Origin of the sequence: Bradyrhizobium sp., from assembly GCF_019242285.1 — a bacterium.
Classification (GTDB): Bacteria; Pseudomonadota; Alphaproteobacteria; order Rhizobiales; family Xanthobacteraceae; genus Bradyrhizobium.
Genome location: NZ_JAFAVV010000795.1, coordinates 1 through 48,451 on the forward strand (window position 1 = coordinate 1; position 48,451 = coordinate 48,451).

At 66.3% G+C, this 48,451-nt stretch carries 51 protein-coding genes; 21 read left to right on the forward strand and 30 right to left on the reverse strand.

What is annotated here, in order from left to right:
* A partial coding sequence (locus JOY90_RS32355; RefSeq protein WP_291695156.1) for an FAD-dependent oxidoreductase occupies nt 1–335 on the forward strand: 335 nt, incomplete at its 5' end.
* A gap of 138 nt (nt 336–473) precedes the next feature.
* Here the strand turns inward: JOY90_RS32355 and JOY90_RS32360 are convergent.
* Entirely contained in the window at nt 474–659 is a 186-nt protein-coding gene (locus JOY90_RS32360; RefSeq protein WP_291695157.1) for a DUF465 domain-containing protein, read from the reverse strand.
* 303 nt (nt 660–962) lie between these two features.
* Between JOY90_RS32360 and JOY90_RS32365 the strand changes: the two genes are divergently transcribed.
* The 3 genes from JOY90_RS32365 (at nt 963) to JOY90_RS32375 (ending at nt 1,853) form a co-directional block, all read left to right on the forward strand.
* Nucleotides 963–1,169, forward strand: coding sequence for a DUF465 domain-containing protein (locus tag JOY90_RS32365; protein WP_291695202.1), 207 nt, complete (start codon nt 963–965; stop codon nt 1,167–1,169).
* Nucleotides 1,170–1,375: 206 nt separating this feature from the next.
* Nucleotides 1,376–1,588, forward strand: a complete 213-nt coding sequence (locus tag JOY90_RS32370) for a hypothetical protein (RefSeq protein WP_291695158.1) — start codon at nt 1,376–1,378, stop codon at nt 1,586–1,588.
* 13 nt (nt 1,589–1,601) lie between these two features.
* On the forward strand, nt 1,602–1,853 hold the full coding sequence (locus JOY90_RS32375) for a hypothetical protein (RefSeq protein WP_291695159.1): 252 nt from the start codon (nt 1,602–1,604) through the stop codon (nt 1,851–1,853).
* Between the two features lies 1 nt (nt 1,854).
* On the opposite strand, the gene JOY90_RS32380 is transcribed toward JOY90_RS32375, so the two are convergent.
* A complete protein-coding gene (locus tag JOY90_RS32380) occupies nt 1,855–2,562 on the reverse strand; it encodes a GGDEF domain-containing protein (RefSeq protein WP_291695160.1) in 708 nt (235 codons plus the stop codon).
* A 192-nt stretch (nt 2,563–2,754) separates the two neighbouring features.
* Here JOY90_RS32380 and purE point away from each other — a divergent pair, with 192 nt between their 5' ends.
* The 4 genes from purE to JOY90_RS32400 all read left to right on the forward strand — a co-directional run bounded on the left by purE (nt 2,755) and on the right by JOY90_RS32400 (nt 5,881).
* A complete protein-coding gene (gene purE / locus JOY90_RS32385; protein ID WP_291695161.1) occupies nt 2,755–3,234 on the forward strand; it encodes a 5-(carboxyamino)imidazole ribonucleotide mutase in 480 nt (159 codons plus the stop codon).
* Entirely contained in the window at nt 3,231–4,349 is a 1,119-nt protein-coding gene (locus JOY90_RS32390; RefSeq protein WP_291695162.1) for a 5-(carboxyamino)imidazole ribonucleotide synthase, read from the forward strand. Before purE ends, JOY90_RS32390 begins: the two co-directional genes overlap by 4 nt.
* A gap of 164 nt (nt 4,350–4,513) precedes the next feature.
* The gene (rpsU, locus tag JOY90_RS32395) at nt 4,514–4,819 is read left to right on the forward strand and encodes a 30S ribosomal protein S21 (RefSeq protein ID WP_291695163.1); all 306 of its coding nucleotides are present in this window, start codon (nt 4,514–4,516) and stop codon (nt 4,817–4,819) included.
* A gap of 195 nt (nt 4,820–5,014) precedes the next feature.
* Nucleotides 5,015–5,881 (forward strand): tetratricopeptide repeat protein, encoded by an 867-nt coding sequence (locus tag JOY90_RS32400; RefSeq protein ID WP_291695164.1) that lies wholly within the window; start codon nt 5,015–5,017, stop codon nt 5,879–5,881.
* A 136-nt stretch (nt 5,882–6,017) separates the two neighbouring features.
* Here JOY90_RS32400 and JOY90_RS32405 read toward each other — a convergent pair whose 3' ends face one another.
* Entirely contained in the window at nt 6,018–6,890 is an 873-nt protein-coding gene (locus JOY90_RS32405; RefSeq protein WP_291695165.1) for a hypothetical protein, read from the reverse strand.
* A 106-nt stretch (nt 6,891–6,996) separates the two neighbouring features.
* The gene (locus JOY90_RS32410) at nt 6,997–7,281 is read right to left on the reverse strand and encodes a cupin domain-containing protein (RefSeq protein WP_291695166.1); all 285 of its coding nucleotides are present in this window, start codon (nt 7,279–7,281) and stop codon (nt 6,997–6,999) included.
* A 172-nt stretch (nt 7,282–7,453) separates the two neighbouring features.
* Here JOY90_RS32410 and JOY90_RS32415 point away from each other — a divergent pair, with 172 nt between their 5' ends.
* Complete coding sequence (locus JOY90_RS32415; protein WP_291695167.1) at nt 7,454–7,906, forward strand: hypothetical protein; 453 nt, start codon at nt 7,454–7,456, stop codon at nt 7,904–7,906.
* Nucleotides 7,907–7,978: 72 nt separating this feature from the next.
* Here JOY90_RS32415 and JOY90_RS32420 read toward each other — a convergent pair whose 3' ends face one another.
* The 6 genes from JOY90_RS32420 to JOY90_RS32445 all read right to left on the reverse strand — a co-directional run bounded on the left by JOY90_RS32420 (nt 7,979) and on the right by JOY90_RS32445 (nt 14,148).
* Nucleotides 7,979–8,785: an alpha/beta hydrolase gene (locus tag JOY90_RS32420; protein WP_291695168.1), complete on the reverse strand. Its 807-nt coding sequence runs from the start codon at nt 8,783–8,785 to the stop codon at nt 7,979–7,981.
* Between the two features lie 197 nt (nt 8,786–8,982).
* The gene (locus tag JOY90_RS32425) at nt 8,983–10,380 is read right to left on the reverse strand and encodes an NAD(P)(+) transhydrogenase (Re/Si-specific) subunit beta (RefSeq protein WP_291695169.1); all 1,398 of its coding nucleotides are present in this window, start codon (nt 10,378–10,380) and stop codon (nt 8,983–8,985) included.
* 38 nt (nt 10,381–10,418) lie between these two features.
* The gene (locus JOY90_RS32430; RefSeq protein WP_291695170.1) at nt 10,419–10,736 is read right to left on the reverse strand and encodes a proton-translocating transhydrogenase family protein; all 318 of its coding nucleotides are present in this window, start codon (nt 10,734–10,736) and stop codon (nt 10,419–10,421) included.
* Between the two features lie 12 nt (nt 10,737–10,748).
* Nucleotides 10,749–11,876 (reverse strand): Re/Si-specific NAD(P)(+) transhydrogenase subunit alpha, encoded by a 1,128-nt coding sequence (locus tag JOY90_RS32435; protein ID WP_291695171.1) that lies wholly within the window; start codon nt 11,874–11,876, stop codon nt 10,749–10,751.
* A 133-nt stretch (nt 11,877–12,009) separates the two neighbouring features.
* Entirely contained in the window at nt 12,010–12,162 is a 153-nt protein-coding gene (locus tag JOY90_RS32440; protein ID WP_291695172.1) for an aa3-type cytochrome c oxidase subunit IV, read from the reverse strand.
* 126 nt (nt 12,163–12,288) lie between these two features.
* Nucleotides 12,289–14,148, reverse strand: a complete 1,860-nt coding sequence (locus JOY90_RS32445) for a M3 family oligoendopeptidase (protein ID WP_291695173.1) — start codon at nt 14,146–14,148, stop codon at nt 12,289–12,291.
* A 127-nt stretch (nt 14,149–14,275) separates the two neighbouring features.
* Here JOY90_RS32445 and JOY90_RS32450 point away from each other — a divergent pair, with 127 nt between their 5' ends.
* The 3 genes from JOY90_RS32450 to JOY90_RS32460 all read left to right on the forward strand — a co-directional run bounded on the left by JOY90_RS32450 (nt 14,276) and on the right by JOY90_RS32460 (nt 20,104).
* Nucleotides 14,276–15,781: a sigma-54 dependent transcriptional regulator gene (locus JOY90_RS32450; RefSeq protein WP_291695174.1), complete on the forward strand. Its 1,506-nt coding sequence runs from the start codon at nt 14,276–14,278 to the stop codon at nt 15,779–15,781.
* Between the two features lie 300 nt (nt 15,782–16,081).
* Nucleotides 16,082–18,241 carry a L,D-transpeptidase family protein gene (locus tag JOY90_RS32455; protein ID WP_291695175.1) on the forward strand — a complete coding sequence of 720 codons (2,160 nt, stop codon included), beginning with the start codon at nt 16,082–16,084 and terminating at the stop codon, nt 18,239–18,241.
* 357 nt (nt 18,242–18,598) lie between these two features.
* Entirely contained in the window at nt 18,599–20,104 is a 1,506-nt protein-coding gene (locus JOY90_RS32460) for a DUF882 domain-containing protein (RefSeq protein WP_291695203.1), read from the forward strand.
* 63 nt (nt 20,105–20,167) lie between these two features.
* Here the strand turns inward: JOY90_RS32460 and JOY90_RS32465 are convergent, their stop codons facing one another.
* Nucleotides 20,168–20,446, reverse strand: coding sequence for a DUF2312 domain-containing protein (locus JOY90_RS32465; RefSeq protein ID WP_291695176.1), 279 nt, complete (start codon nt 20,444–20,446; stop codon nt 20,168–20,170).
* A gap of 205 nt (nt 20,447–20,651) precedes the next feature.
* Nucleotides 20,652–20,954: a DUF1244 domain-containing protein gene (locus JOY90_RS32470; RefSeq protein ID WP_291695177.1), complete on the reverse strand. Its 303-nt coding sequence runs from the start codon at nt 20,952–20,954 to the stop codon at nt 20,652–20,654.
* A gap of 195 nt (nt 20,955–21,149) precedes the next feature.
* On the opposite strand from JOY90_RS32470, the gene JOY90_RS32475 reads away from it, so the two are divergent.
* On the forward strand, nt 21,150–21,740 hold the full coding sequence (locus JOY90_RS32475) for a DUF1036 domain-containing protein (RefSeq protein ID WP_291695178.1): 591 nt from the start codon (nt 21,150–21,152) through the stop codon (nt 21,738–21,740).
* Nucleotides 21,737–23,173 (forward strand): pyruvate kinase, encoded by a 1,437-nt coding sequence (pyk, locus tag JOY90_RS32480; RefSeq protein WP_291695179.1) that lies wholly within the window; start codon nt 21,737–21,739, stop codon nt 23,171–23,173. The genes JOY90_RS32475 and pyk overlap by 4 nt, the downstream gene beginning before the upstream one ends.
* Nucleotides 23,174–23,201: 28 nt before the next feature.
* Here the strand turns inward: pyk and JOY90_RS32485 are convergent, their stop codons facing one another.
* The 3 genes from JOY90_RS32485 to JOY90_RS32495 all read right to left on the reverse strand — a co-directional run bounded on the left by JOY90_RS32485 (nt 23,202) and on the right by JOY90_RS32495 (nt 26,579).
* Entirely contained in the window at nt 23,202–23,879 is a 678-nt protein-coding gene (locus JOY90_RS32485) for a TetR/AcrR family transcriptional regulator (RefSeq protein ID WP_291695180.1), read from the reverse strand.
* A gap of 162 nt (nt 23,880–24,041) precedes the next feature.
* The gene (locus tag JOY90_RS32490) at nt 24,042–25,262 is read right to left on the reverse strand and encodes a glycosyltransferase family 87 protein (RefSeq protein ID WP_291695181.1); all 1,221 of its coding nucleotides are present in this window, start codon (nt 25,260–25,262) and stop codon (nt 24,042–24,044) included.
* 120 nt (nt 25,263–25,382) lie between these two features.
* Complete coding sequence (locus tag JOY90_RS32495; RefSeq protein WP_291695182.1) at nt 25,383–26,579, reverse strand: NADH:flavin oxidoreductase/NADH oxidase; 1,197 nt, start codon at nt 26,577–26,579, stop codon at nt 25,383–25,385.
* A gap of 259 nt (nt 26,580–26,838) precedes the next feature.
* Here JOY90_RS32495 and JOY90_RS32500 point away from each other — a divergent pair, with 259 nt between their 5' ends.
* Nucleotides 26,839–28,029 carry an ABC transporter substrate-binding protein gene (locus JOY90_RS32500; RefSeq protein WP_291695183.1) on the forward strand — a complete coding sequence of 397 codons (1,191 nt, stop codon included), beginning with the start codon at nt 26,839–26,841 and terminating at the stop codon, nt 28,027–28,029.
* A gap of 174 nt (nt 28,030–28,203) precedes the next feature.
* Here the strand turns inward: JOY90_RS32500 and JOY90_RS32505 are convergent, their stop codons facing one another.
* The 6 genes from JOY90_RS32505 to JOY90_RS32530 all read right to left on the reverse strand — a co-directional run bounded on the left by JOY90_RS32505 (nt 28,204) and on the right by JOY90_RS32530 (nt 34,107).
* Nucleotides 28,204–29,922 (reverse strand): GMC oxidoreductase, encoded by a 1,719-nt coding sequence (locus JOY90_RS32505; protein ID WP_291695204.1) that lies wholly within the window; start codon nt 29,920–29,922, stop codon nt 28,204–28,206.
* A 664-nt stretch (nt 29,923–30,586) separates the two neighbouring features.
* Nucleotides 30,587–31,165, reverse strand: a complete 579-nt coding sequence (locus JOY90_RS32510; protein ID WP_291695184.1) for a hypothetical protein — start codon at nt 31,163–31,165, stop codon at nt 30,587–30,589.
* A gap of 56 nt (nt 31,166–31,221) precedes the next feature.
* A complete protein-coding gene (gene purD / locus JOY90_RS32515) occupies nt 31,222–32,499 on the reverse strand; it encodes a phosphoribosylamine--glycine ligase (protein WP_291695185.1) in 1,278 nt (425 codons plus the stop codon).
* Between the two features lie 72 nt (nt 32,500–32,571).
* Complete coding sequence (locus JOY90_RS32520; protein ID WP_291695186.1) at nt 32,572–32,898, reverse strand: transcriptional regulator; 327 nt, start codon at nt 32,896–32,898, stop codon at nt 32,572–32,574.
* Between the two features lie 4 nt (nt 32,899–32,902).
* Nucleotides 32,903–33,454 carry a hypothetical protein gene (locus JOY90_RS32525; protein WP_291695187.1) on the reverse strand — a complete coding sequence of 184 codons (552 nt, stop codon included), beginning with the start codon at nt 33,452–33,454 and terminating at the stop codon, nt 32,903–32,905.
* Nucleotides 33,451–34,107: a DUF2306 domain-containing protein gene (locus JOY90_RS32530; RefSeq protein WP_291695188.1), complete on the reverse strand. Its 657-nt coding sequence runs from the start codon at nt 34,105–34,107 to the stop codon at nt 33,451–33,453. The genes JOY90_RS32525 and JOY90_RS32530 overlap by 4 nt, the downstream gene beginning before the upstream one ends.
* Here JOY90_RS32530 and xseA point away from each other — a divergent pair.
* Nucleotides 34,106–35,707 carry an exodeoxyribonuclease VII large subunit gene (xseA, locus tag JOY90_RS32535; protein WP_291695189.1) on the forward strand — a complete coding sequence of 534 codons (1,602 nt, stop codon included), beginning with the start codon at nt 34,106–34,108 and terminating at the stop codon, nt 35,705–35,707. The genes JOY90_RS32530 and xseA overlap by 2 nt on opposite strands.
* Nucleotides 35,708–35,815: 108 nt before the next feature.
* Here xseA and JOY90_RS32540 read toward each other — a convergent pair whose 3' ends face one another.
* Complete coding sequence (locus tag JOY90_RS32540; RefSeq protein WP_291695205.1) at nt 35,816–36,652, reverse strand: dienelactone hydrolase family protein; 837 nt, start codon at nt 36,650–36,652, stop codon at nt 35,816–35,818.
* Between the two features lie 169 nt (nt 36,653–36,821).
* On the opposite strand from JOY90_RS32540, the gene JOY90_RS32545 reads away from it, so the two are divergent.
* A complete protein-coding gene (locus JOY90_RS32545; RefSeq protein WP_291695190.1) occupies nt 36,822–37,049 on the forward strand; it encodes a DUF2093 domain-containing protein in 228 nt (75 codons plus the stop codon).
* A gap of 8 nt (nt 37,050–37,057) precedes the next feature.
* Here the strand turns inward: JOY90_RS32545 and lpxK are convergent, their stop codons facing one another.
* From lpxK to JOY90_RS32575, 6 genes are all read right to left on the reverse strand, one after another.
* Nucleotides 37,058–38,089: a tetraacyldisaccharide 4'-kinase gene (gene lpxK, locus JOY90_RS32550; RefSeq protein WP_291695191.1), complete on the reverse strand. Its 1,032-nt coding sequence runs from the start codon at nt 38,087–38,089 to the stop codon at nt 37,058–37,060.
* On the reverse strand, nt 38,082–39,386 hold the full coding sequence (locus tag JOY90_RS32555; RefSeq protein ID WP_291695192.1) for a 3-deoxy-D-manno-octulosonic acid transferase: 1,305 nt from the start codon (nt 39,384–39,386) through the stop codon (nt 38,082–38,084). Before JOY90_RS32555 ends, lpxK begins: the two co-directional genes overlap by 8 nt.
* The gene (locus tag JOY90_RS32560; RefSeq protein ID WP_291695193.1) at nt 39,379–40,095 is read right to left on the reverse strand and encodes a lysophospholipid acyltransferase family protein; all 717 of its coding nucleotides are present in this window, start codon (nt 40,093–40,095) and stop codon (nt 39,379–39,381) included. The genes JOY90_RS32555 and JOY90_RS32560 overlap by 8 nt, the downstream gene beginning before the upstream one ends.
* A gap of 2 nt (nt 40,096–40,097) precedes the next feature.
* Nucleotides 40,098–40,340, reverse strand: coding sequence for a DUF4170 domain-containing protein (locus JOY90_RS32565; RefSeq protein WP_291695194.1), 243 nt, complete (start codon nt 40,338–40,340; stop codon nt 40,098–40,100).
* 64 nt (nt 40,341–40,404) lie between these two features.
* Nucleotides 40,405–41,220: a 3'(2'),5'-bisphosphate nucleotidase CysQ gene (locus tag JOY90_RS32570; RefSeq protein WP_291695195.1), complete on the reverse strand. Its 816-nt coding sequence runs from the start codon at nt 41,218–41,220 to the stop codon at nt 40,405–40,407.
* Entirely contained in the window at nt 41,207–42,607 is a 1,401-nt protein-coding gene (locus tag JOY90_RS32575) for a TldD/PmbA family protein (RefSeq protein ID WP_291695196.1), read from the reverse strand. The genes JOY90_RS32570 and JOY90_RS32575 overlap by 14 nt, the downstream gene beginning before the upstream one ends.
* 281 nt (nt 42,608–42,888) lie before the next feature.
* On the opposite strand from JOY90_RS32575, the gene JOY90_RS32580 reads away from it, so the two are divergent.
* Entirely contained in the window at nt 42,889–43,413 is a 525-nt protein-coding gene (locus tag JOY90_RS32580) for a DUF6101 family protein (protein ID WP_291695197.1), read from the forward strand.
* Nucleotides 43,414–43,618: 205 nt separating this feature from the next.
* Here JOY90_RS32580 and ubiA read toward each other — a convergent pair whose 3' ends face one another.
* Together ubiA and JOY90_RS32590 are read right to left on the reverse strand one after the other, a co-directional pair.
* Nucleotides 43,619–44,545, reverse strand: a complete 927-nt coding sequence (ubiA, locus tag JOY90_RS32585) for a 4-hydroxybenzoate octaprenyltransferase (protein ID WP_291695198.1) — start codon at nt 44,543–44,545, stop codon at nt 43,619–43,621.
* Between the two features lie 18 nt (nt 44,546–44,563).
* Nucleotides 44,564–45,214, reverse strand: coding sequence for a hypothetical protein (locus tag JOY90_RS32590; RefSeq protein ID WP_291695206.1), 651 nt, complete (start codon nt 45,212–45,214; stop codon nt 44,564–44,566).
* A 216-nt stretch (nt 45,215–45,430) separates the two neighbouring features.
* Between JOY90_RS32590 and JOY90_RS32595 the strand changes: the two genes are divergently transcribed.
* The 3 genes from JOY90_RS32595 to hisG all read left to right on the forward strand — a co-directional run.
* Nucleotides 45,431–46,237, forward strand: a complete 807-nt coding sequence (locus JOY90_RS32595; protein ID WP_291695199.1) for a 16S rRNA (uracil(1498)-N(3))-methyltransferase — start codon at nt 45,431–45,433, stop codon at nt 46,235–46,237.
* Between the two features lie 319 nt (nt 46,238–46,556).
* On the forward strand, nt 46,557–47,735 hold the full coding sequence (locus JOY90_RS32600) for an ATP phosphoribosyltransferase regulatory subunit (RefSeq protein WP_291695200.1): 1,179 nt from the start codon (nt 46,557–46,559) through the stop codon (nt 47,733–47,735).
* A partial coding sequence (gene hisG, locus JOY90_RS32605; protein WP_291695201.1) for an ATP phosphoribosyltransferase occupies nt 47,732–48,451 on the forward strand: 720 nt, incomplete at its 3' end. The genes JOY90_RS32600 and hisG, both read left to right, overlap by 4 nt.

Consider the following 48,451-nt stretch of genomic DNA (forward strand, 5'->3'; position numbering starts at 1 on the left):
ACCTCACCCTCGACCTGGCGGGGCAGGCGCGCTTCGGGCCCGACGTCGAATGGGTCGACCACATCGACTACACGGTGGACCCGGCGCGATCGGAACGGTTCTATCCGGCGATCCGGAAATACTGGCCCGCGCTGCCCGACGGCGCGCTGATGCCGAGCTATTCCGGCATGCGGCCCAAGATCGTGCCGCCGGCCATCGCCTCGCAGGATTTCATGATCCAGGGTCCGCGCGACCATGGCGTCGACGGCTTGATCAATCTGTTCGGAATCGAGTCGCCCGGGCTGACGTCATCACTCGCGATCGCCGATCATGTCGGCGAGCTCGCGGGCGTATGATCTGTCGGCTGGCAAATCCGTCCGGTGGCGCGACTGGCGCAGCCGAACAACTGGATTTTGAGATCTTCCGTCGGCGAGGATGGGCACGGTTCGTCCATCCGCGCCGGCAGGAGCAATGTTCGCTAGTGCAGCGTTTCGCTAGTGCAGCGTATTGTCGATCGAATGCTTCAACCGCTCGATCTCGTCCTTCACCATCAACTTTCGGCGCTTCAACTCGGCTATTTCCAGGTCGTCCGTTGAAAGGTGCAGAAGGGCTTCGTGAAGCTCGTTCTCGAGCGACTTGTGTTTCCGCTCCAATTCAACGAGATGTGCCTGAATTGCCATTCGAAACCTCCTCGGTAGGATTGAACCTCAGATTCGACACGATCGCGGAGTGTACACGAGTTACTTGAACTGTCGATGGGTTCGGAAGAAGCACAAGTTCATATTTGAAACCACATGTGTAACGAAGCGTGAGTAGAATCGACTTCTCGCGCCGGCCTTACTAACTCGAACTTCGTAAGCCGCCTAACCTCTTGCATGGAGCGCGATTTTGCCGGCTTGCGGAGCAGCCCGCCAAGGACGATATTTCCCACAGCTTTTCACAACCATTCGCAATCTCATCGCGTTTTTCAGCTAAACTACATCATGACCAACGAGGATGAGCGCGAACTTCATGCTGAGCTGGCCCGGCTGCAGCAAGAGCACCGCGATCTCGACGCGGCGATCGATGCATTGCATCAATCGCCGGCTCCGGATTTGTTGCGGTTGCAACGGTTGAAGAAGCGCAAGCTGGCGCTGCGCGACCGCATCGCCTTCATCGAGGACCAGATCACCCCGGACATCATCGCCTGATACGCGAACGGGCGGCGCTATGTCGCAGCCGCGGGCAGGCAGGGGACGGCGTGGCGGTTCACTTGCTCCTCGTTCGGGAATGCGCTCCGGGTCCATTCGGACGTGCTGCGGATTTCCCGATTTCCGGCGAAACACCCTTGACTCTTTGAGAACAAAATAAGAACATTCGTCCTCTCGGCCTTCATCACCAGCTTCGGGGACCCGTCATGTCCACACCCTCGTTCGACCACAGCCATTACGAGCGCGCCTGCGACCAGGCAATCGCCATGTGCGACGGCAATCTGCGCAGCACCATCAAGGCGCTGATCATGGCCAACGAATATCTCGAAGCGGAGCTCGCCGAGTTGCAGGCGGCGGTTGCATCCGGCTGCATCCCAAGCTCGAACGCACTCGCGGACGCGGCAAGCGACGCGGCATGAACGGAGCACAGCCATGACCGACATCACCTACTATGTCGCGATGCCGTTCCTTCAGGACGACACCGGTGCGCCGGTCGCCGGCACCGCCGAGGAATGTCACAGCCAGGCGACCGCCCTCAGACGCGCGGAGATGCTGGCGCGGATGGCGGGGCATGTCGGCGCCGTGGCCTTCAGCCGCACCGGCGACCCGATGATCGGCGAGTTCAGCGAGGCAAGGCTGCTCAGGAAATTCGGTCAGGTGCCGGAGGACATCGGCGGGCTCTAAGCTACCCGTCCGCGGCGCGCCGCTCGTGCCGCCGCTGCGCCTTGCGCACATACATCGCGCTGTCGGCCCGCTCCAGCATGCGGGCGGCCTCGGCCTGCGCATCCAGGATGGCGACACCGGCGGACGCGCCGGTGGCCACCCTCCTGCCATCGAAGATGAAGGTGAGCTGATCGATCGACTGCTCCAGGGCGGCAGCCTTCGCCCGCGCATCGGTTTCGCTGAGGTTCCACAGCAGCACGGCGAACTCGTCGCCGCCGAGCCGCCCAACCACGTCGGAGGCTCGTACCTGCCTCATGATCGTGGCTGCGATCCCCTTCAGCACCTGGTCGCCCGCGGCATGCCCGAAGGCGTCGTTGATCGGCTTCAGGCGGTCGACGTCGAGAACGACCAGGGCGCCGCTCGCATGATACCGCTTGATGTAGGCGATGGCGCGGTCGAGCTCGCGCTCGAAACCGCGCCGGTTCGGAATGTCCAGCAGAAAGTCGGTATCGGCGACCAGCTGCAATAGCTCGATCTGCGCCCGGGCGACCGCCAGCTTGGTGTACAGCCGGCGAATGATGGTCTTGTCGGAGACTTTGCCCGGAGCCTTGGTAGAGGTCTTGGCACTGTCCGGCGGTGATGGCTGGGACGGTACGGATTTACGCGGCGCGAGCCGGCTGTTGCGAGAATTCGCGGCCCCTCGCGCGGCCGCCCGGACTTTCTTCTTCATGGCCCCTGCCATCTCGCATCCACGCCGTTTTCCCTCCGCGGCCTGATTTTATCGACCGGTCTGCCTTGCAAGGCTTGCTGCGATTCACCAAGACAGGATAGTGCATTCCCGCTTCCTCGGCATGCCTTGCCGCCATCAGGGGCGCACTTATAATCCAGGCATGTTCCTGGATTGCCGGGAAGAATTGAGCTCATGACCGCCTCTGTCGCCATCATCATGGGAAGCCAGTCCGACTGGGAGACCCTGCGCCACACCGCGGCGACGCTCGCCGAACTCGGCATACCCTGCGAAAAGCGCATCGTCTCCGCCCATCGCACCCCGGAACGGCTGTTCGCCTTCGCCAAGGGCGCCAAGGCGGCGGGCTTCAAGGTGATCATCGCAGGCGCCGGCGGGGCGGCGCACCTGCCGGGCATGACGGCGTCGCTGACCGAGCTTCCGGTGTTCGGCGTTCCCGTCGAGTCCAGGGCGCTGGCGGGCGTCGATTCGCTCTATTCCATCGTTCAGATGCCCGCGGGCGTGCCGGTCGGCACGCTCGCAATCGGCAAGGCCGGCGCCATCAACGCCGCGCTGCTCGCGGCCGCCGTGCTGGCGCTGAACGATACCGCGCTCGCAGGCCGGCTTGCCGCCTGGCGCCAGCAGCAGACCGACGCGGTCAAGGAGCGACCAGAGTGAAGGCCAACGGCAAGGTGACGCTGAAGCCGGGTGACACCATCGGAATCCTCGGCGGCGGACAGTTGGGCCGGATGCTCGCGATGGCGGCGGCGCGGCTTGGGCTGCGCTGCCAGGTCTTCGCGCCGGACCCTGATTCGGCCGCCTTCGATGTGGTGCAGCACGCGACCTGCGCCGAATATGCCGATGTCGAGGCGCTGGAACTGTTCGCCAATGACGTCGATATCATTACCTACGAATTCGAGAATGTTCCATCAGCGGCCGCGATGATCCTCGGCGCGCGGCGGCCGGTGCTCCCCGACCGCAAGATCCTGGAGACCACCCAGGATCGGCTGGCGGAAAAGGAGTTCATCGGAAAGCTCGGCATCGGCACCGCCGACTACGCCGACGTCGCCTCGGCTGCGGGCCTGCGGGCGGCGGCCGCGCGGATCGGGCTGCCAGCCGTGGTGAAGACGCGCCGCTTCGGCTACGACGGCAAGGGTCAGGCCATGCTGCGCGGGGGCGACGACATCGAGCGTGTCTGGACCGAGCTCGGCACCAACTCGGCAATCCTCGAGGCTTTCGTGCCGTTCGAGCGCGAAATCTCGGTGATCGCCGCGCGCTCGGCTGACGGCCAGGTCGAATGTTTCGACGTCACCGAGAACGAGCACCGCGACCATATCCTCAAGATATCCCGCGCTCCGGCCGCGATCCCACCGGAACTGGCCGATGAGGCCCGTTCGATCGCCGGGCGCATCGCCGGCGCGCTCGACTATGTCGGTGTACTCGCGGTCGAGATGTTCGTGCTGGCCGATGCCGGCGGGCGAAAAGTTCTGGTCAACGAGATCGCACCGCGGGTCCACAATTCCGGACATTGGACGCTGGATGGGGCCTCGATCTCGCAATTCGAGCAGCATATCCGCGCGATTGCCGGCTGGCCGCTCGGCAAGCCCGTCCGTCACGGCCATGTCACCATGACCAACCTGATCGGCGACGAGATCAAGGACTATGAGCGCTGGCTGACCGTTCCGGGCGCGACCGTGCACCTCTATGGCAAGGGCACGTCCCGCTCCGGCCGGAAGATGGGCCACGTGACCCGGGTCGAGCGGGCGCCGGGCGGGAGATCCGATCCCGCATAGGAGCCCCCGAGCCGGCCGGCCCGAGCCACCTGCGAAATCACGCCGGACCGGTGGACAATTCCATCATTGTCTGATACATCGCGCGCTCAGGCCAAGGGCGGGGCTTTTCCGCCACCCTTCGCTTTACCCGATTTCATCTGATCTACTGACAAAGAGGATACCGCGTGCAGGTTCTCGTCCGCGACAACAATGTCGATCAAGCCCTCAAGGCGCTGAAGAAGAAGATGCAGCGCGAGGGCATCTTCCGCGAGATGAAACTCCGCGGCCATTACGAGAAGCCCTCCGAGAAGAAGGCCCGCGAAAAGGCCGAAGCCGTGCGCCGTGCGCGCAAGCTCGCACGCAAGAAATTGCAGCGTGAGGGGCTGTTGCCGATGAAGCCGAAGCCGGCGTTCGGCGCAGGCGCGGCCGGTGATCGCGGCGCGGCCGGCGGACGCGGTGGCCCCGGCGCAGGCCCGCGCGGCCCACGCTGAGCCGAATCTCCTCCAACCGGGATTGACCAACGCGGACCGTCAGGTCCGCGTAATCATTTTGCTGGCTGCATTTTGCGATGTGCCGGGGTACGAATGGGCTCCGCGCGCGCGTGCTTCGCATCGATGGCCATGCTGGTCTTGCCACCTTCCTTCAGAGCTTCGCGCCGCAGCGGACGGGCCTGCGTTTCCGTTGTCTTGATCTCCCTTCTGTTGTCCGGCTGCTCGATCAACCTGGGATCGCTGACGCCGTCCTCGTCGCCAGAGGCCGAACCGGCCAAGCCGGCCTCCCCCCGCAATATCGCCTCGCTCACCGAGACCATCAGGAGCAACCCCGACGATCCGCGCGCCTACAACAGGCGCGGGATGCTGCTCGCCCAGGCCGGCAAGACCGATGAGGCGATGGCCGATTTCGACAAGGCGATCAGCCTCGACGCCAATTTCGGCAAAGCCTATGCCAATCGCGGCAAGCTGCATTGGGAGGCCGCACACCTCGACCAGGCGATGGCCGACTACGAGCACGCGATCGCGCTCGACGCCGGGGACGCCGCCGCCCATCTCGGCCGCGGCCTCGTCCACGGGGCCCGTGGCGAGCCCGTGCAGGCGCTCGAGGATTTCAACGAGGCCATCGTCCTCGCCCCCGACGATGCCGAGGCCTACTACAACCGCGGACTGCTCTACCAGAGCGAGGGGCAGCACTTGAATGCGATCGCCGACTTCACCACGGCGAGCGGGCTGGTGCCGCAGCACGCCGAACCGCTGCTGGCGCGCGCGCAGAGCTATCTTGCGCTCGACAGGGCCAGGGAGGCCGCCGCAGACCTCGACGAGGCGGTGCAGGACGGGCCGCAGAACGTCCAGACCTGGATCGCACGGGGCCAGGCCTATGAACGGCTCGGTGACAAGGCCAAGGCCGCCGTCTCCTACAGCCGCGCCGTCAACCTGCGGCCGCGCGACGAAGCGGCGCAAGCCGGGCTCGCGCGAGTAGGCGGCCGGGCGCGTCCGAGTTACGACCTGACGGCGCAACGGCGGCAGCCGGATCCGGAAAGAAATATGCCCCGCAACTAGAGCTTTTTCCGTTCCGATGGAATCGGAACGGAAGCTCCAGCTTGTTTGTTTTGACGCGTTTTCTCACGCGAACCGGTATCCACTTCGCTCGAAAAGGCGCTGGTGGGGCGGCTGCACCACAAGCGGCGGCCCAGCGCTAATCGGTGAATTGCTGCGAGCCGGCATTGCTCTGGTCGGTGTTGCGGCCGGGAATGACCGCCTGGAACATCGACTTGGCCGCGGTGAACATGTCCTCGGTGACCGTCTTGGTCCGCGACACGGCATTCGCCGCCTCGTTACGCAGATGGGCGAGCGGGCGCGGCGGCGGCGGAATTTCCGCCGGAGGAATCGGGCGGTTCGGATCAGCGGGCTGAACCGAGGCGGTATAGGGCGGGTTGGCCGCAGTCGCCTCGCTCTCCCCGGTCGGTCCGACCGTGATCGGAGGCGGCAGTGGCCGCAGGGTCTGGACGGCCGCGGTCCGCGGTGCTTCGGACGCGTGTGGCGGGTCCTGAAGGTGGGCGGCCTCCTGATGCGAGGCGTGGTCGCCGCTCGCACGCAGCCGCTCGATCGCGGCGCGGGCCAGATCATTGGCGTCGGGCGAGGCAGCAGCTTCCGCCGGCGGGGTCGTGACGGCCAGCGCAGGCGTCGCCTTCGCAACCGCCTTTTCCTTCTCGCGCGATGCAGGCGGGTTGCGGCGCGGCTCGGCCGGGGTGCTGGCTGCCTCCGCAGGCTTCTCGCCCTTGGTGTTCAGATCGATGACCCGCACATCCGCAGGCTTGACCTCGGCCGGCTTCTCGGCGGCGCGGTTCTCCAGCATGGCGCGCTCGGAGATGCCCTTGGCGGTGACACCGGGGGCCGGCGCATGGGCAGGGTCGGCGTCTGCCGATGGCTTGGTGTCGGCCGGCGACACCGTCACGGCGGGAGGCGTATCGGGCCTGTTGATGTAGTGGTTGACGATGTAGGCGCCGAGGACGGTCGCGGCCAGCGACGGCAGAATCTCCAATGTGAATTTCTTCAGATAATTCAGCATTCTGACCACTCCCGCCGCAGCTTTTTCCGGGAACTTTGCGGCGCATTAAGGGCGACCGTTCGCCGGTAGTTGAGTAAACGCTAAATTAATCCAGTAAACGAGGGCTTTACGGCTTCAGCTCAATCTCCAGGAAAACGATCTCGGACCCGGTCTCGTTGAGCACGTCATGCTCGACGCCCGCCTTGCGGAAATAGGACTTCCCGACCCCGAGCTGGGCCTTGGAGCGCGCGCCGTCCGGCGCCACGATGGTCATTTCGCCAGCGGTGACGGGAACGATCACGTAATCCATCTCGTGGATATGATGCCCAGTGGCGCTCCCCGGCGCCAGCCGCCATTCGGTGACGCGGACTTCGGGGGTATCCACCTGGACCTCGGACCTGGCGCTCAGCATGGCGGCTCGTCTCCGACTCCTCTGATCAGGGGACGAATACCATGAACCGAGATTGGCGACCCCCCATGTGAACCGTGGCTGAACCGCATGGCCGATCCCCCGGCTTTGACTGCGCCATCGGTGGGACGGGATTGAGCTTGCAACGGTTCGCCCTCGGCCCCATGGTATTCGTATGACCGCGACTGTAACCATTCCATCTTCTGCCGCCGAGGTGATCGCCGATCCCGCCGAGTTTCTGCGGGCGCTGCGCGCCGGGATGCCTGATTTCGACTACGGCGCCGCTGCGGCCTTGGCCGATGCTTTGGCCGAGGAGGAGATGCTTGGCGAGATGGTTTCTTTTACCAGTACGGTGACCGGGATTCACAACACGGTTTTCATTTCAACGAAGGCCGGTGTGCGGCGTGGCCCGCGCCTCAAGTTGGCAGTCAATCCGCCCACGCATTTCAGGGCCGATGGTGAGACGGCGTCCGTTACGTTCGAAGGTACGGCGGTGGCGGGCCATGTTTCTTCAGGGCTGCTCAGGCAAGTGCAAGCGTTCATCGAGCTCAACCGCGCTGTGCTGCTCGATTATTGGGAGCAGCGCATTTCCACCGATGAGCTGCGGGAACGGTTGAGACCGATTTGAGGGCCGCGTCCGCCCGGCTTACACCATGTGAGCGATGGCCGAACCGCATGGCCGGTCCGCCCTGCCCGGCCGTCAATCCTTCAAGGCGTCGATGAATTGTCGCGCCGCTTCGTGCGCGCCGAAATTGCCGAGGTCGTTGTGGCCGCCCTGGTCGAAGCGCACGAACTGCTTGGGCTCATGCGCCAGCGCAAACAGCCGCTCGCCGAAGGGAAGCGGGATGGTCTGATCGCGGGCCCCGTGCATGACCAGCACGGGCGCCGTGACCCCTGCGATCCACTCATCGGACGGAAACCGGTCCCTGACGAGATAGCGCACCGGGAAAAAGGGAAAGGCGGCAGCGCCGACGTCCGCGATCGAGGTGTAGGGCGCCTCGAGGATCAAACCGCCGACCGGATGGCGCGCGGCGGTCGCAACCGCCGGACCGGTGCCGAGTGAATGGCCCCAGGGCACGAGGCGTCGCGGCTCGTACAGCGCCGCGGCGAAGGCATAGGCCGCCTCCGCATCGGCGAGCAGGCCTTTCTCGCTCGGGCTGCCGCTCGAGCCCGCATAGCCGCGATAGGCAAGTGCGAGGAGCCCGGTGCCGTCAGCCGTGATGGCGCGAAAGCGGCCGACCAGGTAGGCCAGCGCGTCACCATTGCCGTGGAAATACAGCACCACGTGATGGCCCGGCCGGGCCGCGACGTGCCAGACGATCACCCGCTCGCCATCCGAGGTCGTGAGCACATGTTCCTCGGCCTGCGGGAGGCCGGCGGCTCCGGGCGCCGTGCGCAAGGTGGTCGGGACGGGATAGAGGATCGTGCGCTGGGTCAGGTAAAGCGTGACCAAGGCGCCGAAATAGCCGAGCGCGGCAAGACCGAGGAGCCATTTCAGCACGATCATGGGTGCATGGCCGGCATCCGTGCGCCTATCGCTTGCGGCTCTTGATCAGCGCTTCGATCTCTTTCCTGATGCTCTCCGGGATGGCGCGGCAGCCACAGGCCGACGCATGCGCGGCGTGCCATTGGACGCGCTGCTGCCGCGTCGCCCTGGGCGGCATGCGATGGAGCCGATGCCACTCCCTGTTCAGCACCACGGGCTCACATCCCCTTGACGATGCTCTCGGTCATCTTCTTCGCGTCGCCCAACAGCATCATGGTGTTATCGCGATAGAACAAGGGATTGTCGATGCCGGCGTAACCGGAGGCCAGCGAGCGCTTGATGAACATCACGGTGCCGGCTTTCCAGACCTGCAGCACCGGCATGCCGTAGATCGGCGAGGACTTGTCCTCTTCGGCGGCCGGGTTGGTGACGTCGTTGGCGCCGATCACGAAGGCGACGTCGGCCTGCGCGAACTCGGAATTGATGTCCTCCAGCTCGAACACCTCGTCATAGGGCACGTTGGCCTCGGCCAGCAGCACATTCATGTGGCCGGGCATGCGGCCCGCCACCGGATGAATGGCGTATTTGACCTCGACCCCCTCCTTCTTGAGGTTGTCGGCCATCTCGCGCAGCGCGTGCTGGGCCTGCGCCACCGCCATGCCGTAGCCGGGCACGATGATCACCTTCTGCGCATTCTTCATGATGAAGGCCGCGTCGTCCGCCGAGCCGAGCTTTACGGGCCGCGCCTCGCCGGTGCCGCCGGCGGCCGCGGCGGTCTCGCCGCCGAAGCCGCCAAGGATGACCGAGATGAAGGAGCGGTTCATCGCGTGGCACATGATGTAGGACAGAATCGCGCCCGACGAGCCGACCAGCGCGCCGGTGATGATCAAGGCCGAATTGCCGAGCGTGAAGCCGATGCCGGCGGCGGCCCAGCCGGAATAGGAATTGAGCATCGAGATCACGACCGGCATGTCGGCGCCGCCGATCGGGATGATCATCAGCACGCCGAGCGCCAGTGCGATGATCGTGATCAGCCAGAAGTCGATCGCGCTGCCGGTCAGCACCAGGCCGACGATGAACACGACGAGCGCGATGGCGAGCACGATGTTGATGACATGCCGCGCCGGCAGGATGATCGGCGCGCCGCTCATCCGGGCGGAGAGCTTCAGGAACGCGATCACCGAGCCGGTGAAGGTCAGGGCGCCGATGGCGACGCCGAGCGACATCTCGACCAGGCTCTGCGGATGGATATCGCCGGGCGTGCCGATGTCGAAGGCCTCGGGCGCGTAGAACGCGCCGGCCGCGACCAGCACCGCGGCCATGCCGACCAGCGAATGGAAGGCGGCGACCAGCTCGGGCATCGAGGTCATCGGCACGCGGCGGGCGATCACCGCGCCGATCGTCCCGCCGATCGCGACGCCGAGAATCACGAGCAGCCAGGCGATGCCGTCCGCCGGCGGATGGCTCGCCAGCGTGGTCGCGACCGCGATCGCCATGCCGGCCATGCCGAGCAGGTTGCCGCGGCGGCTGGAGGCCGGGCTCGACAAGCCGCGCAGCGACAGGATGAACAGCACCCCCGCGACGAGATAGAGCAGTGCAGACAGATTGGCGTTCATCTCAGGCCCTCATGTTTCCCGTCATCCTGAGCGCGCGCTCACTTCGTCTTCTTCTTGTACATCGCAAGCATGCGCTGGGTGACCAGGAAGCCGCCGAAAATGTTCACGCAGGCGAAGATCAGCGCGACGAAGCCGAAGCCGCGCGCCCAGGCACTGCCCGACGAGATCATGCCGACGCCGACCGCGAGCAGCGCGCCGACCACGATCACCGAGGAGATCGCGTTGGTCACCGACATCAGCGGCGTGTGCAGCGCCGGCGTCACCGACCACACCACGAAATAGCCCACGAACACCGCGAGCACGAAGATCGACAGCCGGAAGACGAAGGGATCGACGACTTGGGCAACGTGCTCCATGGCTTGTCTCCTTTACGCCTTCGGCTGGAAGTTCGGATGGATCACCGCGCCGTCCCTGGTCAATGCGGTGGCCTTGACCAGCTCGTCGTCCCAGTTCACCGCCAGCGCCTTGGTCTGCTTGTCGACCAGCGTCTCGATGAACGACAGCAGGTTGCGGGCATAGAGGCCGGAGGCCGAGGCCGCGACGCGGCCGGCGAGGTTCGGGAAGCCGACGATCTTGACACCGTCGACCTCGGTGGTCTCGCCGCTCCTGACGCCCTCGACATTGCCGCCGCGCTCGACCGCGAGGTCGACCAGCACCGAGCCGGGCTTCATCGTCCTGACCATGTCGAGCGAGACCAGCCGCGGCGCCGGCCGGCCCGGAATCAGGGCGGTGGTGATGATGACGTCCTGTTTCTTGATGTGCTCGGCCGTCAACGCCGCCTGCTTGGCCTGATACTCCTTCGACATCTCCTTGGCGTAGCCGCCGGCGGTCTCGGCCTGCTTGAACTCCTCGTCCTCGACGGCGAGGAATTTTGCGCCAAGGCTCTCCACCTGCTCCTTCACCGCGGGCCGCACGTCGGTCGCGGTGACGACCGCGCCCAGCCGCCGCGCGGTTGCAATGGCCTGCAAGCCGGCGACGCCGACGCCCATCACGAACACCTTGGCAGCCGGAACGGTGCCTGCCGCCGTCATCATCATCGGAAAGGCGCGGCCGAAGGCTTCCGCGGCCTCGATCACGGCGCGATAGCCGGCGAGATTGGCCTGGCTCGACAGCACGTCCATCACCTGGGCCCGGGTGATGCGCGGCATCAGCTCCATCGCGAAGGCGGAGACGCCGGCATCGGCCATGGTCTTCAGCGCCGCATCATGGCCGTAGGGGTCCATGATCGCGATCACCAGCGCGCCACGCTTGTAATTGGCGAGCTCGGACGCCTCCGGCCGCTTCACCTTGATGACGATCTCGGCGTCCTTGACCGCGTCGGCGGCGACGGTCGCTCCGGCAGCGGTAAATTCGGAGTCCGGCAGGCCCGACTTGAGGCCCGCGCCCGGCTCGACCGCGACATCGACGCCGAGCGCCTTGAACTTCTTCACGGTGTCGGGCGACGCCGCCACCCGTGGTTCGGACGGATCGATTTCCTTGGCGACGGCAATCTTCATGAGGCCTCCGGCGAGCAGAGTGCGCGCGTGACCAGGCTGGCGCTGTTTCCGCGGGGATGGACACCGGGTATGTGCCCGGCGTTTGGGCGAAATTCAGGCGTCGCGCGGCAGCGCTGCACGATCAAGGGATCGATCAGGTCAGGAAGATCGCCATCAGGATCAGAATGATGACGACCGTGCCCGTTCCGTATTTCACGAGCTTGATGAAGCCCTCATAGGTTGCTTCGTGCGCGGGGTAGTCGTTGCCGTCCGCGGTCGTGTAGGCCACTTCGCTGTGCTCTGCCATGGTCGTCCCCAGTCGATGATCGATTGTCGCGTGAATTAGCGCAAAGCCGGCGACAGGGCAACGCCACCCTCCCCCCGCAGCATCCCTATCGGGTCATTTGGACGGCCGATCGTCGGGGTCTTAAGCTCAGCCCATGGCCTCCAATTCGTCGATCATGCCGGAGACGACCGACAGCCCGCCGTCCCAGAACTTCGGATCCTTGGCGTCGAGCCCGAACGGCTTCAGCAATTCCGAATAGTGCTTGGTGCCGCCCGCCGACAGCATCGCGAGGTAGCGCTCCGCGAACCCCTCCGCCGCGCGCTCATAGACCGCATAGAGCGAGTTCACGAGGCAATCCCCGAACGCATAGGCGTAGACGTAGAACGGGGAATGGATGAAATGCGGGATGTACATCCAGAAGTTCTCGTAGCCCGGCTTGATCTCGATCGCAGGACCCAAGCTCTCGCCCTGCACCGAGAGCCAGAGCTGGCCGATCCGCTCGGCGGTCAACTCGCCGTTCTTGCGCTCGGTGTGCACCGCGCGCTCGAAGGCGTAGAACGCGATCTGGCGCACCACCGTGTTGATCATGTCCTCGACCTTGCCGGCGAGCAGCGCCTGGCGCTGCTTCGCGCTTCTGGTCTCGGACAAGAGCCGCCTGAAGGTCAGCATCTCGCCGAACACGCTCGCAGTCTCCGCCAGCGTCAGCGGCGTCGGCGCCATCAGCGCGCCGTTTCTGGCCGCCAACACCTGGTGGACGCCGTGGCCGAGCTCATGGGCCAGCGTCATCACGTCGCGCGGCTTGCCCTGGTAGTTCATCAGCACATAGGGATGCGCCGACGGCGTGGTCGGGTGCGAGAATGCGCCCGGCGCCTTGCCAGGCCTGACCGGCGCATCGATCCAGCGGTCGGTGAAGAAACGCTCGGCGATCTCGGCCATCTCCGCCGAGAAGCCGCGATAGGCGGTCAGCACCATGCTGCGGGCTTCCGGCCAGGCGATCACGCCGGTCGCGGCGAACGGCAGCGGCGCGTTGCGGTCCCAGTGCGGGAGCTTCTTCTTTTTGAACCAGCCGGCCTTCAGCCGATAGTAGCGGTGCGACAGCCGCGGATAGGCCGCGCGCACGGAGGCCACCAGCGCGTCCACGACCTCGCGCTCGACGCGGTTGTTGAGGTGGCGCGAATCCGCCACGTCCTGGAAGCCGCGCCAGCGGTCGGAGATGTCCTTGTCCTTCGCCAGCGTGTTGGTGACGAGCGCGAAGGTCCGCTCATTGGACTTGAAGGTCTTGGCGAGCGCTTCGGCCGCCGCCTTGCGCTTCGCCCCGTCGCGGTCCTGCAGCAGGTTGAGCGTCGGCTCGATCGCGAGCTCCTTGCCTGACACCTTGAACCGCAGGGTCGAGATGGTCTGGTCGAACAGCCGGTTCCAGGCCGAATAGCCGGTCTGCGCCTTTTCGTGGAAGAGCTGCTCGACCCGGTCCTCGAGCTGGTAGGGCCTGTCCTTGCGCAGATCCTCGATCCAGGGGCGGTAGTGATCCAGCGCCGGCGCCTGCATCGCGCGCGCGATCACGGCGTCGTCGATGCGGTTGAGCTCCAGCGCGAAGAACAGCAGATGGGTCGAGGCCGCCGTCAGGCGCTCGGACACGTCGCCATAGAACTTCGAGATCCCGGGATCGAGGCTGTCGCCGGCGTGGACCAGGCCCGCATAGGAACCGAGCCGGCCGGCGAGGTCGTCGATCGCCTCGTAGCGCCTCACCGCCTCGGCCAGCCACGCGCCGCCCTCCTCGCGTGCCGTGTAGTCGGCGAGCTTGCCCTTGTAGTCGGTCTCAAACGCGACGCATTCCGCATCCATCTTCGCAAGGTCGCTCGCGACCTCGGGCGCATCGATGCCGGAATAGAGATCGGCGAGATTCCATTCCGGCAGCCTGCCGCCCTCGCCCGGGCTTTTCGACTTGCCGGCTGATTTCTTGCCGGCCGGCTTCGGCTTGCGGAGGGCGGACGTGGCGCGCGAAGTCATCTTGTTCAAAACCTGGGTTCAACGGGAGCGGACGTTGGGCGGGACGGCAAGGTTTAAGAGTGCGTTAATCGGCATCGGCGACAGTGCCCCGATTCGAGACAGATAGTCGGAGTACGGGAAATACGCCATGGCTGCGAGCATTTTGATCGTCGATGATGATCCGATCCAGCGTCGCCTGGTCGAGAACATGGTGCAGAAATGCGGCTACGAATCGATCGCCGTCGACAGCGGCGATGCCGCGATCGCCATGCTGACCGGGCCGGACGGGGCGACGGTCGACGCGGTCGTGCTCGACCTCGTGATGCCGGGCCTCGACGGCATGGGCGTGCTGGCGAGGCTTCGCGAGGCCGGCGTCGATATTCCCGTGATCGTGCAGACCGCCCATGGCGGCATCGACAATGTCGTCTCCGCGATGCGCGCCGGCGCCCAGGATTTCGTGGTGAAGCCGGTCGGCATGGAGCGGTTGCAGGTCTCGCTGCGCAACGCGCTCAACACCTCGGCGCTGAAGGGCGAGTTGCAGCGCATCCGCCACAGCCGCGAAGGCCGGCTGACCTTCTCCGACATCATCACCCGCAGCGAGGCGATGGCGCAGGTCATGCGCACCGCGCGCAAGGCGGCCGCCTCCGCCATTCCGGTGCTGATCGAAGGCGAGTCCGGCGTCGGCAAGGAATTGTTCGCCCGCGCCATCCATGGCAGCGGCGAGCGACGCGCGAAACCGTTCGTGGCGGTCAATTGCGGCGCGATTCCGGACAACCTCGTGGAGTCGATCCTGTTCGGTCACGAGAAGGGCGCGTTCACCGGCGCGACCGAACGCCACATGGGCAAGTTCGTCGAAGCTTCCGGCGGGACGCTGTTCCTGGACGAGGTCTCCGAGCTGCCGCTGACCGCCCAGGTCAAGCTGCTGCGCGCACTGCAGGAAGGCGCGGTGGAGGCGGTCGGCGGGCGCAAGCCCGTGAAGGTCGACGTCCGCATCGTCTCCGCGACCAACCGCAAGCTGCTCGATCGGGTCAAGAGCGGCCACTTCCGCGAGGACCTGTTCTACCGCCTCCACGTGCTGCCGCTGACGGTGCCGCCGCTGCGCGCGCGCCGGGAGGACATACCACATCTCTTGCGGCACTTTCTCGCCCGCTTCGCCGCGGAGGAGAATCGCACCATCACCGGCATCAGCGGCGAGGCTATGGCCCATCTCACCCAGCTCGAATGGCCGGGCAACATCCGCCAGCTCGAGAACGCGGTCTATCGCGCGGTCGTCATCAGCGACGGCGACCAGCTCGGCCTGACCGACTTCCCGCTGGTCTCGGCTCAATCACCCATCGGCACCGAGAGCACGGCCGAGCCGCTGGTCGTCTCGGCTCCGCTGCATCTCGCCTCGCCCTCCGTCGTCTCAGGCAGTGAGATTCCGATCGCCCCGCTCTCCGCCAACGGAACGCTGGCGGTGCTGACCCCGTCCGGCGAGGTCCGCCCCCTCGATGAGCTCGAGCACGAGATCATCCGCTTCGCGATCTCGCACTATCGCGGCCAGATGTCGGAGGTCGCCCGCCGGCTGAAGATCGGGCGTTCCACGCTTTACCGGAAGCTCGACGAGGCGGCTGCGCAGGATGCAACCACGGGCGGCATCGAGAGCGCCGAGTAGCGCCGTGAGCGACCGACCGGGACGTCCTGCGGTCGAGACCGAGAAAGCCAGGTGGATCAGCGGTTTCGGAACACATGAACCGTTGCGCGCCGGTGACAGACAAAGGCGGTGGCGCGTGGCACAAGCGCGGGATCGGTCGCAAATGGGTACCTTCGGTGTCAGTTTGTCGTGAGCGGTCCGGGTCGCGCTGGCCGCAAAACCGACGCATGTATATCGTCTGTGTATGAATCGTGGCGTACAGACGTATTGATTTCAACTGGCCCGCGCCGGGGCAACTTTAACCACCCGAGGGGTGCGACTATGCGAGACTGTCTGAACAACCGTGGCGGATTTGAGCGCGTCCTGATGGCGGTCGCGGCAACCTTCCTCACGGTGTCCGCGACCTCGGCGATGGCGCAGGGGAATGATGCGCGTTCGAGCGCCGCGGAATTGGCGATCGATGCAGCGATCCCGCGCCCGGAGCCCGCCAATGTGCCGCCGCCGACTGCGGCTGACATCAAGGCGGATAGCTCGCCGGCCGCGCCGGCAAAGGCCGACGGCAAGCCGGCCGACGTTACCACCGCCACGCCCGCGCTCGACACGTTCAAGGCCCTTACGATCAAGACCGATACCGCGGCAGCACCAGCCGTTCCCGCCGCCGCGCCCATGGCTCCTGCCGCCGCCCCCGCAGAACCGCCGAAGGACATCGCCAAGGAGCCGGCGCAGGAGCCCGCCAAGGCTGCCAGCAACGTGCTGCCGGCCGATCAGCCCGTCGCCGACAAGATCAAGGAATTGCTGGCCGGCAAGCCGCTGCGCTATTTCGACCGCAAGGCCGAGAAGACCGCGGTCGACAAGTTCTATGGTGGACGTGACTTCGCGCCGATCTGGACCCAGGCCGGCGGCCTCACCGACAGCGCGCGTGGCGCTATCGCCCGCCTCAAGGACGCGGCCGCGGACGGCCTCAACGCCGCTGATTATCCCGTACCGGATTTCGCCGCCGCGACCTCCCCGGACGCGCTGGCCGAGGCCGACCTCAGGCTGACCAATAGCGTGCTGGACTATGCGCGCCAGGCGCAGAGCGGCCGGATGCACTGGTCGCAGGTCTCCGCCGACATCCAGTATCCGGAGCATCCGACCGATCCGACCGAGGTTTTGACCAACGTCTCGACCGCGAAGGACGCCTCCGCTGCGCTCGACCATTACAACCCGCCGCAGAAGCTGTACCAGGCGCTGAAGAAGAAGCTTGCCGAACTCCGCGGCGAGAGCGGCGGCCCGGTGGTCACGATCGACAAGGGCCCTGTGCTGAAATACACGCCGCCGCGCAAGAAGCAGCCGGCCGAGGCGGTGATGCAGGATCCGCGGGTGCCGCAACTGCGCGCCAAGCTCGGCGTCGAGAACGCCGACGACGACCATTACGACGCCAAGGTCGCGGCCGCCGTCGAGCGATTCCAGGAAGGCGTCGACCTGAAGTCCACCGGGGCGCTCGACGACCGCACCGTGGCAGCGCTCAACAGCCCGAAGCGGGACAAGCAGATCGACACCGTGATCGTCAACATGGAACGCTGGCGCTGGCTGCCGCGCGACCTCGGTTCGCCGGCGATCGGCGACGCCTATGTCATTCTGAACATTCCGGACTACACGCTGAAGGTGATGCAGCACGGCGCCCAGGTCTGGACCACGCGCGTGGTGACCGGAAAGCCGGGCATCCACGCCACCCCGCTGCTCAGCGAGACGATGAAGTTCATCACGGTCAACCCGACCTGGAACGTGCCGCCGTCGATCATCTACAACGAATATCTGCCGGCTCTGCAGCAGGATCCGACCGTGCTGGAGCGGATGGGGCTCAGGCTCGAGCACGCCCGCGACGGCTCGATTCACATCTCGCAGCCGCCGGGCGAGGCCAATGCGCTCGGCCGCGTCCGCTTCAATTTCCCCAACAAGTTCCTGGTCTATCAGCACGACACCCCGGACAAGTACCTGTTCGAGAAGAGCGAGCGCGCCTACAGCCATGGCTGCATGCGGGTGCAGTATCCGGACCAGTACGCCGCCGTGTTGCTCAACATCACCGAGCCGAACCAGCACTGGTCGCCGGAAAGGATCCGCGGGATGTACGGCTCGAGCGAGATCGACCTCAAATTCCCGACGCCGATCCCGGTCAATATCACCTACCAGACCGCGTTCGTGGACGATGCCGGCAAGCTGCAAATTCGCAGGGACGTCTACGGCCGCGATGCCGAGATGATCTCGATGCTCCGCAACTCCCGCGGCAAGGACCTGGAGAACGTGGTCGCACACGCGCAGCCGAGCTACTCGCGGCCGCCGGGCTCGGGCCTGCCACCGGGCGTCAACTTCGCCAGCGACAACTCCTCGTCCTTCTCGTCGGGAGGGCCGTCGTTCTTCGAACGGCTGTTCGGTGGGCCGCCGACGCCCCCCGCCCCCATCGGCCGGCGTCCGCAGCCACGGCGGATATTCACCCGCTAGGGCGTCCGCTCAGACGGATTTCGTAGAAAAAACAATGGCCTCGCCTCGCGGCGGGGCCGTTTAACGTTAACCATTCACCCTGCAAAGGCGCCCCCGGCGCTTTTTTGCCACAGTTGGGGGATTACTTTTCGCGCTAACTTGGGGGCGGGATGATAACCTCTGTTAACCATCCCGCATCTAGAAAAGCGGTCGTCTCTTTCGCGCGTTGTGGGACTGGCGAAAGGACCCTCGACCGCTCGTCGACTGGGTAGGCTCATCTTGCTGGCTGGTTTCGCGCGCCATTTTCACGGACTGCCGTCGTCCAACTCAGGCCTCAGGGCCGGGTGTTGTTTTGGGTTGGCGTCGCTATTGCTGCTGATGGGCGCGGGCTCGGTCCACGACGCCACCGCCGAGAACGAGACTCGCACCCTCTCCTTCCACCACACCCATTCCGGCGAAGACCTCACCGTCACCTTCAAGCGCAATGGCCGCTATGACGAGGACGCGCTGAAGCAGCTCAATCACTATCTCCGCGACTGGCGCAGCCAGGACCAGACGGAGATGGACCGCCATCTTTTCGATATCATCTGGGAGGTCTATCGCGACGTCGACGGCAAGGAGCCGATCCAGATCGTCTCCGCCTATCGGTGTCCCTCCACCAACTCCATGCTCCGCCACCGCTCCGCCCATTCCGGCGTGGCGCGGTTCAGCCAGCACATGCTCGGTCATGCCATGGATCTCTCCATCCCCGGCGTGCCGCTGGAGCAGATCCGCTTTGCGGGCCTGAGGCTGCAACGCGGCGGCGTCGGCTTCTATCCGACCTCGGGCTCGCCTTTCGTCCATCTCGACACCGGCAACATCCGCCACTGGCCGCGGATGACCCATGATCAACTGGTGAAGGTGTTCCCCGACGAACGCACCGTCCACATCCCCTCCGACGGCACGCCGCTGAAGGGCTACGAGCTCGCCAAGACCGAGATCGAGAAGCGCGGCAATGGCGACGACGGCGCCACCTTCTCCAAGCCCGGCGGATTGCTGGCGTCGCTGTTCGGACGCAAATCGAATGACGACGAGGACGAAGCCGCCGCGTCGGCTGGCGATGACGAGCCCGTGACGACCGCCGTCGCGGCCAAGCCCGCCGACAGCAAGCCGGTAGCTCCCGTGCCGACCCCGCGGGCCAAGCCCGCGGCACCCCCCGCCCTTCAACTCGCCTCCGCCGACGCCCAGATCGTGCAGGCGAAGCCCAAACCGCAAGCCGGCCAGCTGATGGCGGAAAAGCCGACTGACGCGACGTCGCCGACCCCGGCCGATATCATCAATAGCCGCTTCTCCTGGGGCAACGATCCGGGCACGCCGAATCAGGCGACGCCGGCGCAGGTGCTGGCGGCGATCACCGCCAGGCAGGCGACCGAATCAGCCGACCCCAAGGCGACCGCGAGCCTCTACCAGGCGATGGCCTATGCCCCGCTGGCCAACTCCCCGGTCGATCACGCCAACATCGTCGCGGCGTCCGCGCCGATCCCACGCAGTGCGCGCCCGGCCACAACCCGCCTCGCGGCGGCAAACGAGATCAATACCGTCGCCGCGAAGGGGGTTCAGGGCGACGGAGTCGCGACATCGACCCGCCTCTCCTCGCCGAAAGGCAACGACGTCTGGCTGCGCATCGAGCTGTTGGCGCCGAGCGCGACCACCTCGATGTCGGTGACGATGCTGGGCGATTCCGACCTGACCGTGATGCGCGCGTTCTTCGTCAAGCCTCAGGCCAGCATTGTCATGGGTTTCGCCGATGATCCGATGATGGGCCTTTCGGTCGATCACTTCTCGGGATCGGCGACGCCGAAGCTTGAGACGGTCACGTTCAAGCTGCGCGCGGCGATGCGCTGAGCTCAACCCGGTAACGAAGCTCGACAGCCCTGGCACCGCGAGTTCGCGAGGCCGGCGGCCAAATCACAGCATCCCCAGGGCCTGCATGTAGGTTTCGAGGATCGTCTCCTCTTCCTGGCGCTCGTTGGGGTCCTGCTTGCGCAGGCGCACGATGGTGCGCAGCGCCTTGACGTCGTAACCATTGCCCTTGCTCTCGGCATAGACGTCGCGAATGTCGTCCGAGATCGCCTTCTTCTCCTCCTCCAGCCGCTCGATGCGCTCGATGATGGATTTGAGCTGATCGACCGCGAAGCGCGTGGCCGGCGCTTCCTGCTCTTTGACGGCGGCGGCGGAGGTGGCCATCTCTTGCTCCTGGAATGAAACTGTTTGAGAATTGATGCACGCTGGCGCCTGTCATGCGCGGCGTCGTGAAAATGACACTTCAGTTTCGCGCCGTCCGGGTCAAGGCAGCATCGGCCTCATCCACAGCGCGCCCACACCTTGTTGCGCGGGAGAAGAATCCGCTTGCCATGCGAATCACGGCAACCGCGCTTGTGCACGGTGGGCGTCAGTGGCCCGGATGGGATTTCTTCAATGCTTCCGTCTGCGCAGGGGAAGCCTCGGCCTGATATTTGGCCTTCCAGGTCGCGTAGGACATGCCATAGACGGCCTCGCGGCTTTCGTCCTTGGTCATCGGCACGCCCTTGGCATCGGCCGCGTCCTTCAGCCAATTGGACAGGCAGTTGCGGCAGAAGCCGGCCAGATTCATCAGGTCGATGTTCTGCACGTCGGTGCGGGCCTTCAGATGCTCGACCAGGCGGCGGAAGGCGGCTGCCTCGAGTTCGGTTTTCGTCGCATTATCGATAGTCATGGGATCGTCATCTCGTCATCGGCGGCATGGCCTGGAATGTGGACATTCGCGCGCAAAATGCCATATCGCAGCGCAAACAGGGGGCTGGACCGACGTGGAACTTTAATGGTCTTGTGCATTAAAATGCCGCCTTGGCCGTTGACACTACACACCCGCCTACGCGAAATCGTCAATGATTTGATATAGCTTCGCGCGATGATCCCGACCAGTTCCCCCCACCGAAACCTGCGCTCCGCCCTGCTGCCCGGCTTGGCCTTTGCCGTTCTCGTGCTGTGGAACGGATCGGCGCTCGCGGACTTTCGCCTCTGCAACAACACCGCCAGCCGGGTCGGTATCGCGCTCGGCTACAAGGATGCCGAGGGGTGGACGACCGAAGGCTGGTGGAATGTTTCATCGCGGAGCTGCGAGACGTTGTTGAAGGGTTCACTGGTTGCTCGCTACTACTACATCTATGCGCTCGACTATGATCGTGGCGGCGAATGGTCGGGGCAGGCCTTCATGTGCTCGCGCGACAAGGAGTTCACCATCAAGGGAACCGACAATTGCCTGGCGCGCGGCTTCGACCGCACCGGCTTCTTCGAGGTCGATACCGGCGAGCAGCGGGCGTGGACGGTGCAGCTGACCGACGCCAATGAGCAGCCGGCGCAGCAGCGCGTTCCCGGCATCCCGGGCACGGTCGGTCCAGGCGGCAACGTGCCGGGGCTGCCTAACGCCGCGCCCGGGACGGCCCCCGCCCCGGGCACGCCAAGCCTGCCGCCGGCCGCAGCGCCCGGAAACAAGCCATGAGGCGGTTGCGCCGGATCAAGATCCTCGCGACCCTCGGACCCGCCTCCTCGGATAGCGCGATGATCCGCCGCCTGTTCGAGGCCGGCGCCGATATCTTCCGCATCAACATGAGTCACACGCCGCACGACAAGATGCGGGAGCTGGTTTCGACCATTCGCAACGTCGAATCGAGCTACGGCCGGCCAATCGGCATCCTGGTCGACCTCCAGGGCCCGAAGCTCAGGCTCGGCTCGTTTGCCGACGGCGCGATCCAGTTGCAGAACGGCCAGAGCTTCACCCTCGATTCCGACAAGACGCCGGGCGATTCCACCCGCGTGCAATTGCCGCATCCGGAGATTCTTGCAGCCCTTCGTCCCGGCCACGCCTTGCTGCTCGACGACGGCAAGGTGCGGCTGATTGCGGAGGAGACCTCGCCCGAGCGGGCTGTCACCCGGGTCGTGATCGGCGGCAAGATGTCGGATCGCAAGGGCGTCAGCCTGCCGGACACCGATCTGCCGGTCTCGGCGATGACCCCGAAGGACCGCGCCGACCTCGACGCGGCCCTCGCCACCGGCGTCGACTGGATCGCGCTGTCCTTCGTGCAGCGCGCTGAGGACGTGATCGAGGCCAAGAAGATGATCCGGGGGCGCGCCTCGGTGATGGCGAAGATCGAGAAGCCCCAGGCGATCGACCGCCTGCCCGACATCATCGAGGTCTCCGACGCGCTGATGGTGGCGCGCGGCGATCTCGGGGTCGAATTGCCGCTGGAGCGGGTGCCGAGCCTGCAGAAGCAGATGACGCGGCTGGCGCGCCGCGCCGGGCGGCCCGTGGTGATCGCGACCCAGATGCTGGAATCGATGATCCAGGCGCCGGTGCCGACCCGGGCCGAAGTCTCCGACGTCGCCACCGCCGTCTACGAAGGCGCCGACGCCATCATGCTGTCGGCGGAATCGGCGGCGGGCAAATATCCGGTCGAAGCGGTCTCCACCATGAACCGGATCGGCGAGGAGGTCGAGCGCGACCCGACCTATCGCGCCGTCGTTTCCGCCCAGCGCCCGGATCCTGAAGCGACCGCGGGCGACGCGATCGCGGATGCCGCGCGGCAGATCGCCGAGACGCTCGACCTGCCGACCATCATCTGCTGGACCTCGTCGGGCTCGACCGCGATCCGCGTCGCGCGCGAGCGGCCGAAGCCTCCGATCGTCGCCATCACGCCGAACCTCGAGACCGGACGCAAACTGTCCGTGGTCTGGGGCGTGCATTGCGTGGTCGCCGAGGACGCCCGCGACCAGGACGACATGGTCGACCGCGCCGGCAGCATCGCCTTCCGCGACGGCTTCGTCCGCGCCGGCCAGCGCGTGCTCATCGTCGCCGGCGTGCCGCTCGGCATTCCCGGCACCACCAACATGGTGCGCATCGCGTCCGTGGGCTCCGGGCGCGACGCCGACGTCTGACACGCGCGACGCCAACCTTCTCGCTCGCTCAAGCCCCGACCAGCGCCTTCGCCGGCACGGCTGCCGCCTGCACCACGAGGCCGCGGGCGCGGGCGTCCATGACGCCGACCGCGCGCAACGCCAGCAGCGTCACCGACTGCACGGCATCGCGGAGCTTGGCGGGGTCGTCGAGATGATCCGGCGCCAGCGGCCCGACCAGCGACTCGTGCAGCGCGCCGAGCAGCGCGGTGGCGGCGAGCTGGGTGTCCTGCGCCGGCAGATGGCCGGCGCGCACCGCCGCATCGATCCGGATCGCGATCTCGCCGGCGATCTCGCGCCGGCTCGCCAGCCGTGATTCGGTGACGTCGACATCGACCGGCTCGGCCAGAATGCCCCAGGAGAGCTTGCGCTGGGACAGCACGTGCACGGCGACCGTGGACACAGCCGCCGCCAGCGCCGACGACGGCCCGGGCGCGGCATCCGCGGCGCGGCGGATCGCGGCGAGCTCGTCGCGCGAGACGTCGGCGATCAATTCCGAGATCAGGTCCGCCTTGGACGGGAAATAGCGATAGACCGTGCCGGCAGCGACGTTGGCGCGGACCGCGACCGGCGCGATCTGGACCGCTGCCATTCCCGACTCCGCCGCGGCGTCCCGCGCGGCTGCCAGAATTGCACTGCGTCGCGCCGCAAGGCGCTTCACGACCTGATGGGTACGCCGATACACCATGGCGCGTCTTCCGTCCCTTACGCGGACCGGCACCCTGAGGCACGCACGATCGAACGCGTCTTCACTATTTTGCACGATTCCGCCCGGAACCGCCGCGAAGAACTGAACAACTATTCACGGTCGTTGGCAAGCCACAACCATGAACAAAATAGACGGTCGGGACTAGACGTTCGCCGCAGCCGTGACGGATGGCACCGGCTGCCGCCGCCACCATGGCCCTGCCCGGCGCAGCACCAGGGCCCCCACGATCAGGGTGATGATCAATCCGACCGGCTTGCCGAAGAAGATGAAGCTGATGAACAGCGCCAGCGCGCAAGCAAGCGCCGGGAGCTCGTAGGCGCGGAATCCGCGTGAAAGGCCGACGCGAACCAGGAACGCGACGGGTATAGCCAGCACCATCATGTCGTACATGAAGAGATAGGGCGTGGTGAGCAGCGTGCCGGTCGCGAGCGCCGCTGCCTTGAGCGCGTAGCGCACCCTGCTGCGCCAGATCGCGACCAGCGTGGTCGCGACCGCCGCGGTGAAGGTCCACTGGAAGGCCCAGCCGAACTGCTCCGAGCCGCCGAAGAAGCGCACCAGCGAATAGAGGCTCTGCAATTTCCACCAGGTCGCCTTGCCCTCGGTGAGGAAGGCCTGCGAGAAGGCGGGCATCCAGTGGAAGAACGCCTGCCAGCTCTCGATGCCGAAGGCGAGCCAGGAAATCAACGCGAGCGCGACCGCGGTGACGCCGGCCGAGACGAACACGGTCCACTCGCCGGCCGCGATCAGCACGATCGGAAACAGGAAGCCGTATTGCGGCTTGTAGGTCAGAAGACCGAGGCAGATGCCTGACAGGACCGGCCGCGTCGGCAACAGATAGAGCGTGCCGCCGACAAGGGCCGCGGTGAGAAAGCCGTTCTGCCCAACCAGCATATTGCTCAAGACCATCGGAAAGCCGAGGGCAAGCACCAGCCCGAAGGCGCGGCCCGTGATTGCGCGCATGACGGCGACATAGGGCACCTGGCTTGCCACGGCCCAGCCGACGAACGCCGCGCCATAGGGAAACTGCGCGAGCAGGGACGCGACGAACAGGAACGGCGGCGGATAATGCCAGGCGAAGTAGCCGACGAAATCCTCTTTCAGGATCGTCAGCTCGACCTGCTTCTGCAGATCCCAGTCGTAGGCCAGCGCGGGATGTCCATCGAGCGCCATGCGCCCCGCCGCCCAGACATTGATGAAATCGGTCGCGATGCCGTTGCCGTTCGCCTCGTAGATCCAGGCATGAGCGTAGTAGGCCGCCGGGAAGAACACCGCGTTGATGACCGCGAGCGCGAAGCAGGCGTGCACCAGCGCCGGCGGGATCGCTCGCGGCGCGTGCGTCATGGGCGGAGGGCTTTCGGCCATCGGACTTCCCTGCAACAAGATCGGCACCGTCGCGGACGGCGCACCTCTCTCCAGCAAAGCCGGTTTGCGTTGAGGAAATCTTAAGCTTTGGCGCAGGCGGCCGGTTTGTCGACACTGGTCTCACACGCGCTTCGTCACCACGCCCGTCGGTGTCGCGAAACCGTCCAAAGTCCTGATCCGCTTCTCCAGCCACCAGCCAAATTCCGGCGACCAGTCTTCGAAGCGACGGTTGATGCCGAGATCATGCGCCCAGTGCTGGGCGATGTTCGGATTGAACTGCGACTGGCGCCCGATCGCGATCAGGTCGGCCTGGCCGCGCCGGAGAATGTCCTCTGCCTGCTCTGCTTCGAGAATGATGCCGACCGCCACGGTCGCGATGTCGGCCTCCTTGCGAACGCGTTCCGCGAACGGCACCTGGAAGCCGAGGCTGCGCGGCACCTGCATCGCGGTCGCCGCTCCCGAGATGCCGCCGGAGGAGCAATCGATCACGTCGACCCCGCGCGCCTTCAATTCGCGGGCATAGACGACGGTGTCGTCCATGTTCCAGCCTTCCTTGGTGCCGTCGACCGACGACACGCGTACGAACAGCGGCATCGATGCCGGCATTTCGCGCCGCACCGCCTCGACGATCTCGAGCGGCAGCCGCATCCGCCCGGCGCGGTCGCCGCCATACTCGTCGTTGCGCGTGTTGGAAACCGGCGACAGGAACGAGGCGAGCAGATAGCCGTGCGCGGTGTGAATCTCGATGGCGTCGAAGCCGGCCTTGACCGCATTCCGCGCCGCATGCGCCCAGGTGCCGACCATGGCCCGGCATTCGGCGGTCGTGAGCTGCCGCGGCGTCAGCCAGCCTTTGGCGACCGGCTCCGCCGCCGGGCCGACCGGCTGCCAGATCCTCGCGCCCGCTTTCAGGTCGTCCTCGTTCAGTGGGCCCATGCCCCGCATCGCGGTCTGCGACGAGGCCTTGCGGCCGCCATGAGCAAGCTGAATGCCGATCGCGGTGTCCTGCCGTCTCATGAAGGCGATCAGCGGCCTGAAGCTTTCAACCTGCGCATCGTTCCAGATGCCGAGATCATGCTCGTTGATCAGCCCGATCTCCTCGACCGCGGTCGCCTCGACGAAGACGAGCCCGAAGCCGCCGAGCGCGTAGCGGCCGAGATGCACGAGATGAAAGTCGCCGCAGGTGTTTCCGGGCGCGCAGCGATAGTGGACCATCGGCGGGAGCACGAGCCGGTTCTTCAGCGTGAGGCCTCTCGCCGAAAATGGCTGAAACAGCCTTGGCCGCGTCGTCTCGCCGCCATCGTTTGGTCCGTCACTCACTGCCGCTACTCCCTAATGATGCACTCAGCATGACGCCAATGCGGACATCGATCAACCGCACACCATGACGCCACGAAGCGACGGCGCTCCGCTGTTCGCGCCATGTTGCCGCATCCCTTCGCGTTGAGTTCTGCGTGAGGTGCCCTAGGCGCAGCATCGCCCCGAAGCTATACTTCGTCGCGGAAGTCGAAATTCGGGGCGCCATCACCCCCGGAACGTTGTTGCGCGTGAAACGGAACACGTCAAAGGAGGAAATCAGATGTCGCTGACTCGCCGTCAAGCGCTGGCGTCCGCTGCCGCCGTCGTCGCAAGTACCATTGCCAGGCCCGCCATCGCCGCCAAGGAGCCGATCAGGATCGGCTATCTTCCGGCGCTCACCGGTCCGTCCTCGTCCACCGGCGTCGGAATGAATCGCGGCACCCAGCTCGCCGTGCAGGAGATCAACGCGGCCGGCGGCGTCGACGGAAGGCAGATCGAGCTCGTGCTGCGTGACACCCAGAGCGAGCCGACCAAGGCCGTGAACGCCGCGGCCGAGCTCACCCGCAGCGGCGAGAAGGTGAACATCGTGTTCGGCCCGGTCAACTCCGGCGAGTCGCTTGCGGTGGTGCCATTGCTCGCGCGCTCGAGCACGCCGCAGGTCCATCCATGCTGGGTCGACAGCCTGACGGACCCCGCGAAATATCCGATGTGCTTCCGCAACGCGCCCACCAACCAGCAGATCGGCGCCGCCGCCAACCGCTACGTGGTCGAGGTGCTCAAGTGCAAGAAAGTCGCGGTCATCAGCGACACCACGGGCTACGGCACCGCCTCGGTCAACGCCTACGTGCCGATGCTGAAGGAAAAGGGCGCGGAGGTCGTCTACCAGGGCAATATCGACGCTGCCAATCCCGATCTCACGCCCGAAATCCTGCGCATGCGCAACGCCGGCGCCGAGGCGATCATGCCGTGGAGCGTCAATCCCGGATTCTTGTCCCGCCTCATCAATACCCGCGGGCAGATGGGCTGGGACGTGCCGATCGCGGGACAGACCACGCTCGGCTCCGGCCAGACTCAGGCGCTGTTGGAGAAGCCCGAATACTGGGCCAAGGTCTATCCCAACAATTTCCGCCCGGTCTGCTACACCGCCGACGACAAGCTGGCCGATCGCACCGTCGCCTTCATCGACCGCGTGAAGAAAGCCAATGTCGATCTCGGCGACACGCTGTTGTGGTGGGTCGGGGTCGGCTACGACACGCCGCAAATGATCGCCGAGGCGGTCAGGAATGTCGGCACCGAGCCGGACAAGATCGTCGGCTATTTCAACCAGCTCAAGGAATTCCCGGGTGTCTATGGCGACATCACCTTCACATCCGCGCAGCACAACGGCTATCCGGACGAAGAGATCGTGATGGTCGAGGCCAATTCGCTCAAGAACGGCGCGTTCCGGCTGGCGCCGGGATATAATGCGTGAGCTGGATGGTTGTGATAATTGTGGCCTCATGGTTCGAAACGCGCGGCTTCGCCGCGCCCTCACCATGAGGTTCTTGGATTTCGCCGCGTGAAAGACCCTCATCCTGAGGAGCCCGCCGGCGGCGGGCATCTCGAAGGATGGGCTGCGAAAAGACTGCTCTCCCACGTACTCATCTCACGGCGCGCTGGATGCTCCCTGCGCAAGCATCACATCCGCGATCTTCTCCGCCGTCATCAGCGTCGGAAAATTGGTGTTGGCACAGGGCACCACCGGGAAGACCGAGGCGTCGACCACCCGGAGGCCCTGCACGCCCTTGACCCGCCCCTGCGTGTCGACCACCGCGAGCGGATCGTCGTCCCGGCCCATGCGGCAGGAACAGGAGGCGTGCCAGACGCCGATGGTCGCCTTGCGCACGAAGGCTTCCAGCGCCTCGTCATCGTTCATGACCTGGTCGAACGTAAAACCTTCGACCACGAAATTGTCGATCACGTAGTGGCGCAGCGCCGCCGGCCCGTCCATCAGCGCCGCTGCGATCGAGGTCAGCACCTTGTTCTTGGTGTTGACGACGCCGATCTTGCGCACCCGGTCGGAATAGGCGGCCGGGAACGGCTTGTCGGTCACCGCGGCGATCGGCGCACTCATCTGCATCGCGGCCATCTTGCGGAAACCGCTCATCAGCCGGTCGAGATCGCGTTTGTCGGAGAGCAGGTTGAACTCGACGACCGGCTCGGCGCGCGAATCGCGCGAGGCGAGCTTGACCTGTCCGGTCTCGGAATAGGTCTTGTTGACGAAGGCGAGCAGCGAGCCGATCTGCTCGCCGACAGCGTGCCAGGCCGACTTTGTCAATGCGGCCACGAACATGTCGCCCTTCGGCGCGCCTTCGATCCCGGAGGAATAGCGCAAGCCGACCTGGAGGTGGCGGCGGGTATGCGCGTTCATGCGTGCGCCGCGGCGCACGAAGGACGACAGCGCGATCGAGGGATGATCCATCAAGCGCTGGCCGACACCTGCAAGACCCATCCGCACCTCGATCCCCAAGTCCTTCAGATGCCCGACCGGGCCGATGCCGGCGCGGAGCAGGTGCGCCGGTGAATGGATGGCACCGCAGGACAGCACGATCTCGCGGCCGCGGAATTCCTGCTCGCGGCCGTCGACCTCGCACCTGATGCCGATGCAGCGCGTGCCCTCGAACAGAAGCTCCTTCACCTGCGTATGAGTCGAGATCGTCAGGTTGGGACGTTTGCGCGTTTCGCGATCGAGATAGCCCATGGCTGCGGAGACGCGCCGCTCCTCCGCGTTGGAATGGGTGATCGGGAAATAGCCGTCGGTGAACTCGCCATTCTGGTCGGGCAGGAAAGAAAAGCCGGCGAGTTCGAACGCTTGTGCCACGGCCTGTGCGTGCCCGGTCCAGTGCTCGCGCGGAATACGGCGCACGGGGATGCGGCCGTCCTTGCCGTGATACGGCCCGTCGAAATCGAGATCGCGCTCGACCTTGCGGAAGTAAGGCAGCACATCGTTCCAGCTCCACCCCACAGCGCCCCGCGCCTCCCACTCGTCATAGTCGGTCGGCGCGCCGCGGTTGGCGAGCTGGCCGTTGATCGAGGAGCCGCCGCCGAGCACCCGCGCCTGCTCGTATTTGCGCAAGGGAGGCCGCGCCTCGGTGGGATTGTTGTGGCTGATCACCTGCGTCGTGACCTTGAGCTCGGTCCAGTGGAAGCGGGGATCGAAATAGGCCGTGCCGGAATAGCTGTCGGCGATCTCGGGCGGCTCGTTGCCGGGCGGGGTATCCTGCCCGGCTTCGCAGAGCAGGATCTGGCTGGCGCTTCTGGCGGAGAGCCGGTGGGCGAGCACCGAGCCGGCCGAGCCGCCGCCCACGATGATGGTGTCGTACACGTTCACGTCTGGCGTTTCCTCTTGTTTTGCTCTTGGCGGGGAAAGGTAGCGCAGCTCGATCGGTGAGCGCCAGAGCGAGGCCATGCATGAATGTCGCGGGGTTGTGACGTCGAAGCAGGGCAGACACGGCCGCCTGCGTTCTCGCGGCGCGAAAGCGCGCCCGAGCTGTGCGTCGAAGGACCCTCTCGAAGAAGAGGGCGCAGGGAATGCCGGGTGCTGGCCGCAACCCATGGCCCGCCTGCAACAAGAAACGCAGGCGGCAGTCACCACAGGTCGAGCCGGATCAACCGGCATTCCCTGCGCGATGGTTTACGACTTATCGCGCGCTCTCCCTGGGAACCGGGCTTTCTTGCTCCCATCGCCTCGCGGACTCGTCATCCGCGAGACTTGACCCCAGCGTCGGGGGATCAGGACCACACGCCTTCGCCGTCCGCGTCGCGCTGCTCGTCCCGCAGCACATCCGCGTCCACCGCATCCCACCGCCCACGTTCGTGACGATCGCGAAGCGCCCCTCTCATGGCGGCAGGATGCGCGCATTATGCCGCTGATTTGGGGTCGGCGTCAAGAATATTTCTGAAAAACGGAAGCTGCGGACCTGCGGCAATCTGGCACGACGGGCAAATTCGGAAGGTGGATTACGCTTAATCCGCACTGCGACTGTCCGTCACTTGAACAGGTCGCGCGCGGCAGGGTCCTGCGCGACGGTGGTCTGGCGGATGCGCGTCACCGACATCGGCGAGCCGTCGGAGACGAACTGCAATTCGTAGAACCTGCCGTGCTTGTCCACGGCGGTGCAGGAGATGCTGGAGATCTGCCGGGTCGCGAAGCTGCCGACCTGCTTGCAGCCGCCGGACGAGAGCTCGACCCGCGGCACCGGCATGCCGTCCGCCTTCGGTCGGTCCTTGGAGTTCAGCAGCATGCGGTCGACCGGGAGCCGGTACACGTTGTCGTCCGAGCGCTGCCCGTCCTTGCCGGAGAACGAGATGATGTGGTTGGGATCCGTCGGATCGTCGAGCACGACGGTGAAGTTCACACGGCCATGCTCGCCGTGGAAGAAACCGATGGTCTTGCAAGCGAAGTCGCGCCCTGCGATCTTCAGCTTCGGGCATTTGCCGGTCATCAGGGCATAGATGTCGATGTCCGGATTCTGCCGCTCGACATCCTCGGGCACCGTCGGCGTCGCGAGCTGGGCGAACGATGGTGTCGCGAGCACCGCGGCAGCCACACCCAGTGCGCGCATCATGCCGCCGGCCCAACAAGACTTTTTCAGGAATACGAAACTCGCTACCGATCGCATCTCTATCTTCGTTCCCGTTCCACCGCCTGCCAGGCGATGTCGCGCCGGCAAAAGCCGTCCGGCCACCGGATGCGGTCGACCGCTTGGTAGGCGCGCGCCTGCGCCTCGGTCACCGTGCGGCCCATCGCGCAGACATTGAGCACGCGGCCGCCATTGGCGAGGATCGCGCCATCTTTTGCCACCGTGCCGGCGTGGAAAATCTCCACGCCCTCGATGGTGGCCGCCTCGTCGAGTCCCTCGATCCGCGAGCCCTTGCCGTAATCGCCGGGATAACCCCTGGCCGCCATCACCACGGTGACGGCAGCCTCCGGATACCAGCGCAGCGCAAAATTCCTGAGCTGTCCGTCGCAGGCGGCAAGCAGCGCCGGCACGATGTCGGACATCATGCGCAGCATCAGCACCTGGCACTCCGGATCGCCGAAGCGGACGTTGTATTCGAACAGTTTCGGGCCCGCCTGCGTCAGCATCACGCCGGCATAGAGCACGCCGCGAAACGGCGTGCCGCGCGCCTTCATGCCGCCGACCGTCGGCAGGATGATCCGCGTCATGATCGCGTCGTGGATGTCGCCGGTGACGAACGGCGTCGGCGAATAGGCGCCCATGCCGCCGGTGTTCGGGCCCTCGTCGTGGTCGAAGGCGCGCTTGTGGTCCTGCGCGGAAGCAAGCGGAATCGCGGTCTCGCCGTCGCACAGCGCGAAGAAGGAGACCTCGCGGCCTTCGAGATATTCCTCGATCACCACTTCGGCGCCGGCGCGGCCGAAGCCGCCGCCGAACATCCTGGCGATTGCATCCTCGGCCTCGCGCAAGGTGCTCGCCACCACCACGCCCTTGCCGGCGGCAAGGCCGTCGGCCTTGATCACGATCGGCGCGCCCCGCGCGCGCACATAGGCGAGCGCATCGGCGGCCGCGGTGAAACGGCGATAGGCACCGGTCGGAATATCGAACTCGGCGCAGAGGTCCTTGGTGAAACCCTTGGAGCCTTCGAGCTGCGCGGCCGCCCTCGAGGGCCCGAACGCCTTGATGCCGCTCGACGCCAGATCGTCGACGATACCGGCGGCGAGCGGCGTCTCCGGTCCGACCACGACCAGATCGACCTCGTTCGCCTTGCAGAAGGCGGCGACGGCGGCGTGGTCGGCAAGATCGAGCGCAGCGCAGTCGGCCTCCCGCGCGATGCCGGCATTGCCGGGCGCCGCCCACAGCCTCGTCACCAGCGGAGACGCCGCGATCTTCCATGCCAGCGCATGTTCGCGGCCGCCGGAACCGAGCAGGAGGATGTGCATCGAACGCGCCCACAACAGACGGGGAACAGCAAGTCGGATGCCCGAATCCGCCAGCCCCCGCAAGCGCAGAAATCAATTGACGCCGCCCTGCTTACCTCCCTCGCCTGCCGAGGCCGCGATGATCTCCTGCAGGGTGGCGACATGGCGGGCAAAGGCGCCGCGGCCGGCCGCGGTCGCGGTCACCGTGGTCTGCGGCTTCCTGCCGACGAAGGCCTTGTCGACCGCGACATAGCCGGCCTTCGCCAGCGTCTCGATATGGGCGCCGAGGTTGCCGTCGGTGGCACCGGTCAGCTTCTTCAGCTTGACGAATTCCAGCCCGACCGAATGCGGCAGCGCGTTGAGTGCTGCCATGATCCGGAGCCGCAGCGGCTGATGAATGATCTCGTCGAGGTCAGCCATCGCGCTAGATTCGGCGCATCCAGAGACCGCCGAGGACGAGCCCGCCGCCGTGGGCCGCAGCCATCCACAACAGGAAGTTCGCACCGACGGCGTAGTAGCCGATCAACGTCAACATGGTCGTGCAGACTGCGATCACGATGAACGCATAGCCGAACCACAGGCCGGCGATCGCATAGAACAGCATGCCGTAGAGCGCCCAGAACACGATCATCTGACGCAGCCCGAAATGGGCAAGCACGACCGAGCAGAAGACACCGAATGCACCGATCAGGAGAAACGTGGTCAACGAGCGGATCGGGAAGGAGCGGGTCCCCGAGCGGGCATTGCTGATGACGCCGACGGCGATAGTGACGGCAAGGCCCGCGAGATTCGTGATCGTCCAGATCGTGTAGCCCTGGCGCGGCCACGTGTAGTTGGCGATGTAGGCTGCAGCCACCAGCACGCCCCATATCGTGATGATGAGGCTGGACAGATGATAGATTCGCGACTGACGGACGCGCCGAACGACATCGTTGATATCGTTCAACGCCGCGCTGGCCTGCCGGCTATCGATCACGATGGCGCTCCGCCCTGCTCGATGAGCTTGTTGGGAGCCGCTGGACCGTTCACAGGCGGCCGATTCTTCCGGATCACGACATAAGCGATCGCCATCGTCACGAAGGAGAGGACAAGTGCCGCCAGGCCGATCTGATCGCGCGTCGTCACCAGGCCCAGCCGCGCCGTGATTTCTGTCGCTGCCGCCGATATCAGCGACACGTAGGACCAGGCGATGAAGTTGTAGTGGATCGTTCTCCAGCGCGCCGGCCGCGGGCTGAGCAATAGCGGCACGATCGCGAGCACGATGCAGATGAAGTTCACGATCGCGCCGACATGAAACAGGTTGAAGCGACCGTTGAACCGATAGACCAGCAGCGCCGTCGCGTCCGCGACCAGCATGGCATAAACATAGGCGTAGCCCGTCGCGCGATGAATTGGGCCTCCCTTCGAAAGTACGAACTGGATGGCGCCGGCAATGATGCCGAAGCCGGCCAGGGCTGCATGAATGGAGCCAAACAGGGTCAAATGGGGAAGCATGGGCACCTCGAATTCGGGAACCAAAGATACAGATAGCTCTGTAACACAGAGTAAAGGAAAAGACGAGATGTGAGTTGGCGCCTGGCGGCGAAAATCCTTACCTTGCACGGACCCCTTTTGTTCGCGATTCGACATGCCTGCAGCCGAAGTCCTGATCAACGCGCCCGAATTCACCGTGTCCGAGCTGTCCGCCTCACTGAAGCGGACGGTCGAGGACACCTATGGCCATGTCCGCGTTCGCGGCGAGATTTCCGGCTTTCGCGGGGCGCATTCCTCCGGACACTGCTATTTCGCGCTCAAGGACGAGAACGCCAAGATCGAGGCCGTGATCTGGAAGAGCGCGCATTACCGGATGCGCTTCAAGCCGCAGGAAGGGCTCGAGGTCATCGCCACCGGGAAGCTGACGACCTATCCGGGCTCCTCGAAATACCAGATCGTGATCGAGCAGCTCGAGCCCGCCGGCATCGGCGCGCTGATGGCGCTGATGGAGGAGCGCAAGAAGAAGCTCGCGGCCGAAGGCCTGTTCGACCAGTCCCGCAAGAAGCAACTGCCCTGGCTGCCCGAGGTGATCGGCGTCGTCACCTCACCGACCGGCGCGGTCATTCGCGACATCCTGCATCGGCTCGAGGACCGCTTCCCCCGCCGCGTGCTGGTGTGGCCGGTCAAGGTGCAGGGCGAGGGCTCGGCCGAGCAGGTCGCAGCCGCCATCCGCGGCTTCAATGCGCTGCCCGAGGGCGGCCGGATCCCGCGGCCCTGCGTGCTGATCGTGGCGCGCGGCGGCGGCTCGCTGGAGGACCTCTGGTCGTTCAACGAGGAGATCGTGGTCCGGGCCGCGGCCGACAGCGTGATCCCGCTGATCTCGGCGGTGGGCCATGAGACCGACGTCACGCTGATCGATTTCGTCGCCGACAAGCGCGCGCCGACGCCGACGGCCGCAGCCGAGATGGCGGTGCCGGTGCGCAGCGAGCTGCTGTCGGAGGTGACGGTGCTGGCGCGTCGCGTCGCCGTGTGCTGGCAGCGCGCCCAGGAAGGCCGCCGCAACGAATTTCGCGCGGCCGCGCGCGCGCTGCCTGCGGCCAACCAGTTGCTGGCGATCCCGCGCCAGCGGCTGGATGCAGCCGCAGGCGCCCTGCCCCGCGGCCTGAAGGCCAACACGCATGCGCATTTCCGCCGTTTCGCCGGCGCCAGCGCAAGGCTCACCGTGCGCGTGCTGCGCGGCCAGGTGGCGCAGGCCCGGCATCGCCTCGTCGTGTCCGGCGAGCGCCTGACGCTGTCCTCGCGCGCGCTGCTGCACGGCCGGCGCGACCGCTACGCCGGGCTCGCGGCGCGCTTCAAGGCCTCGAAGCTCGCCAACGCCGAGGCGCAGCGCCAGGCGATCGCGCGCCAGCGCGAGCGCACCGAGCGGCTTGCCGAACGGGCACGAAGAGCACTCGGGACGATGCTGCACCGGCTTGAGGCGCGCATGACCCATAGCGGGCAACTGCTCGGCGCGCTGTCCTATCGCAGCGTGCTGGCGCGCGGTTTTGCCCTGGTGCGCGACGAGGCCGGCCACCCCGTGCACAGCGCCGACAGCATCGGCCCACTCGCCCGGTTGGAGCTCGAATTTTCCGATGGCCGCGTCGGCGCCACGACCGACGCCGATCGGCCGGCCACCTCGCCGAAGCCGGTGCGCGAGGCGAAGCCGGCCACACCGAAGCGGGTGGCAAAACCGGTGGACCAGGGCAGCCTGTTCTAGAGCTTCCGTTCCGATGGAATCGGAACGGAAGCTCCTGCTTCTTTGTTTTGACGCGTTTTCTTCACGCGAACCGGTATCCACTTCGCTCGAAAACGCTCCGGCGGCGCGTCAGCGCGCCAGCCACTCGGTGACGAGCTTCTGCGAATCGGCGCGCGCCTCGGCGTCGCTGGCGAGATGGCCGTGCTCGGGCAGCGCCGCGTCCGAGGTTCCGGCCAGCGCGTGCAGGGGCAGGTTGACGCGATCGAAATCCTGGTAGGCGCCGGGATAGACCACCATCCGCGTCAGCGCGCTGCGCCCGCGCGCGCCGTCGATCATCTGGCGGCAGGCCGGCGGCGAGGCGACGTCGTCCTTGCCGCCGATCAGCACCAGCGTCGGCACGCGCGTGCTCCAGCCGAGCCCCGCCGAGCTGCGGCAGTCCGGGTAGAATGCGATCGCCGAACGGAAATCCGGCTCGATGCCGCGGGTCGACAATTGCGGCCGCACCGCCCACAGCAAGGCGCTCGCGCCACCCGCCCACCCCATCAGGCTGATGCGGTCGTGGATGGCCCAGGGCTGCTGCTGCAGCCATTGCCGCGACGCCACGATATCCTCGACGCGCTCGCGGCGTCCACGTATCGGCCGCTCCTTGACACGGCATTGCGGCCCCAATCCGCGGGAGCCGTAGCTGTCCGGCAGCAGCACTGCCTTGCCGTCCTTCAATAGCTGCTCGGCCCAGTCGCGATAGCGCGGCAGCACCGGCTCCGAGCGGCCGGCGAGGCCGCCGCATCCATGCAGTGCGATCACGGCCGGGAACGGACCGTCGCCCTCGGGCTTGAACAGCTCCGCGCGCAAGGTGCCGCTGCTCAGGGGAATGTCGACCTGCAACGGCGCAGGCAGCGCGCCCGCATCCGCGGATGGGAGCGAAACAAGCAGCGCCAGGACGGTGATAGCTGACACGAAGCGCATCGGGTGCGGGTCGCCGGCAGGCTTCAGGGATCGAACCACGAAAATAGCTAACACGCGCCAATGCATGCAAAACATCACAAATCGGTGGGTTTTGCCGGCGGACAGCACGGCCTATCTATGATAGATCGACATTAATCTGCATTACCGAAATTCATCGGAGCCCTCAACCGTGCTGAACAAATTCGGGCCCTCCGGCCATGGCGAAGCGCAGGTGCAATATCTCGACGGCGACTTCCGCGTGATCTCGCCGGGAACCTATGTACGCTGCGCCGTGACCGATGTACGGATCCCGCTCGATGAGCTGAAATACTGGAGCGTCGACCTGCAGGAAGCCTACGCGACCCCCGCCGCCGTGCTGCAGCGGCATCATCCCGGTGCGCTGGAGCCGCAGGCATAGCGAGGAGGTCAGTTGGCGCGGGCCGCGAGTTTCGCCCCGCGCGCCCGAAACAGCCGCTCGGAGAGGAATTTCCTCACCCCGCCGGTGTCCTCGAATTCCAGCGTCACCGCGAACGCCACGATGTCTTGCGTCAGCGCGGACAGCCCGGTGCCCGTGCCGAGCCGCACGAGATCCTTCTCCGTCGTCACCGGCGTCAGCGCCTCGCGTGCGGCATCGGCGAGCAGGGCTGCGACCTCGTCGGGCGTGAAGTCGTGATGATCGGCAAAGGCGCGCTCACGGACCACCTCGATCCCGCTCGCCCGCAGCGTACGGAAGAAGCGGGCAGGATCGCCGATGCCGGCGAAGGCAAGCACACGCTTGCCCGCGAGCCGCGCGACCGAGGCCGGCTGCGGCGCGAGCCGCGCAGCAAACACCGGCCCTCCCCGCCCGGCTATTTGCGCGGCGACGGCGTCGCTGGCGTGGCCCTTGCCGATCACGACCAGCGCATCGGTGCGGCCGAGCTGCGGCGACAATGGTGCGCGCAGGGGACCGGCCGGGAACACAAAACCGTTGCCGATGCCGCGGTCGCTGTCGATCACGATCAGCGACGCATCCTTGGCAACGCGCGGATTCTGGAAACCGTCGTCCATCAGGATGACGCTGGCGCGCCGCGATTTCGCCAGCGCGACGCCATCGACGCGGTCGCGCGCGACCGCGACGGCCAGGTGCTGTGCCATCATCAGAGGCTCGTCGCCGACATCGGCCGCGCGGTGGCGCGCCGGATCGACCATCACGGGACCATGCAGCCTGCCGCCATAGCCGCGGCTGAGCACGACCGGCGTCTCGTCGAGCTCGCGCAGCAGGCCGGCGAGCGCCAGCACCGTCGGCGTCTTGCCGGCGCCGCCCAGATGATAGTTGCCGACGCAGAAGACCGGAATGCCGGCGTCGAGCCCCCCCCGCTGCATCCTGATCGCGGTAACCGCGCCATAGAGCGCGCCGAGCGGCCAGAGCAGCAACGACCGGACGGAGGCCGGCCGGTGCCAGAAGGCCGGCTCACGCATTCGCGGCTCCCATCTCGAGCCTGAGCTGCAGGAGATACGGCTCGAGCGCGCCGAGCGTCCGCTCCAGCGCGCCGCCGAGATCGTTCACCACGCGCTCGCCGGCGGCGGCCATGGTCTCGCATGCCGCCGGATCATCGAGCAGTTGCCCGAGCTGCCTGACCAGCGCTTCCGGCGTGCCGGCGCATCTGGCGCCGCCCTCGGCATCGAGCGCCGCGTAGACATCGGCAAAATTGAACACGTGCGGACCATGAATGATGGACGCGCCGAGCTTGATCGGCTCGATCGGATTCTGGCCGCCATGCGCGACCAGCGAGCCACCCATGAACACGATGTTCGACAGCCGATAGAACAGACCGAGCTCGCCCATGGTGTCGGCGACATAGACGTCCGCCGGCGCGGTCGGCATCTCCTCGCGCGAACGCAGCGCCGGCTTCAGTCCCGACGCCGCGATCAGCCCCGCGACGCCGGGACCACGATGAGGATGGCGCGGCACGATCACGGTGAGGAGCTGGGGGAACATCCTGACCAGCGATTTGTGCGCGTCGACCAGCAGCTCCTCCTCGCCCGGATGGGTCGAGGCCGCCAGCATGATCGGCCGGCCGCGCGTCACCGACATCAACCGCTCGAGCCTGACCGGATCGGCCGGCGGCGCCGGAACGTCGAGCTTCAGATTGCCCGTCGTCACGACATTGCGGCAGCCGAGCACGGAGAAGCGCTCGGCATCGGTCGCCGATTGCGCGAGGCAGACCTCGAACTTCTCCAGGATTGCCGAGATCGTCGCCGACATCCGGCGCCAGCGCGGGAACGACCGCGGCGACATCCGGCCGTTGATCAGTACCATCGGCAGGCGCCGCGCCGCGCCGGCTAGGATCAGGTTCGGCCACAGATCGGATTCGATGAACAGCGCGAGCGACGGCTGCCAGTGATCCAGGAAGCGCGCGACATAGCGGGGCGAATCATAGGGTACGTATTGGTGGATGACGTCCGGCGGGAAGCGCTTGGCGACGACGGCAGCGGAGGTCACCGTGCCCGAGGTCAAGAGGATGCGCAGATTGAGCTCGCGCAACCGCTCGATCAGCGCCGCTGCCGCCAGCACCTCGCCGACACTCGCGCCGTGCACCCACACCAGCGGACCGAGCGGGCGGACGTCGCGGCTGAGCCCGCGCCGCTCGCCGATCCGTTCCGGATCCTCCTTGCCCAACCTCAGCCGCCGCCTGATCAGCACCGGCGCCAGCGGCACCATGGCCGACGACAGGCCACGGTAGAACCGCAGCGTCATCGGCAGCGGACTAGACATGGCTGGCGCCGTCCGGACGGCCGATGATGGCATAGGCGCGGCGGGTCGCCTCGTTCAGGGTCTTTTCCAGCTCGAGGCGCAGCGCTTCCATCGCCGCAGCGTCGGCATCCGGGGGCACATGAATCTCCTTGATTCCCACCAGCGCGCCGCGCCCGAACGGCAGATTGATGGTGGTGCTATCCCAGTTGCGCAACCGGACATAACGGCTGGTCGCCATCGCAAAGGGCATGATCGGCCGTCCCGATTCTCTCGCCAGCATGATGATGCCGAGACCTGCAACGCGCGCGCGCTTGGGCACGTCCGCTGTCAGCGCGACATTATAGTTGTCCGCCAGCGCCCGCACCATCTCCTTGAACGCGCCGACGCCGCCCTTGCGATGGAACGCCGCGCCGTGATCGCCGGAGCCGCGAATGGTTCCGATGCCGAGTCGCTCGGCCGCGAGCGCATTGTACTCGCCGTCGCGATGCCGGGAGATCAGCGTCTTGGCGCGGTAGCTTGCCTTGGTCTTGATGAACGGTGTCAGGAAATGCTGGCCGTGCCAGAACACCAGGATGCCGGGCATGCTGGGCTCGACCAGCTCGTAGATGTTGGCCGGCTCATAGGTGAAGCGATTGGTCCGCCAGACCAGGCGCAGGAACTCGGCCGCGAGGAAGCCGACAGCGCGCTGAAACCAGCTGCTGCGCAGCGCTTTACGAAACAGGCCTTTCAATTTCAGGGTTTCGCGTCTTGACCGGGATCAAGCAGCCGGTGCAGGTGCACGATGAAGTAGCGCATGTGGGCGTTGTCGACGGTCTGCTGCGCCTTGGCCCTCCAGGCGACCAGGGCGGTCGCGTAGTTCGGAAACACGCCGACGATGTCCACCTTGTCGAGGTCCTTGAACGTGTTGTGCTGAAGGTCGATCAGCTCGCCGCCGATGACGAGGTGAAGCAGTTGCTGCGGGGCGCTGTCTGGCATGGTGGGATGTCCTTAAGGGAAGGCCCGGCAAGCATCAAGATCGCACGCAGACGCTTCATGGGGGCTAGGGGATCGGCCGGTCGCGAAAATGCGAGACGATGCTCGCATGTCGTTCGCGCCCTGCGGCCACCAGCACCCCATGCGCCACTTCGCGCCGATTGTAGAGAATCGGTTCGCCGGAAAGCGTCGTCATCATACCATCCGCCTCCTGCACGATCAAATTCGCGGCGGCCAGATCCCAGTCGCGGCTCTGCCCGCCGGCGAAAGCGGCATCGAGGCGGCCCTGTGCGACCCGGCACAGCCGGAGCGCCAGTGAGCCGATGCGCGGATGCAGCGTGATGTCGCGCGATGGGCTCATCCGCTCGACCAGCGGCTTGGGACCCGCGACGCGCGAGAAATCCAGCTTCGTGCCTGGCGTCGCGTGGACCGGCACGTCGTTATGCATGGCGCCATGTCCGCGGCGGGCGAAGAAAAACTCGGCACTCGCCGGTGCGAATACGGCTGCGAGCAGCGGCCGTCTGTCCTCAACCAGAGCCACACTCACGCACCAATCCTCGCGGCCGGCGAGATAGGCGCGCGTGCCGTCGATCGGATCGACGATCCAGACCCGGCGCTTGCCGAGGCGCTCCGAGTCGTCGGCGCTCTCCTCGGACAACCAGCCATAGTCTGGCGTGGCCGAGCGCAGCCGCTGCTCCAGGAGGTCGTTGACGGCGATATCGGCCTCCGATACCGGCGACGACGCTCCCTTGATCCAGTTCTTCAGGTCGGTCCGGAACAGCGACAGCGCGAGCGCGCCGGCGTCGCGGACGGTATCCTTCAGCAATTCGGCGTCGCGGCTCGGAATCTCCTCTCCTGCGCGACCGGCGTCAGCGTCCCCCAAGCGTCAAACCCTCGATGCGCACGGTCGGCGCGTTGACGCCGTAACGGAATTCCAGGTCGCTGGCCGGCACCATGGACTTGAACATCTCGAGCAGATGTCCCGCGATCGTCACCTCGCTGACCGGATAGCTGATCGTGCCGTTCTCGATCCAGAAGCCGGACGCGCCGCGGCTGTAGTCGCCGGTGACGCCGTTGACGCCGGAGCCGATCAGATCGGTGACGTAGAAACCCTGCTTGATGTCGGCGATCAGTTCGGCCGGGGTCGCCTCGCCGGCCTCGAGATGCAGATTGTAGGGCCCCGGCGACGGCGACGACGAGACGCCGCGATGGGCGTGGCCGGTCGTCACCAGGCCGAGCTCGCGGGCGGTCGCCGAATCCAGCAGCCACGAGGTGAGCACGCCCTCGTCGATGATCGCGAGCTTCTTCACCTTCACGCCCTCGGCGTCGAAGGATTGCGAGCGCAGGCCGCGCCGGCGCAAGGGATCGTCGACGATGCGGACGTTGCTGGCGAACAATTGCTGGCCGAGCCGGTCCTTCAGGAAAGAGGTCTTGCGCGCGATCGAGGCGCCGTTGACGGCGCCGACGAGATGACCCACCAGCGAGCCGGAGACGCGCGGGTCGTACACGACGGGCACGTTGCAGGTCTCGACCTTGCGCGGATTGGCGCGCGCCACCGTGCGCTCGCCGGCGACCTTGCCCACCTGCTCGGGCGGCAGCAGGTCGGCGGCGTGCGGCGCCGACGTGTAGTCGTAATCTCGCTCCATGCCGGTGCCCTCGCCCGAGATCGCCGTCATGGAGATGCTCTGGCTGGACCGCAGATAGGCGCCGTGAAAGCCCGCGCTGGTCACCAGCACCATGCCGCCGATGCCGGCGGAGGCCGACGCGCCGCCCGACTTGGTGACCCCCTTCACCGCGAGGCCCGCCGCCTCCGCGGCCTGCGCGCGCTGCTCGAGCTCGGCCACCGACGGCATCCCCGGGTCGAGCAGGTCGAGATCGGGAAAATCGCGGGCCAGCAGCGCCGGATCGGCAAGGCCGACATATTTGTCGTCCGGCGCCACCTTCGCCATCGCCACCGCGCGCTCGGCGAGCCGCATCGCGCCGTCGCCGCCGACATCGTTGGTCGACACCACGGCCTGGCGCCGTCCCACCAGCACCCGCAATCCGACGTCGTCGCCCTCGGAGCGCTCGGATTCCTCGACGCGGCCGTCGCGAACCTCGACGCCCTGCGAGACACCGCGCACCGCCACCGCGTCGGCGGCATCGGCGCCGGCGCGTTTTGCGGCCTCGACCAGGCGCTGGGCGAGTTCGCTCAGCACCGACTGATCGAACAGATCGGAATGGGCCAGCTTGCCGGAAGGCGGCGATGCGATTGACGGTGAAGAGATCACGAACAAAGTCTCCGGAGCTGGAGGACGGGCGGGAATCGGCAAACCCCACAAATGTGCCCCGCGGTCACGGACTTCAAGCGGCTTCGCCTGATGGAAATTCGAATTGTCCGGTTCGCAGCAACATCTCGTCAATCATGCGCGCCAAGGTCTTGTCAATCATGACGGTGAATGCGCCGCAGGTCACATCCGATTAACCAGCCTTTTTAAGCGAATTCGGACGAGCTGGCGCTACGGTCCCTGGTATCGACCGGAAACATAATTCCGGCGGGGAGATCAAAGCCGTGAGGCGTCAAACTGCAACAAGCGGGTTCAACCCCGCCGGGTCGGGCCGCGTCCTGCGGCTCGACCCTCATTCTCTGCCCATCAGCTACCATGCTCACGACACCCGTGCCGACGGCGGCGTGCGGCAGATCGAACTTCACCGCGAGCGCGTCGTGCTGCGCCGCGCCGTCCAGGGCATGCGGATGTCGGTCAACCTCCGCGTCCGCGACTTTCTCGGTGTCGCCTTGCGTGGCATCGACGAGGCGCAGATGGTGGTCCTGGTCCACCGCGATCCGTCGCTGACGATTCCATTGTGCGTCAGCGAGGACGCCGACGAGATCGCCCACGCGTTCCTGATGTGGAGCGACCTTTTCGCGCTGCCCCAGCTCAGCGACGAGGCCGATGAGGAGCCCGCGCCGCGCCGCCGGCGCCGCAACGTGCTGCATCAGCGGCGACCGAGCTTCCTGATGCGCCGCCGCATCGGCGCGCTGCTCGACGCTGCGAGCATCCATCGCGGCGAGCGCGAGATCATCGCACGGGAGTAAGACTTCGTCATCGCGAGCAAAGCTTCCGCCTTCGCTCTTCGAGCTACGGCGAACACGTCGATCGCAATGACATGCTTAAATCACCCGCAGAATCGTAGGGTGGGCTAAGGCGCGCAAGCGCCGTGCCCACCATTCAGAACCCATGCTGTCGAAAGAATGGTGGGCACGACGCTTCGCGTCTTAGCCCACCCTACAAACTACATATTCAACGTAGCACCGCATCGACGAGCAGGCCGGCGAACAGCAGGAGCCCCGCGTCGCGATTCGACTTGAATATACGGTGGCACAGCGCACCATCGCCGATCCGCAAGCGGCGGATCTGCCAGGCCAGATGGGCGGCGAATGTCGCAAGGCCGAGCCACGCGGCGAGCCGTGCATCGGTCAGCACCAGCGCCACGCCGATCAGAACGACCGCCAGCCCATAGAAAATCACCAGCGCCGGTCGCGTGCGGTCACCGAACAGCCGAGCCGTCGACTTGATGCCGATCAGCGCGTCATCCTCGATGTCCTGATGCGCATAAATCGTATCATAGCCGATCACCCAGGCGATCGAGCCGGCGTAGAGCACGAGCGCGGTCGCATCGAGGCGGGCGAACGTCACCGCGAAACCCATCAGCGCGCCCCAGGAGAAGGCGAGCCCGAGCACGATCTGCGGCCACCAGGTGATGCGCTTCATGAAGGGGTAGATCGCGACGATGATCAGCGAGGCGATGCCGGTGAAAACCGCAAAGCGATTGAACTGCAAGAGCACGGCAAGCCCGATCAGCGCCTGCGCCACCAGGAACACCAGCGCCTGCGTCACGCTGACCTGCCCGGCCGGGATCGGCCGCGAGCGCGTCCGCTCGACGCGGGCATCGAGATCACGGTCGGTGATGTCGTTCCAGGTGCAGCCGGCACCGCGCATCGCGAACGCGCCGACGAAGAACAGCGCGATGTCGCGCGGCAGGAGAGAGAGATCGTGCGCGACGCCGGCGGCGAGCGCCGCCGACCACCAGCACGGCATCAACAGCAGCCACGAGCCGATCGGACGATCGAGCCGGGCGAGCCGCAAGTAGGGCCGCGACCAGCGCGGCGCGAGCGTGTCGACCCAATTGCCGGTCGAATCCGCGACGCGCGTTGCCAAGTCACTCATGCAGCGTCACTTATCCCGCTAACGCGCGAGCACGTTGCCGTTCAAGGTATCGAAGGTGCTGCCGCCTTTCTTGGTCGCAGTCGCCTCAGGCGCCGCCGTCGACGAGCCGAGCACCTCGCTGAGGCTCGGGCCCGCGGGCGCGCGGTTCTGCATCTGCTGTGCGACGTTGCAGACCTTGGCCTGCATCGCCTCGGTGTTCTTGTGGCCGGCCTTCAACTGGTCGGCGATCTGGGGCGGGATTCCGCACTTTGCCGCATTGGTCTCGACATAGCTGATCATCTTGAGCTCGGCCCTGCCGAAATTCGCGATCAGCTTGCAGGCCTCGTCGGGTCCCGCATGGCGGTCGCTGGCCGCCTTGATCATCTTGCCCTTCTTCTCGGCGTCCTCGCGCAGCGGAATGAAAGCCTTCATGCAGGCGTCCCCAGCGCCGGCCTGGGGAGGAGAAGCGGCTCCTGGGGGCGGACCGAATCCGCCCGCCCCCGTGACTGGCGCGACGCCGCCCGAGGGGAACCCGCCGGACGGTGCACCGTTCACGGGCGGAAATGCCGGGTCGTTGCGGACCACGCCGCTCTGGTTCGGCAGCGGCGCGGGGAACGGGTTCTGCGCGCCCGCAGGCGCAGCATGGAGGATGAAGGCGGCCGCCAGCAGCGGTACCATCGAACGGATCATCACGGCTGTTTCTCCGGCAAGGTCCAAGGAGCCGTCCGCGGCTCACATCCGAAGTTCGGAAAACGCATTTCCGGTCCCGGTTTGTACGATTCCTGCCAACCCTTAACAACCCGGGGATTTGGGCGACAGCGCGGCGCAGGGCCGCAGGCACCCCCAATTAGTGCCGCGAATTCTGCATCCTTCGGTTAAAAGACCCTAAATCTTGGAATTCTCCCTGTGCCAAACCTCGATTTCCGCTCCCCCCGGCTGTTCGTCGATTTGCCTCTTGGCGAGGGCAGCAGCGTCGCGCTGGAGCGCGGCCAGAGCAACTATCTCGGCAACGTGCTGCGGCTGGGTGCCGGCGACAACGTGCTGGTCTTCAATGGCAGGGATGGCGAATGGCGAGCTGCAATCGCGGGCCGCAAGCGGCCGGACAGCCTGATCGTTCAAGCGCGAACCCGGCCGCAGGACCATCTGCCGGACCTCACCTGCGTGTTCGCGCCGCTGAAACACGCCCGGCTCGACTACATGGTGCAGAAAGCCGTCGAGATGGGCGCCGGCGTCCTGCAGCCGGTGCTGACCCGCTTCACCCAGGTGACGCGAATCAATGGCGAGCGAATGCGCGCCAATGTCGTCGAGGCGGCCGAGCAATGCGGTATCCTCAGCCTGGCCGAGGTCGGCGAGCCGGTTCCGCTCGAGCGGTTCCTGGCAACACGTGATTCGGCCCGGCTCCTGGTGTTCTGCGACGAGGCGGCCGAGGTGACCGATCCAGTGGTCGCACTGCGGGCGGCGGGTAGCGCTGCGGGCATCGACATCCTGATCGGCCCGGAGGGCGGCTTTGCCGAGGAGGAGCGCGCGCTGCTGCTGGGCCAGCCGCTCATCGTGCGGCTAGCCCTCGGCCCCCGCATCCTGCGCGCCGACACCGCCGCCGTCGCCGCGCTCGCCCTGGTGCAGGCAACGCTCGGGGATTGGGGTAGCGAGGTCGGGCCCATCAGCCGCGGCAACGGAAGTGGAGTTCCCTCCCCCCTTGCGGGGGAGGGCTAGGGAGGGGGGTGCCACACGGCGCGCTCTACGTTTGTCGGCAAAGAGAGTTTTTCCCCGATTCGGATGCATCGAGTTTGCGGTTGCTCCCTCCCCGACCCTCCCCCGCATCCGCCTTCGCCCCGAAGGCGGGCTTCGGCGGACGAGAGGGGGGAGGGAGCGCGCTTCCGTTGGCGAACGGCAGCGCTCAACATCGCAGAACGTCTCGTCGAATCATTAAGCGAGGTGCCCGATCCCTGTCGAAACCGTCTCGGGGCCATGCTAAGGGGCTGGCGCCAAATGGCTATTGGAACCAGCCTCTCTCACCTGACCGGACGCCGAAATGACCTCGACCGACGCCGCAACCGGTGCTGCGACCGCCTCCACCAACTGGGCGGATGCGCTGCTGCAGTCGTTTGCCCAGGCGGGCTATGCGCGCGCGGAGCCCACCATCCTGCAGCCGGCCGAGCCGTTCCTGGACCTATCCGGCGAGGACATCCGCAAGAGCCTGTACCTCACCACCGATCCGACCGGCGAGGAGCTCTGCTTGCGTCCCGATCTCACGATCCCGGTGGCGCGGGACTATCTCGCCTCGCCGCGAGCCGGCGAGGCGGCCGGCTTTTCCTATCTCGGTGCCGTGTTCCGCTATCGCTGGGGCCGGCCGAGCGAGTTCCTGCAGGCGGGCATCGAATCCTTCGGGCGGCAGGATCGCGCCGCGGCCGATGCCGAGATGCTGGCCCTGGCGCTGGAGGCCACTCACGCCTTCGGCGTCACGGAGGTCGAGATCCGCACCGGCGACGTCGCCCTGTTCAACGCGCTGATCGACGCGCTGAAGCTCTATCCGGTATGGCGGCGCCGGCTGGTCAAGGATTTCAACCGCAAGATCAATCTCGCCGAAGATATCGAGCAGCTCACGCTCGCGACCGGCCCGGGCCACAACGAATATCAGGGCGTGCTTGCCGCGCTCGCAGGCAGCGACCGCAAGGCGGCGCTCGCGCTGGTGACCGACCTGATGTCGATTGCGGGCGCAAGCCATGTCGGCGGCCGCACCACGGCGGAGATCGCCGACCGCTTCCTCGAACAGGCAACGCTGAAGGGCGGCGCGCTGCCGCGCGACGCACTCGCCATCCTCAAGCGCTTCCTCGCGATTTCGGGCGATCCCGACGACGCGGTGGCGCAACTGCGCGCCCTCGCCTCCGACGCCAGGCTCGAGCTCGACGCCGCGATCGACCTGTTCGAGAGCCGGGTCGGCTTCATGGCGGCGCGCGGCATCGATGTCCGCAACACGCGCTTCTCCACCGCCTTCGGGCGCGGGCTCGACTACTACACCGGCTTCGAGTTCGAGCTGCATGCCGCGGGCCACGACGCCGAGCCGCTGGTCGCCGGCGGCCGCTATGATGGATTGATGACGCAGCTCGGATCGGCCGTGCCGATCCCCGCGGTCGGCTTCTCGGTCTGGGTCGAGGCGCTGACGCGGCTCGCCAAGGCACCGGCCACCACGAGAAGCGGGAGGCGGACGTGAGCGCGCTCTTCGTCGTCGCGGTCCCCTCCAAGGGCCGGCTGCAGGAGAACGCGGAAGCCTTCTTCACCGAGGCGGGGCTGGCGCTGGCCAAGCCCCGCGGCGCTCGCGAATATCGCGGCACCATGATGGGCTACGACCAGGTCGAAATCGCCTACCTATCGGCGAGCGAGATCGCCGCCCAGCTCGCGAGCGGCGCCGTGCATCTCGGCGTCACCGGCGAAGACCTGGTGCGCGAGACCATCCCCAACGCCGAGAAGCGCGTGCTCTTGATCGAGCAACTCGGCTTCGGCAACGCCAATGTCGTGGTCGCGGTGCCGCAGGCCTGGATCGACGTCCGCACCATGGCCGATCTCGACGACGTCACCACCGGCTTCCGCGAGCAGCATAACCGGCGCATGCGGGTCGCGACCAAGTACATCAACCTCACCCGCAATTTCTTCGCGAGCCACGGCGTGGTCGACTACCGGATCGTCGAGAGCGCGGGCGCGACCGAGGGGGCGCCCGCGACCGGCACCGCCGAGATGATCGTCGACATCACCACGACGGGTGCCACCCTCGCCGCCAACGGGCTCAAGGTGCTCGACGACGGCGTGATCCTGAGGAGCCAGGCCAATCTGGTCGCCGCGCGCGACGCCGACTGGTCGGCGGACGCCCGCGAGATGGCGCGCATCATCCTCGACCACATCGCCGCGCGCGCCCGCGCCCACAAATACCGC

Coding starts and splice junctions, on each gene's coding strand:
- JOY90_RS32450 (WP_291695174.1), top strand. CDS start 14,276: ATGGCTGCGAGCATTTTGATCGTCGATGATGATCCGATCCAGCGTCGC.
- pyk (WP_291695179.1), top strand. CDS start 21,737: ATGAGGCGGTTGCGCCGGATCAAGATCCTCGCGACCCTCGGACCCGCC.
- JOY90_RS32370 (WP_291695158.1), top strand. CDS start 1,376: ATGTCCACACCCTCGTTCGACCACAGCCATTACGAGCGCGCCTGCGAC.
- JOY90_RS32520 (WP_291695186.1), bottom strand. CDS start 32,898: ATGGCTGACCTCGACGAGATCATTCATCAGCCGCTGCGGCTCCGGATC.
- JOY90_RS32590 (WP_291695206.1), bottom strand. CDS start 45,214: ATGATCCGTTCGATGGTACCGCTGCTGGCGGCCGCCTTCATCCTCCAT.
- purE (WP_291695161.1), top strand. CDS start 2,755: ATGACCGCCTCTGTCGCCATCATCATGGGAAGCCAGTCCGACTGGGAG.
- JOY90_RS32600 (WP_291695200.1), top strand. CDS start 46,557: ATGACCTCGACCGACGCCGCAACCGGTGCTGCGACCGCCTCCACCAAC.
- JOY90_RS32490 (WP_291695181.1), bottom strand. CDS start 25,262: ATGGCCGAAAGCCCTCCGCCCATGACGCACGCGCCGCGAGCGATCCCG.
- JOY90_RS32540 (WP_291695205.1), bottom strand. CDS start 36,652: ATGCGCTTCGTGTCAGCTATCACCGTCCTGGCGCTGCTTGTTTCGCTC.
- JOY90_RS32555 (WP_291695192.1), bottom strand. CDS start 39,386: ATGTCTAGTCCGCTGCCGATGACGCTGCGGTTCTACCGTGGCCTGTCG.
- JOY90_RS32410 (WP_291695166.1), bottom strand. CDS start 7,281: ATGCTGAGCGCCAGGTCCGAGGTCCAGGTGGATACCCCCGAAGTCCGC.
- purD (WP_291695185.1), bottom strand. CDS start 32,499: ATGCACATCCTCCTGCTCGGTTCCGGCGGCCGCGAACATGCGCTGGCA.
- JOY90_RS32405 (WP_291695165.1), bottom strand. CDS start 6,890: ATGCTGAATTATCTGAAGAAATTCACATTGGAGATTCTGCCGTCGCTG.
- JOY90_RS32455 (WP_291695175.1), top strand. CDS start 16,082: ATGCGAGACTGTCTGAACAACCGTGGCGGATTTGAGCGCGTCCTGATG.
- JOY90_RS32430 (WP_291695170.1), bottom strand. CDS start 10,736: ATGGAGCACGTTGCCCAAGTCGTCGATCCCTTCGTCTTCCGGCTGTCG.
- JOY90_RS32460 (WP_291695203.1), top strand. CDS start 18,599: ATGGGCGCGGGCTCGGTCCACGACGCCACCGCCGAGAACGAGACTCGC.
- JOY90_RS32360 (WP_291695157.1), bottom strand. CDS start 659: ATGGCAATTCAGGCACATCTCGTTGAATTGGAGCGGAAACACAAGTCG.
- JOY90_RS32435 (WP_291695171.1), bottom strand. CDS start 11,876: ATGAAGATTGCCGTCGCCAAGGAAATCGATCCGTCCGAACCACGGGTG.
- JOY90_RS32475 (WP_291695178.1), top strand. CDS start 21,150: ATGATCCCGACCAGTTCCCCCCACCGAAACCTGCGCTCCGCCCTGCTG.
- xseA (WP_291695189.1), top strand. CDS start 34,106: ATGCCTGCAGCCGAAGTCCTGATCAACGCGCCCGAATTCACCGTGTCC.
- JOY90_RS32530 (WP_291695188.1), bottom strand. CDS start 34,107: ATGTCGAATCGCGAACAAAAGGGGTCCGTGCAAGGTAAGGATTTTCGC.
- JOY90_RS32565 (WP_291695194.1), bottom strand. CDS start 40,340: ATGCCAGACAGCGCCCCGCAGCAACTGCTTCACCTCGTCATCGGCGGC.
- lpxK (WP_291695191.1), bottom strand. CDS start 38,089: ATGCGTGAGCCGGCCTTCTGGCACCGGCCGGCCTCCGTCCGGTCGTTG.
- JOY90_RS32380 (WP_291695160.1), bottom strand. CDS start 2,562: ATGAAGAAGAAAGTCCGGGCGGCCGCGCGAGGGGCCGCGAATTCTCGC.
- JOY90_RS32510 (WP_291695184.1), bottom strand. CDS start 31,165: ATGATGCGCGCACTGGGTGTGGCTGCCGCGGTGCTCGCGACACCATCG.
- JOY90_RS32500 (WP_291695183.1), top strand. CDS start 26,839: ATGTCGCTGACTCGCCGTCAAGCGCTGGCGTCCGCTGCCGCCGTCGTC.
- JOY90_RS32445 (WP_291695173.1), bottom strand. CDS start 14,148: ATGACTTCGCGCGCCACGTCCGCCCTCCGCAAGCCGAAGCCGGCCGGC.
- JOY90_RS32470 (WP_291695177.1), bottom strand. CDS start 20,954: ATGACTATCGATAATGCGACGAAAACCGAACTCGAGGCAGCCGCCTTC.
- JOY90_RS32375 (WP_291695159.1), top strand. CDS start 1,602: ATGACCGACATCACCTACTATGTCGCGATGCCGTTCCTTCAGGACGAC.
- JOY90_RS32425 (WP_291695169.1), bottom strand. CDS start 10,380: ATGAACGCCAATCTGTCTGCACTGCTCTATCTCGTCGCGGGGGTGCTG.
- JOY90_RS32415 (WP_291695167.1), top strand. CDS start 7,454: ATGACCGCGACTGTAACCATTCCATCTTCTGCCGCCGAGGTGATCGCC.
- ubiA (WP_291695198.1), bottom strand. CDS start 44,545: ATGAGTGACTTGGCAACGCGCGTCGCGGATTCGACCGGCAATTGGGTC.
- JOY90_RS32365 (WP_291695202.1), top strand. CDS start 963: ATGACCAACGAGGATGAGCGCGAACTTCATGCTGAGCTGGCCCGGCTG.
- JOY90_RS32465 (WP_291695176.1), bottom strand. CDS start 20,446: ATGGCCACCTCCGCCGCCGCCGTCAAAGAGCAGGAAGCGCCGGCCACG.
- JOY90_RS32485 (WP_291695180.1), bottom strand. CDS start 23,879: ATGGTGTATCGGCGTACCCATCAGGTCGTGAAGCGCCTTGCGGCGCGA.
- JOY90_RS32440 (WP_291695172.1), bottom strand. CDS start 12,162: ATGGCAGAGCACAGCGAAGTGGCCTACACGACCGCGGACGGCAACGAC.
- JOY90_RS32420 (WP_291695168.1), bottom strand. CDS start 8,785: ATGATCGTGCTGAAATGGCTCCTCGGTCTTGCCGCGCTCGGCTATTTC.